The following is a 57,671-nucleotide window of genomic DNA, read 5'->3' as shown; positions in this document are numbered from 1 at the left end:
TACAGTGATGTAGATCTTTGTTCGCCATTGGTTACCAGCAAATGCAGTATCCAGAGCATACCATTCTGTGAACATTTCATTGGAAATAATAGTTTCAAGGTCTGGGAATTCGGATCTGAGATCAATTTCTCCGGTTCTCGGAATCTGGTCTAAAAACAGGGTTTTTTTGTAGACAGGCTTGCCATTGATCCACTTTCCGCCAGTTAATTCTTCTGCTATAGTATAAGAATGTTGTTTGTCTGCATACTGTTTTTGGATGTAATCATTTTCCTGGGCGTTATCTCCGAAATAAGTTTTAGAACTTAATCCTCTGGCATTTGTTGTTTCATGCTCTATAAGCACAGGTTCATCTATGTTCGGACTTGCAAAAATTCCTTTTACAGCTCCACCATTTGTCTGTCTTAAAGCAGCACCTACATCACTCAGCATCAAATGTGAGCTATGTCCATAGGCGAAAACACCATTTTCTTTACTTACATCTACACTGGAGGTATTTGTTCCATCTAAATTGCCTGAAAACATCATTACGGACTCAGGAAATAAACCAAGTGCACTTTTTACACCATCAAGTTCATTAGTTCTGTAAATGATTCTCTCTTCTGGATCTTCATTTGTAAACTGGATATTACCTGTCACAGGAGCTCCCATCCCAGTTCCTGTTAATGAAATGAAATCAGAAAAGTCGGAAAGATTTTTATATCCGAATACATTGTTGGCATTTAGAACCGCTACTTTTGTATAAGTGTTGTCCGCTAAAGGTGTTCTTTTTGCGGAAACTACAGCATCAAAATCTAATGTTCTTGCAGCAAAGTCTCCACCAATTAAAGGCGTTACTAAATCATGACGTCTTGCTACCGGATTGGACTCAATAACCAACTTGTTGAATGTTGAACCACCTAACGGGGCATTACAACCGATAACGACATTGTTGTCACCCCAAACTCCCATAGCATGAGTCGTAGAGGCTGCATTATATCCAATAAAAGTATTGTAACCCCATGCACCAGATCCTGTTGCTTTACCATGAATATTTCCTGCAAAAGCACCTAAGAAAGTATTTTGAGTTCCATTAGTTAAGGAATAAGCAGCACCAAGACCAAGAGCCGTGTTATTGGTTCCGGTAATATTTTTGTTCCCTGCTTCATCTCCGATATATGTATTTCCGTTTCCTGTTGTTGTTTCGTTTCCTGCTTGTGTTCCGAAAAAAGCATTGAAATTACCCGTTGTAAGTTTAGCTCCGCTTGAAACACCGGTTGCGGTATTCCATCTTCCTGTGGTGGCTTCATTTAAAGCGTAAGAACCAAGGGCTATGTTATTTGATCCTGTGGTTAATTTTGATAATGTATTATAACCAATTCCTAGTCCATAAGCTCCGGTATGATCCGTATTCATATTTCCAAACCAGAAAGAATAAGTAGTGGGGCTGAAATTTATTTCGCCTGCTCTGCCTTGGCCAGGTTGGAAAATAATAGGCTTAGTTGTTCCGTTACCCCTGTCAATAACATTTTGTAAATTATCATTCCCACTAAAAGTTGGCTTATCGGAAAGATCATTATAGCTGCCTGAAATACCCACTTTGTGTATTTTTACTTTTTCGACACCTTCCTGAACTAAAGAAACGCTTCCATCAACATCTGTAGCCGGAACAATACTAAATTCGGAAAGATTGACTGCAAATGAAGATCCGTCACTCTGAGTAATAGTAATGATGTTTTGAGAAGCATCATATTCAGCATTCTGGATGCTTATATTGTTAGTTGCTAATCCACTTAGGTCAACATTTTGGCTTTGTTGAACCCCATTTTCTCCTGTATAAAATATTGTTAAAATATTTCCATTCAGTTGTGGGTTCTGAATTGAGGTTTGAGTTTCAATTTTTTCTTTCCAAAGCTGAGCATTTTGCGGGTTTATATTGGATGCATTTGCATCTGCTTTTTGGGAGAAATCGTAATCTAATTTATTTGACGGAATCTTCTCATTCTTATGCCAATAAGAATCTTGCCATTGCCAAAAATGCTCTTGTGTAGGCTTATCTCCATTTTCGAAATAAAGCTTTAATTCTTCTTTTGTTTTCATTTTAATATTTATCTATAAGTGATTATTGCTGTTTCGGGAATACCTGCTTTACTTAAATCTAATCCTGTAGGAGCAGACACGGTTTTGAGGGAAGGAATTGCGAATGCGTTTTGTCCAACAGACTCAACTGAGCTGGGAATATATAGGTTTTTAACTGTAGCTCTGGAAGAGCTAAAAGCATAATCCTCAATTATCACTAAACCTTCATTTAATACTATTTCTTCTATTGAATCACTTCCATTAATAATGTTTCCTTGATTAGTAAAAGCACCAACTTCGATAATTTTTAAAGTTGATGGAGTTTTAATACTCTTAATATTTTGACTGTTAAAAGAATGAGACCCAATTATTTCTAAACCTTCATTAAAAGTTACCTTTGTAATTTGATAGGACATTCCTGTATAAGCATAAGCTGACGCTACAATTTTTTTTGTTTCTTTAGGAATTGTAAGATGAATAGTAGAACCTAGTAAATTTTCATTAATAAAAAAAGGAACAATCTTTTCAATCGATTCAATCGACTCTGGAGAAATTTTCTCATCCTTATGCCAATAGGAGTCTTGCCATTGCCAAAAATGCTCTTGTGTAGGCTTATCTCCGTTTTCGAAATAAAGCCTTAATTCTTCTTTTGTTTTCATAAATTTTGTTTTGATTAATTAATAATTGAACTCTGAAGACTCTTTTTAGTAGATTATCTTCATGTTTAAGCCATTTTTTTAGTGGTTTTGACTATTTTTCCACTTTTTGCGGTTAAATTTTCTGTTTCATTTTAATGTTTGATTTTTAGACATAATTTGTGCTGTCCAACATTTTGTGAATGGTGAATTCAAAGGCTTGTTTAAAGGTTAAAATGATTGTTTTTTTGTGCTTTATCTATGCAGTAAAGGTAATGAGGGACAGCGACAGAACTTGACGTGTTTAATTTTTTTTTCAATTAATAAATTGTTTCTTCAATAGCATCATTTTCGAAATCTTCAAGGAAGAAGTTTTCAATATCATTGAGGTAGTTTTCGTAATCTATCTCTGCATTTTCGATGTCACTCCATTCAATGGTGTAGAGGTCTTCATCAAAGATTATATCTGTATTATGATTGGGTATTTCCATGTTTTGCGTTTTAAAGAAGGTTGAAGTTTTGAGCATATTTTTGAGGGTTCAACATAGGTAAATGCTGAATTTCAAGAAGTGTTTTAGTTTAATGATTGTTTTTTGTGTTTTTATTTATACTTCAAAAGTATAACTGAAAGGCGACAAAACTTGACGTGTCAAAAAAAGTTTTTTCAAATAATTTAATATAAGTCAGAAAGATTATATTCATTATTTATAAGCTAAATAGCTTATATTTTGTTTTTGATGAGCTTCTGAACGATTTGGTTTAATGTTTCTCTATTATCATCAATATAACTTAACCCGGCTTGAATTAGATTTTCAATGTTGGATCGTTTTACGTTGTCCATTGCAGGAGAAGCATTTTTTAAGGAAGGATTTATTCGATAATAGTTTTTCTGATTTCTTAAGCCTAACGTTTGGAACATTTGGGTGAGTTGATAATCAACAGTTTCGGCATTGGCAGACATCAAAATATCAATAATAGGATTTACCCAGCCTATTTTTCCTGCTTTTTCCAGTTTTCTGAAAGAATAAAATTTTGATTCTATTCCTGTTCCGATAGAAACGATAATCATATCTTTTACGCTTGGGTAATTTGTCTTTTGATGATTCTTAAATATTTCAGCAAAAGGAATTTTCCGAGCTTCTGCATAAGCACAAAGCGCAGGGTTGTTGGCGAACATTCCGCCATCGATAAGACTGAAAATCTGTCCGTACATTGATTTTATCTGAACCGGTTTAAAATACGTAGGAGCAGCTGAGGTTGCTCTACAAACATCTTTTACATAAAAATTATCTGTATTTAAACTTGCTTTCCAGGAATTGAATAATTTTGCTCTTCTGTTTTCTATATCATAACTTGTTATTAGACATGGTTTTATAAGTTCTTTTAATTCTAAATTTCCAAAAAAATCATTCAGGTTTTTCTCCAGTGCTTCCTGTGATATTTTTTCATTAAATAACCCGAAAGGATTGAGTAATTTCTCCCAAAAAGAAACCTGAAATATATCACCGCCTTTTTCAGCATAGAGCTCTAAGCCTTTCTGGATTGAATGTTTTGCTTTTCTGTGTTCATCAGGACACAAAATAATTGATGCAATCAATGCGCCTGTACTGCTTCCGGCAACCAAATCAAAATAATCACCAAGTTTTGCGTTGGGATTGTCATGAATTTGTAATTGCTCTTCTATGTAGCGTAGAATAATGCAGGTAATAATACCTCTTATTCCGCCTCCGTCTAAAGAGAGAATGGTTGTCTTTTTCATGTGATTTTCACTTTATTTTTTAGAATACACTTCACAGCTTTAGACAAGTAAAACCAATAGATTTCCGAAAAAAAGCTATTGGTTTTAGCTTATATGAATTGCTTTTTGGTGTTTTTCTTATAAAGCAAAGGTATGATTGGAAGGCGACAAAACTTGACGTGTTAAAAAATAAATTCTAAATGACGAGAATTATAACATCACATACCCATTCTTGTCTCTTGGTATTTTTATTAGGGTTCTCCAACTCGTTTTTATTATTCCTTTTTTGGTTGGGAGATTCTTTTTCTCAAAGTGAGGAAGGTCTTTGAATGTTTTCCAGTTTCCGCCCCAATCCCAACCATATTTTGCGAAAATTTTCACACATTCGTACCAATCGGCTACTTTATCGTTGTCCCAATCTTTAATGTTGTCCCAACTTGCTGTTTTTCCGTCAATTATTAAACAAATGTCAACTGCTAAACCATAATTGTGAATACTTTGTCCTGCTTTTGCATTAGTGACTTTTTTTCCTGATGTGATTCTTCCGATAGCGTATAGTTTTTCCTGTTCTTCAAAACTTCTTAATCCTTGAGTAATCCTCACTTTTGCTCTTCCTGTAAGTGCCTTGTCACATTCTTTAATAATCTGTTTTACTTCATCTCTTACGATGGGATGAAGCAGTTCAATTCTTTGTAAAGTAACTTTATCCATAATTAAAAATTTTATCATTTTGAAAGACAAAGCTATATCTTGGAGGCGACAAAAATTGACGTATTAAAATAAATTTAATTATCTGTAAATCAATAATTTGTGTTTATGTTAAAGTTTAAAATAAAATTCTGTTTTTATTTTAAAAAGTAATAATTTTACACCTGAAAACTTCCTTCGTTTACTCATGTACGCTTTAGTAGATTGTAATAATTTTTTTGTTTCGTGTGAGAGAACACTTGATTCTTCATTGGAAAACAAACCCGTTGTTGTTCTCTCGAATAATGATGGATGTGTTGTTTCCAGAAGCAGAGAAGCTAAAGAATTGGGAATTCCGATGGCAGTTCCGGCCTTTAAGTATAAAGAGCTTTTCAAAAAACATGATGTGCAATGTTTTTCTGCAAAATTTGAACTGTATAATGCTAAAAGTCAGCAGGTCATTAACATTGCAAAATCGTTTGTAGTAGATTCTGAAGTATATAGTATAGATGAATTATTTCTGGACTTAACTGGTTTTAAATACATTAATCTTTATGACTATTGTCTTGTGATTAAGGAAAAGATTTGGGTAGAAGCAAATATTCCGGTAAGTATAGGTATTGCACCAACCAAAACACTATGTAAAGTTGCTAACAGAATCGTAAAAGAGTTTCCGAAAGATTTTGAAGGAGTGTATATTTTAGATACCCCTGAAAAAATCGAAAAGGCTTTAAAGTGGCTTAATATCGAAGATGTTTGGGGGATTGGAAGACGACTTGCCATAAAAATGAAGGATAGTGGAGTGTATAAAGCCTGGGATTTGCTTCAAAAACCTGAAATATGGATTCGCAAAATTATGGGAATTCATGGAGTGAGAATGATTAACGAGTTGAAAGGTATTCGTCAATTAGAATTAGATTCTCCTTCTCCTAAAAAATCAATTGCGGTTACCCGAAGTTTTATGGAAATGCTAACGAATAAAGAAGATGTTCGTGAGCGTGTAGAAACTTTTGGGATGTATTGCTCCGAAAGATTGCGAAAGCAAAATACCTGTTGCAAAATGGTAACTGTTTTCGTTCAAACGAACCGTTTTAGAAAAGATTTACCGGAATATAGAAATTCGCTTACCAAAATTCTTCCTAACCCTACCAATTCTTCTATTTTGATTGGAAGAGTTGTTAATGAATTATTTGAGGCTATTTATAAAGAGGGCTTCCATTATAAAAGAGCTGGAGTTATTGTAAATGACTTTGTTCCTGAAAACGCAAGACTTATTAATCTTTTTGAGGAAGATACTCAAAACCAACACCTGCCTGTAATGAAAGCAATGGATGCAATGAATAAAAAGTTCGGAAAAGACAAAGTTCGTTTAGGAAGTATGAGCGGAAAAAACACATTTGGGCGTTCAAAGTTATCTCCGGAATATGAAGCATTTTTAAAAAATAATACGCTTCCTGAAGCTAATTTTAGGTTTCATTAAATAATTGACTATATTTTATTTACAAAATTCATCTCGGTTTTTATACTAAATTATTGATGATTTTTAATTGAATGTTATAAGTGAAAAGATGATATGCTTTCTAAGTCCACTTTAACATTTTGGTAAGTAAGTGAGATAAACAATTTTGTCTTTTAAAATATAATTCACATACAAAATAGTAGAATTATTTTACATAATTTACCAAAATACCGAATTTTGGTATCTAATGAATTTGGTTTATTCTATTGATATTCAGTGCTTTAATATGTTTTATTCAGTTTCTTGTTCATTTAACATAATTTAAAACAAATCTTTGGTTTTATCTTTGCCACAGAATTTCGTATTCTAAAAAACAAAAATGTTATGGAAAAAATCAATGTTTTTATTACTAAAAGCAGGTTAATTATTTTGCTATTCCTTTCCTTTGGCAGTAGTGCTTATGCGCAAATTGGGATTAATACAGGAAATCCTTTAGCCAAACTTCATATTGATGGGGGAAAAGATAATCCCAGTACTGGTGCTCCAAATGCGAGCCAATCTTCAAATGATTTAGTTGTTACAAATGCAGGGTTTGTAGGAGTGGGTGTATTGAATCCAATTGTAAAACTGGATTTAAGATCATCAGGTACACAAAATGCAATAGGTTTAGGAAATACGACAATGACGGCAGCGACAGCAGGAGCAGGAGCAGTTCGATATGAAGCTACAACATCAAGAATTCAAGTTTCGGATGGAAATGTTTGGGAAGCGGCATTGGTATTGCCTACAAAAGCTGTAGTTGTTGCTAGAATGACGGCTGCTTTTTCAGTGGCATATAATACAGACGTAAATATAACCGGATGGGATGAAGTAAGAGATTTGTCTAGTAGTTTTGATCCTGCTACAGGAATTTTTACAGCACCAAGAGATGGGGTGTATACCTTTTTATTGACGTACAATTTCGTTTCAGGAACGGTGGCGAATTCTTCCGAAGTTACAAGCCAATTCTATAGCCCGAGTGCCAATTCTATATTAGCCCGTTCATTTAAGACTTTCGCTCGTGGTAATGAGGCAGCTCAGGTAGGAGGTTCATCAACCATTACAGTGAGATTGACAGCAAATCAAACCGTTAGGCCACAGTTGCGTCAAAATATTACAGGGGCTGGTGCAAGATCATTAAGAAATAATTCAGATTGGACAAATCCAGATGCTGGTTTTAATAACCTTACTATTATAGAACATTAAAAACACAATTATGAAAAAAAATCTTTTATATAAAATAGTATTTGTTAGTCTCTTATTTTTTGTAATTATTATAAGTGGGCAAGTTGGGTTTCAAACCTCAATTCCGTTACGTTCATTTCATATTGATGGTGCCAATGATAACCTTAGTACACCAACAGCTCCTCAAATCCTGAATGATGTTGTGGTTACTTCGAATGGGAATTTAGGAGTTGGTCTTATAGATCCTAAAACAAAAGTAGATATTCGTTCTACGGATCAGAAAGGTATTATTGGTTTAGGAACTAGTACACAAACAGCTGCACAAGCTGGGGCGGGCGCAATACGATATAGCACTGGTAATGTGATTCAGTATTCTGATGGTGTTGGTTGGCACAGTCTTCCAATGACGTTACCTCCGAAAGCATTGGTATTGGCCAACAAGAGCAGTACTCAATCGCTTGCTAATAACGCTACAACAGCAGTGACAGGATGGTCAGTTGTTTCAGATTCACAATCTGACTTTAATGCCACAACTGGTGTTTTCACAGCGCGTAGAGCAGGATTTTATATTGTTTCATTCAATGTAACATTAGCAGATGCAAATATTGCTCAAAATTCAAGAATAGAAACAATTATTGAGAGTAGTACCGCTACAAATAATATTCAAACCTACAGAAGTGTAAATTCATATCCTGCTTGGGATGTAAATATTGTAAGTAACATTGTAGGAGGTAATTGTACTGCTATTTTTAATTTACCGGCATCAGGAACTATTCAGTTTAAGGTGTATCATAACTTTGGTGGAGCAAGAGGAATAGATACCTCAAATAGTGGGACTAATAATAGCATTAGTATTTATGAACTTTAAATTAACACAAATGAAATTCAATTTAAAAAAGATAATATTTTTGGGCTTGTCAATATTTCTTTCAAACAATATTGATGCTCAAATAAGTATAGGAGGAAGTAATCCTAGTACAGCTAATGCTTTGGAAGTAAATACAACAGAGAAGTTTATTGTTGATAAAACCGGAAAAGTAGGAGTTGGTGTTGCTTCGCCTAAAGTTGGTGTAGATTTACGAAATGGAGCAAATGGTTCAATGGCGATAGGGATGACAACCCAGACAGCTGCTGAAGCAGGCGCGGGAGCTATGAGATATAATCCTAGTCCTGCAATAGGTGTACAAGGGTATGTAGAATATTCTAATGGTTCTGTATGGGTGCCCATTCTTCCTTACGGAAAGCCAAGAATTATAGTTATGGCTGAAAAAACCAATAATAATTGTACTGTTTTTGAACCTGGGCTCTTTCCTGTTGGTGATTATACCAACGGAATACCTGGAAGATCGGCTACTTATTTAACATCTTGGACTGAGAAATTAGATTCTGATTCAGGGCAACCTAGATCAAATTTTGATCAGACTACAGGAGAGTTTATAGCGCCAAGAGATGGAGTGTATTTTGCGACATTTACTTTTGCATTAGCTCCCAGTCAGATAAATACAAATTGGGGACCGAATCAGACAGAAGCTATTTGGGAGGTAAGGAATTCGTCTAATACTGTTACGCAAAGAATTAAAACTAACAATGGTTATCCCCAGGATACAGGGATTGCTCCCAATGCAGTTATTGCTGGTTCTGCTTGTACGGTAAGTGTTTATCTCAATAAAGGAGACAAATTGAGACCTTTTGTTTGGATTAATGTTGCATGGGATAGTGATTCTCCTCGTCCACTTTTGAATACAGGAGGATACAATGTTTTAACAATTGTTGAGCAATAAAATAAATTAAAGACATTTTATAATTAAAAGCCCTTAGATTTTATCAAGGGCTTTTATAAATGCGGAAGGGTGCATTCCCACAATCTTTTTAAATTCTAGTGAAAAAGCACTATGTGATGAGTAACCAGTAATTTCAGCAAGGTGATTGATTTTATATTTTCGGTATTTATCCTCATTTTTAAGCTTGTCTACAATATAATTAATGCGTAAATAATTGATGTATTGGTTGAAATTCAGGTTTTTATGTTTCTTAATTACTGCCGAAAGATACTTTGTATTTACATTAAGCTCATTGGCAAGATTATATAGAGTTACATTTTTATTATTAAAATTTAGATTTTCTTCAAAATTTTTCAGCCCCATTAAAATACTTTCCTCTAATTCTGGGGAAATTTTTTTATCTGGTTGGGAGATTTCATTTATGGAGACTTCTTCTATAACTTCTTGTGTCCCTTCTTCCTCGTAAGTAGCCGGAGTGATGCCTTCTTCATATATTTTAGAAACAATTTGTTTGTGTTTTTTATTAAACTGTATAAGCTTGAATACAAATACTCCAAGAGAAATTAATAGAATTACACATAAAATAATTAAACCCTTTGAGATAGTATTGTTTTCGTTTATTTTTTTTTCAAAGTTTTTTTCTTTTGTAGTAAGAGTTTTGTCAACAGCCATTTTTTGGTTGTAGGCCAAGCTATCTTTTAATTCAAGGTGTTCTATTTTATATTTTTTTGCATTATCAGGGTCGTGTTGCTTTGTAAAGGCTTCTTCCAGATTTTTGGTTATTTCTATTTTTTTTTCATTAAAACCGAACTTGTTAGTTATATCTAAAGCTTTTTTATAATAAAAAATAGCACTGTCTGTTTTATTTTGCTGTGAAAGTGAAAATCCCAAGTCATGAAGAATAGTAGCTCGAAGATAATTGTCATCAATCCCAACTAGGGCAAGTGCGTTCTTAAAATAAATTTTTGCTTCGTCAAACTTCTTTACTTCAGAAAGAGTGTAGCCAATATTAGTATATGCAGAAACAAGAAGCTCATTTCTTCTGGTAGTATTTTTTATTTTTTGAAATTCTTGGATAGCATTTTTAGAATAATACTCTTTTTTAGCATATTCTTTTTGGTTGAGAAGAATTAAAAATGAATTGTAAATAAGACCTTTTAATTCATGCCCTTCATCAGTATTGATATTATTTACTTCTGCTAGTGCATCATTCAAATTTTCTGAGGCCTCCTTTAAAAGTCCAAGTTTGGCATTTTGAGTTCCCTGCATTCTATATGCTAAAGCCTTTCCGATAGGGTAATCATTTTTTTCTGAAATGTTTAAAGCCTTTTCAGCAAAATCGAGTGTGGTTTTTGCATCAGATTTTAGATAAGAATTGAATGATTTTAAGTAATATGCCTTAGCCAAATAAGTTGGCTTGTTTTCTTTATGAGCAAAGTCAATGATTTGGTTTAGAACTATTTCTGAGCTGTCTGGGTTTTTATTAGCGAGAGCTCTTGCATATTTATAATTTTCCTCAAAATTAAATTTTTGGGAATAAATGTTAATAAAAACAGCAGTAAACAAAAGAAAGTATATTTTTTTCATTGTTTTTTAGTTTTTTCGTATTTCCAATTCCTACCTTTGCCTTTCAGGATCCACTCCAAAGATTGTTCCATTCTTTTATTTCTGGTGGTTTCAGTCTTTGCTTCCGTAATCCATGTGATATATTCTTTTCGGAATGACGGAGAAGCATTTTCGAAATTGGATAACACTTTTTTATCTTTGTTTAACGCTTTTAGAAAATAATCAGGAATTTCCATTTCTACTTTTGACGGAGCTGCTTTTTTTATAGTTACTCCCATGTCTATCAGTTCCATAGCTTCCTTTATTGCATCTTTAAGCTGAGGTTTTTTGGGAAGGTCTTCAATTTTGGTGATTTTTCCCAAGCTAAACATAGAGTTTTTTTCTATGTCTTTTGTGATTTTTTGCATGGTTTTCATTTCTTTCTCTAGCCAGAAGCCAAAGGAGCAATGTTGCTTAAATGAGACCATAGAACAAAGAATTTTGCCTTTATACATAAAATTGGGAAAACTCCATTTTATTGTTTCTTCTATGTCTGGGCAATATTCATGAACGGTTTCTCGAATGTAATATAATATATTTTTAGCAAAATCTTGAGAATTTTCAATGTATGCATCTATTTTGGGGTTATATTTTTCCATTGTGTTTATTGAAATAATTTTACTGTTTCATTTACGAGGAATTTCACCTGCTCAGGTCTTCCTCTATCGTTTTTAGGCAAATCATTATAACTTCCCGTTCTCACAATTACCATTTTGTATTCCGGAACCATAATAATATACTGTCCTTGGAGACCTAAAAAATAATAGTGTTTTATAGGATTGTCGTTATTGATCCATAAACCCATTCCATATATTTCTTCAGAATTTTTGGTGGGGGTTCTCATCTGATTAATAAAATCAAGATTTAGAATTTGTTTATCGTCAACTTTCCCATCATCTAAAAATAATAGACCAAGTTTTGCAAAATCTCTTGAATTAGAGTGAATACAACAATATGTTTTTTCCATTCCCGTTTCGTCAGTGCTCCATTCTGCTTTTTGTTCCATCCCCATCGGAATCCAGAATTTTTCAGAAAGGTAGCTTGCTAATGTCTGGTTTAAAGCTTTTTTGATGGCTAAACCCAATAGTTGAGTCGCACCACTTTGATATTCAAATCTTTCGCCTGGTTTTTCTTTAAATTTTCTTGAAAAAGTGGCTTCAATCAAATTTTTCCCATAATAGGCTTTTGCATTTGGAAGAAAAGGGTTTTTGTAATTTTCGTTCCAATCTATACCTGCTTCCATTTGGGCTAGGTTTTTTAAAGTTAAATCTCTTTTGAATTCTTTGTTTTTAAATTCATCAAAATAATTAGAAAATTTTTCTTCAATACTACTTATTTTTCCTTCTTCAATAGCTTTTCCTAAAAGCATCACCGTTACAGCTTTTGCCATGGAAAAGGAGTTGGTTTTTGATTGCTGATTATAGCCATTCCAATATTGTTCATGAACCAGTTTTCCGTCTTTTACAACCAGAAAAGAAGCTGTGTTTGAGTGAGTCAGGTCATCAATAATATTTTGAGGTAGGGTAATTTGGTTATATTTTGGGGCTTCTTCCCATATTTTGGGAGATTTGGCTTCGACAATATTGCTTGAAAAAAATTTTCCATCATCTATATTGGCACTCAATTTTCCTTTTAGATAGGTTTTTGAAATGCCATTAAAAATGTAGCCGTACCCGAAAATATATGTAAGTATAACGAGTATTGCGATAAGAATCAGAAAACCTTGTAAAATGATTAGCCACATTTTCTTTCTATAATTAGTCTAAACAAATTTAATATAAAAATGGGAAGAAAGCTAGAATATGGACGTAAATAAACTATTTTTGTATTTATTGATGAAAAAAATATGAACACAAGATTTATAAGTTTGTTATTTCTAATGTTTTTTTCCTGGATTTGTTTCGGGCAGATTGGTAAGACGATAGATACAGCAGATTATTTACAAAGGAAAGAGTTTTTGAAAAACTTTAGCATAAATAATGAATTGTTTATAAAAAAAATGAAATCACAATATTCCGGGAAAACGGGCTTTGAGCTTTCAAAAGTTTACAAAGAATTTGGTGATGATTTTGAAAAACAGGTAAAAAACAAAGATTTTATCTTTAAATCTGATTACGACGCTAGCATAAAATCTCTGATTCTTAGATTAAGAAAAAATAATCCGCAGCTTCCTCAAGATTTAAAAATATTAATAGCAAGAGATAACACTCCGAATGCCTATTGCCTTTTGGATGGGACTTTTGTGATAAATATGGGACTCTTTAGCTGGCTTAATAACGAAGAAGAGATTGCAGCAGTTATTGCCCATGAATTAGGGCATAGAATGAGTGAACATTCTTTAAATCTTTTAGTAAATATTGTAGAGAATAATCAGTTGGATAAATCTACAGTAAAAAGTTTGAGAGGAAATGAAAATTCTAATCAGAAGGCTTTTGATATTCTTAAAAACCGAATGTATAAAAAAGGAATAGAAAAAAGAAAACAGGAAATAGAAGCCGATTCCTTAGGATATGTAATATTCAGAAATGCAGATTTTAAAAAGACTGAATTTGTAAATGCATTGAAAAAGCTGAAAGATTTTGATACAATTTCGCCAAGGGAATTAAAAGTAGAAACCTATAAAAAGTTTTTTGAACTTCCAAAGCAGCCCTTCAATGACAAATGGCTAAAAAAGGAAGATTTTTCACTATACAATTATAATTTTTATAAAGAGAAATTAGACAAAGATTCGTTGTCTTCTCATCCGGAAATGACCAAGAGAATAGAAAAACTGAAGAAATTTTTCCCGGAATTGATTCAGGATGCCGAAATTTTGAAGCCAACAGAAGATTATCTATCATTAAAAAAAGCTGCAAGAGCTGAAATTTTGCCCAATCTGTATCATTCAGAAGATTATGGGGTAGGTATTTATGCTTCATTACAATTTTTGCAGGATGGAGAGGATGAGAAATTTTATAAAAATTGGCTAGGAAAGTTTTTTGCTAAAATATATGAAGCAAGAAAGAATTACAATCTTAATAGATATTTGGATAGGATTGAGCCTAAAGATCAAAGTGAAAGCTATCAGCAATTTTTAAACTTTATGTGGAATTTGAGGTTAGAGGAAATAAAAAATATTACAGACTTTTATCAAAATAAAGAATCCTGATCAGAAGATCAGGATTTCTATTAGTAGTTAAGTTTTTCTAGACGTATTTTATTGAATTTTTCCTTCTCATTAATCTCCCTCAGAAGAATGTAGCCCTCTTTTCCAACATAAGGAGTTACAGTATAAGAGTCTTTTTCAGAAATAGGAACAATTTCTTGTTTGAATTGTCCGTCAATAACAGTATTAATGAAGAGGTTCCATTTTTTTTGTTTTGTAACTTCATCCTTCTGATAATCACGATAGAAGAAAACAACGTCTTTTCCGTCATTAAGATATTGAGAAAACAGATAATCGCTGTTTACCCATTTTGATTTTTCTTTTTCAAATACTTTAAGGTCTTTGATTTTGAAATCTTTGTCGGTGTATATGTATACTAAGTCAGTGGTTTTCGGAGCTGTATACTGTGTTGCAGGCTTGTATTTTTCGGTAAGAATACCCACACTTCCGTCACTCATAAAGTATAAATCTTTAGTCTGAAGGAAATATCCGCTTTCTACATATCCGTAAGCATTGATTTTCGGAAGAAATTTGGACATATCGGCTTTGAAGTTTAAGACTTTTATGTCAACATTGAAGTCAGATTTATTAATCATCATTCTAACGTATCCTGTAGATTCTGTCGGTGCGTAATTTCTCCCTACCAATACAATTTTGTCATCAAATGTTTTATCATTATCGATTTTTTGATAGGCAGAGTAAAAGGAATCAATATAATCGATGGTGTTGTCAGAAAGACCAATAATAGGATTGTTGGCAATTTCTTTGCCAGTTTTCATATCCAAAACAACCAAGCTGAATGTTTTTTTGTCGCTGTTTACTTTTTTCAGGATGGTATATATGTTTTTGTCGTCTTTTTCAAGAATAGATATCGTTGAGTAGTTTTTTTTGTCTCCGTTTGTATTGTATTTATACCTCCAGATTTCTTTTTTGTTTTCGTCAAATTTTATCAGGCTGTTATTGTTTACGTATTTACCGTAATCATTATACTCTACAGCAAAATAACCTCCCTCCTTGATTTCTACCACAGCTGAAACATAGTTATAACCTTTCTCTTTTCTCTCTTCCTTATTTTCTTTTTTTTCTTCTTTCCAGTTTTTTGGTTGGTTGATTTCTTTAAAACTTCCATCTTGCTGATAATCATAATATACTTTTCGGGAAATAGTATTGGTTTTAGGGTCTATTACCATAGAAAAAGGAGTGAACAATTCTTTACTTTTTACTAAGGAATAATCCATTTGAGATGGCTGAAGGATGATTTTTCCTTTAAAGTCTACAAATCCTAAGTATGCTGCTGCTGTAATATCGCCATCAAATTCTTTATTAGCGACAGGGTTGAGGTTTTTATCTAGAATTACATACTCAAATTTCTTCGTTTTATCCCCTGATTTACCGTAAGAATATAGAGATACATAGCCGTAAAGATTGTCTTTGTCATCAAATAAAGCATTCATGCCGACATGTTCTCCAGATGCCAAAGTGGTAAGATCTTGTGTTTGTGAATAATATAAGGTTTGTAATAAACCAAATACAAGTAAGTATATTTTTTTCATGTATAAAATTTGAATTTTAAAATAATGATTTGGAATGGGATTAAGTAGTTTTATTAATGATAGAGAATATAAATAGAAGTATTTTTTTTCAATGTAGTGTGTTTTATGCAAAAGTAATAAATTCAGTCAATATTTTATATGAAAATAAAAAACCTTGAAAAATCAAGGCTTTTAATCTATATTTTAGAAAGTAAATTTCTGAAGTTGGTTTTCTCGTCGATGATTCTTCTCAACTCAGATACCGGAACTCTTTCCTGTTGCATCGTGTCTCTGTCTCTGATTGTCACCGTATGATCTGTAAGAGAATCGTGATCAATAGTGATACAGTAAGGAGTACCAATTGCATCTTGTCTTCTGTATCGTTTTCCGATGGCGTCTTTTTCTTCGTAGAACAAGTTGAAATCATATTTCAAATCATTGAAGATTTTCTCTGCATATTCAGCCAATCCATCTTTTTTCATTAACGGAAGAATGGCCGCTTTTATTGGTGCTAAAGCAGGAGGTAGAGATAAAACTGTTCTCTCTGAACCGTCTTCCAATACTTCATCTTTTAGACAGTGAGCAAAAATAGAAAGGAATAATCTGTCTAGACCTACTGAAGTTTCTACAACATAAGGAACATAGTTTTCGTTTCTTTCAGGATCGAAGAACTGAAGTTTTCTTCCCGAAAATTCTTCATGAGCTTTCAGGTCAAAATCTGTTCTTGAGTGAATACCTTCCAATTCTTTGAACCCGAATGGGAAATTAAACTCAATATCGGCTGCAGCATTAGCGTAGTGAGCCAATTTTTCATGATCGTGGAATCGGTAATTTTCATCGCCTAAACCTAGAGCTAAATGCCATTTTAGGCGGGTTTGCTTCCATTTTTCATAGAATTCTAGCTCAGTTCCCGGAGCTACAAAGAATTGCATTTCCATTTGTTCGAATTCACGCATTCTGAAAATAAATTGTCTTGCAACAATTTCATTTCTAAATGCTTTTCCGATTTGAGCAATCCCAAAAGGAAGTTTATGACGTGATGTTTTTTGTACATTCAAAAAGTTTACGAAAATTCCTTGAGCGGTTTCTGGTCTTAGGTAAAGATCCATTGCAGAGTCTGCTGAAGCTCCCAATTTCGTTCCGAACATTAGGTTGAATTGTCTCACTTCCGTCCAGTTTTTAGAACCAGTGTCGGGGTCGGCAATTTCCAATTCTTCAATTAAGGCTTTTACATCAGCAAGGTCTTCATTTTCTAATGATTTTGCCAACCTTGAAAGAATAGCTTCTCTTTTTGCTCTGTATTCCAAAATTTTTGGATTCGTTGCAACAAGCTGATCCTTATCAAAAGCTTCACCGAATCTTTTCGCTGCTTTTTCAATCTCTTTATTTTCTTTATCTTCAATTTTAGCACAATAATCTTCTACCAAAACATCTGCTCTGAAACGTTTTTTAGAATCTTTATTGTCAATCAGAGGATCATTGAAAGCGTCTACGTGTCCTGATGCCTTCCATGTTGTTGGATGCATTAGGATAGCAGAATCAATACCTACAATATTTTCGTTAAGCTGTACCATAGCTTTCCACCAATATTGTTTGATATTATTTTTTAGTTCGGCTCCGTTTTGTCCATAATCATATACTGCGGATAAACCATCGTAGATCTCACTGGAAGGGAAAATAAAACCATATTCTTTAGCGTGAGAAATCACTTTCTTGAAAACATCTTCTTGCTTTGCCATAATTTTTTTACGTCTGAAGTGCAAAAATATGAATTTGATTGCCAAAAACATGAAATTCAATCAAAAAAGCTATAAATAAAACATCATTTTTCGTGTTCTTGATTTTTGGGAGCCAAGAACATACTTTTCGCTATATCTTTTGCTTCACTTTGTTTCGCAAAAAGGTGTTGTTGCAATCAGGGTTGACAAAAACGTTTTCAATATAAATTTGACTCAACATTTACTACTGAATTATTTATTTTTGCTGAATGTTAGAAATTCTTTACCACGACGAACATCTTATTGCTATCAACAAACCTAGCGGGTTATTGGTTCACAAATCCTACTATGCTGGTGAGGCTGATGAATATGCAGTGGAAAAGCTGACTAATCAGATTAATCAAAAAGTTCATCTCGTTCATCGTTTGGATCGAAAAACTTCTGGCGTTTTGCTGTTTACTTTAGATAAGGAAAGCCTTAAGCTGATGAGCGACCAGTTTATGAATCGTGAAGTTGATAAGAAATATATTGCTATTGTCCGAGGTTGGGCAAAGGAAGAAGAAGTCATTGATTACGATTTGGTCAATGAAAATGAAGTCAAACAGAATGCCATTACTTATTATCGTCGTTTACAAACATCAGAAATAGATTTACCTTTTTTAAAACATCAGACTTCCAGATATTCTCTCGTAGAAGCAATTCCTGAAACCGGAAGATTTCATCAATTGAGAAAGCATTTCAAACATATTTTACATCCTATTTTAGGATGTCGTAAACACGGATGTAATAAACAAAACAAATTATGGCTTCAAACATTTGGAATCAACAAAATGACGCTTCATGCTCATCAATTGAGTTTTAATCATCCTGTTACTCATGAAAGAATTACCTTAAATGCTACCATAGATGAGGAATTTAAAAGGGTAGGAGATATTCTAAACTTCGATTTAAGTTCCTATGCCTAAGTTTTAATCTAAAACCTGTTGAAAAATCCCATCGTAACGCCAAAAGTGTTCTAATTGTTCAGGGTTTACGATTACTTGTTGCCAATCATTTAATGCTAATGTTATTTTTTTATCCTCTACGAAATATTTTCCTATAAAGAGTGTGTCTTCTTGATAATACATCCCAAATTGGTTGTGGATGAGGTGTAGGCTGCCTACATGGAGTTTTTTGAAAAATGCAATGGCTCCTTCCTGAAAACTGAAATCGATATGATGATCGACTAAATGTTGTAGTTCAATCGCAAGAAACTGTTTAGGTGAAAAGATAGGAAATGTGATTTGAGGAAGCAGTTCCAAATTTCCTGAATATTTTTCTAATTCCTGAAAATGATCTTTAGATAGAAAGGGAATATTTTTAAAAGATGAATTTTTCAAAGAACTTTTAGGTTCAAAATAATCATCAAACTTTAAAATCTCATTAACAGATAAGCTTTTGTGTAGTAAGTCTTGTAAAGGAATGCTAAAATATTGTGCAATTTGTGTTGTTACATCTATTTTAGGTTCGGCTCTCTGTTCTTCATAAGACGAAATGTTTCCTCTTGAAAGGTTAAATAGCTCAGCGAATGCTTGTTGGCTTAGTCCTTTTACCTTGCGTAATTTCTTTATGTTAGGGCCAATTTGACTCATTTTGCAAAAATTTTTATTATTTATTGCTAATTATTTTAGCAAATTTATTATATTTGTGTCAAGCAAGAAAATAAAAAGGCTAAAAATATTAAAAAAGTTATCAACATGAATTTCGAAATAGTTGAGAAGTACATCCGTGATTTGGATTATAGTATAGTTCATCAATCATCTGAAACGGGAGTTTTTGTTATCGAAAATCAAGACGACGGAATTCGGAACTTGATTGTTGGGATTGCTCCTCCGGTTATTATTTTCGAGCAGTATTTATTTACTATTAATAATGATAATATGGAGATGTTCAAGTCATTATTGATGAAAAATAGAGATATGATACATGGTGCTTTTGCAATAACGGAGGATGGAAGTAAAGTAATATTCAGGTATACTTTACAGATTCATAATCTGGATTTTAATGAATTTGAAGCGGCTTTAAATTCTTTAAGTCTGATGATTAGTGAATATTATGAACAGTTAATAGAATTTTCAAAACTTTAAAAAATAGAAACGATGAATATTTTCAAAAGAATTTTTAGAATAGGTCAAGCCGAGATACATTCGGTAGTAGAAAAAATGGAAGACCCTATTAAAATGACCGAACAGGGGATTAGAGAAATGCGTGAAGATCTTGATCAGTCTTTAGAAGCGTATGCAAAAGTGAAAGCTTTACAAATAAGAACGGCAAATAATGCCGACAAAAAAGCTGAAGAAGCGAAGGAGTTTGAAGGTAAAGCAATGCTTCTTCTTCAAAAAGCTCAAAAAGGAGAATTGGAGATGGATAAAGCTGAGTCTCTAGCAAAGGAAGCGCTAATGTTGAAAAAGCAATTATCTGAAGAGGTTGAAGAATTGAGAAAACAAGCTGAAGTTCATGAGAATTCGGTTCAGGAACTTCAAAAGAATATTGATGTTTTAAAGCATAATGTTCATAAATGGGAAAATGAATTATCAACTCTGAAAGCTCGGGTAAAAGTTTCTAAAGCAACCAAAGAGGTAAATAAACAAATGGCGAGAATTGATTCTAACTCTACAATTAGTATGCTTGAAAGGATGAAAGAGAAGGTAGAAGAAGATGAAGCGCTTTCTCAGGCGTATGGCTCTATGGCATTGGGAAATAAATCGAAAGTTGATGAAATTGAAGAGGCCTTAGGAACTAACTCTGTAGATTTGGATTTAGAAAATTTGAAAAAACAACTAGGAATTTAAATAAAATACAATGAGAAGAAAATTTGAGTATAAAACGCTAATGATAAAACCGTCTGGCTTTTGGGGAACAAAATATGATCCGGCAGAAATAGACATGCAACTTAATAAATTCGGAAGTGAAGGATGGGAATTAGTAGCTGCTGAAAGTAGAAATTATGGTAACGGAAGTACTTACGGATTTCTTTATACCTTTAAAAGAGAAATTTAAAATATAAAACCATGGCAGAACTATTTGATTTTCTATTCCATCCACTACCTAATGGTGTGATGACTGTTCTTACAGGCGTTTCATTGTTGTATTGGCTGTTTGCGCTTATCTCAGGAAGCGGATTTGATCTTGGAACCGATGCCGATTTAGATGTTGATGGAATGGGTGATGTTCACGATGTTTCGCCAGGTTCAGAAGATGCAGACGTTCCGGATGGTTTTTTGGATAAAGCATTAGATTTTATTAATGTAGGAAAAGCTCCTTTGATGGTGATTATTACACTTTTTAAATTTATTGGCTGGATAATTACTATTTCTACATCATTTTTTGTCTCTTTAGCAAAGTTTGGGTACTGGTCGCTTCTTATTTTAATTCCAGTTTTTATTGTGACTTATTTCATTATGCATTGGATAACAAAGCCGATTGCTAAATTTTATGAAAGCATAGGCTATCACGGTGAAGAATCGCATGATTATTTAGGAAGAACAGGAGTGATGAGGTCTACCATTTCGGACGGGAAAATTGGTTCTTTGGAGCTTAAAGTCGGGGAAGATGTGATTCGGTTGAACGTGAAGAGCTACGACGGCTCAGAAATCAAGTATAATGATGATGTTATTGTTATCGACGAAACCAAAGAACAAAACATTTATTTAGTAAAAAAAGAAATAAACATTCATAACATAAAAAATTAAAATTATATGACACAGATGACTATTTTGGCTTTCAGTGGAGTTAATATTATCTTACTAATTGTAGGTGTAATTGCCTTTCTGCTTTTAGCGTTTTTGGTAGTATTAAGTACATTTTACAAGAAAATTCCACAAGGTAAAGCGATTGTTCGTACAGGTGTGGGAGGAACGAAAGTAGCCTTTAATAAAGGGATGTATGTTATCCCGATCTTCCATAAAATGGAGATTATGGATATCTCTGTTAAAAAAATTGATATTGCTCGTATGCAGGGAGATGGGTTGATTTGTAAAGACAATATTAGGGCAGATATTAAAGTTGCGTTTTTTGTTCGTGTGAACAAATCGGTAGACGATGTTATCAGTGTTGCTCAAAACTTAGGCTGTGACAGAGCTTCAGATCCAGAAACATTGAAAAGTATCTTTGAAGCTAAATTTTCAGAAGCCCTAAAAACAGTAGGTAAAAAGTTTGATTTTATCGAATTATATGAAGCGCGTAGAGAATTCCGTGACGAGATATTGAATATCATCGGAACAGATCTTAACGGATATATTTTAGATGACTGTGCGATTGATTACTTGGAGCAAACCGAATTACAATATCTAAGCCCTGATAATATCTTAGATTCTGAAGGGATTAAAAAAATTACAGAATTGACTGCTCAACAAAACATTAATGCCAATTTAATTCGCAGATCGGAAGAGAAAACAATCAAAAAACAAAATGTTGAAGCTCGAGAAGCTATTCTGGAGTTAGAGCGTCAATTAGCTGAAAAAGAAGAACGCCAACGTCGTGAAATTGAAAATATTAAAGCGCGTGAAGCGGCAGAAATTGCAAAAGTAAACGAAGAGGAGCGCCTAAAAGCAGAAACAGTACGTATTTCAACAGAAGAGTCTTTAGCGGTTCAGGAAGAAAACAAGTTGCGTCAAATTATCATCGCTGAAAAGAATAAACTACGTACAGATGCGGTTGAAACTGAGCGTGTAGAAAAAGACAGAGCTTTGGAACAGACTGAAAGAGAGCGTATTGTTACTTTAGCACAAATTGATAAAGAAAGAACAATTGAACAAGAGAAAAAGAACATTCAGAATGTTATTAAAGAACGAGTTCAGCTAGAGAAAGGAGTGGTTGAAGAGCAGCAAAATGTAAAAGATGTTGAGGTTTACAGAGACGCAGAACGTAAGAAACAGGCGGGTGTTATCGCAGCGTCTCAGGAAGCTGAAGAAAGATTGGTTGCGACTGTAAAAGCTGCTGAAGCAGCAAGAATTGCAGCAGAACAGGAAAAAGAGAAAAAAGTAATCGATGCCGAAGCGGAAAAACTAATTGCAGAAAGAAAAGCTCAAGAATTACTTATTGAAGCCGAGGCTAAAAAAGAAGCGGCTGCAAAAGAAGCAGAAGCAAGAAAAATTATCGCAGAAGCTCAAGCTAAGGAAGAAGCTGCAATCGGATTATCTGAAGCTGAAGTGATGATTGCTAAAGCAGAAGCAGAAGAAATCCAAGGAACAAAAGAAGCATCTGTTATTGAGAAAAAAGCAGAAGCAATGCGTAAGGAAGGCTTGGCTCAGGCTGAGGTGGTTCGTGAAAAAGCAACTGCAGAAGCGAAAGGTATTGAAGAAAAAGCAGCTGCAATGAAGCAATTAAATGATGCTGGACAATCTCATGAAGAGTTCAAACTTCAATTACAGAAAGAAAAAGATGTGGAATTGGCTCAAATCAACATCCAAAAAGATATTGCATCAGCTCAGGCAGAAGTTCTTTCAGAAGCGCTTAAAACTGCTAAGATTGATATCGTGGGTGGTGAAACCATGTTCTTTGAAAATATCGTAAAACAAGTTTCTAATGCAAAAGGATTTGATCATTTAATCAACAATTCTACACACGCTCTGGATATTAAAGAAAGTCTTTTAGGGCCGGACGGAAAAGGAGATTTAGGAGAAAAAATCAGAGGAATTGCAGATAGATATGGTATTTCTTCTAATGACATCAAAAATCTAACGGTTTCAGCAGCTTTAATTAAATTACAACAAGCTGCAAGTAACGCTGAAAATACAGACGACACCAATTTTATCAACTCATTATTCGGAATGGCAAAGAATCTTGGAATTTCGAATAAAAAATTAGGGTAAAATCTAAAAACCATACATCCGGCCATTTCTTGAAATCTATAGAAATGGTTGGGTTTTTAAAATCCTTTTTTGCTCACGAATTATACGTTTTCAATGCCGAAAGAAATAGAAAAAAACACGATAAACCTCGATTCCGGAGCTTACGAAATTATTCAAAAACGACTTCGAACACAAAAAGAAGATCTAGTAGATCGTCTGAAAAACCTTAACGAAGCACGTCGCGAAGTCTTTAGCACTACTAATTTCGTTTTAAAAGCCAACCAAAGAATTGATACCGAAAATACTTGTGTTGCGAGAGGTATTATAGCTTTCGATCATCTTTGTATTTTCGGATACAACGTCCATTTCGGACTAAGAACTGAGATTAAATTAGATGATGTTTTCAGCATTTATTTATTTGAAAACAATCAGTTTATTCCGCAGTCATTAGATTTAATTAATGACGAAAATTTTTTAACAGATTATCAGAATTTGTACAAATATTACCGCGATTCTATCTTTTCAAGATTCAGAAAAACGGAGAATTATTTGTACATGATTTTCCAGACAAGTAAAAATCCGAATGATTTGAAAGCCTTTAAATGGCTTATCAAAGACGGAAAATTACAATATATCGACGATCGTAGTATTCATGAAGTAAAAGAAGCTCCTCAATTTGAATTTGAGTGGGTGAAAACAACTTTAGAAGATCGTAGACTGGGTAAATATCCGCATGTTTCGGTTCTAGATAAGGTCTTTATCGAATCTATGCATGGTGATATTACCTTTAAAATTGAAAATAATACAGATACAGGAAAAGGTATTTATTCCGAAAAAGTTACCAATCTGGATCAGCAATTAGATGATGCCGAATATTATTATGCCGATTTAGGAAATCTCATTGCGGTAAGAATTAAGCCTTATCAGGAAGATTTTCGGGCGTTTGTTTTTAATGTAAGAACGAAAGAAGTTATTAATTTACCTTCGTTAAACGAGTCGGCAATTTTGCTTCCCGATAGTCAGGGTATTATTTTTTCAAACGGATATTATCTACAAAACGGGACCCATAAAGTTTTCGATGCTCAATTAGACAACGTAAAGTTCCTAAGAAAAATGGTTTCGCCGAACGGAGAAGATTTCTTGTATATTTTCACACAGAATGAGACCAATACGTATATCCTGATGTCGTACAATATCATTCAGCAATCGGTAGAAACTCCGATTGTTTGTAATGGATTTACGATTTTTAAGGACGGAAGTTTAATTTATTTCAGAACTGAAGCGGAAGCAACAAGACATCATCAGGTTCAGATTTGGGAAACGCCTTATATGGAGCGTTTAAAGGAAAATCATGAGCGGAAAGATGATCCTTTATACAAAGTCGGCAACAAGCAGGTTGTTCAGGCGATGGCGGAAGCGCAGGAAGTAATTCAGTTGATTAATAAAGAAGATTCGTATGAAGGTTTGTATGAGGATATTCTTAAAAAATCAACGAGTTTGCTCGATTCTTATTTTTGGATTAAAGATGATAATCTGAAAAATCTGGGTGCTCCTCTTCAACAAATTAAAGAGATTGCGAATACTGGGATTGATGAGTTTGTAAAAGTTCAGGCGCAACGAAAATTTGCCGAAGAACAAATATTACAGCATCAGAAAAATCTTGAAAATTTAGTTTCAAGCATTAATGCAACTACAGTAACTACTCTTGATCAATTGGTTCATCAATTGGCTGAGGTTAGAAAAGTACAAGGGGCAATCATTGATCTTAAAAACGTCAAATATATTCAAATAGACGAAGTAGAGGCTTTGTTGGAAAAAGTGGGTGAAATGAATGCCCAACTTTCTGATAAAACAGTTGACTTTTTACTACGAGAAGAAGCATTATTGCCTTATGAAGAAAAGGTTTTTCTTCAAAAAAATAGTGTGGAGTCGATTACAAAAGTGATTGATGGAAAGGCTATTGAAGAGCAGAATGATATCATTTCTTCAGAATTAGAACTATTGATTGATATTCTGAATAGTTTGAAAATTGAAGATGCAACACAAACCACTCGGATTATTGAGAAAATTTCGGTGATTTTCTCTTCTTTAAATGAGGTGAGAGCCGCCCTTTCAAGGAAATTAACTTCTTTGAAGAGTAGTGAATCTGTTGCTTCGTTTTCTGCTCAGATGACTTTGTTGGAGCAATCTGTTGCCAATTATCTGGAATTATCAACTTCTGCCGAAAAAGTAGACGATTATTATACTAAAGTTATCGTTCAGCTTGAAGAAATGGAAAGCAAATTCTCTGAATTTGATGATTTTGCGATAAAAATTGCAGATAAAAGAGATGAAGTTATTAAGGCTTTCAATACAAAAAAAGAACAGATTGTCGAGCAAATCAATAGAAAAACTGCTTCTCTAGAGCAGATCGGATTACGTGTTCTTAAAAATGTTGAAAACAAATCTAAAACTTTCGTTTCTCGTGAAGAAATTTTAAGTTTTTACGCCTCAGATTTAATGATCGATAAGATTCGCCAGTTGGTAGAAGAATTAAAATCGTTAAATGATGTTTCTAAAGCTGAAAACCTAGAGAACCAGCTAAAAAAATCACAGGAAGACGCTCTTAGAGTTCTTCGTGATAAAACAGAATTGTATGTTGATGGACAGAATATAATTGCTTTAGGAAAGCATAAATTTATGGTCAATCAACAATCTCTGAGTCTGGTTTTGTTGAGGCGAAATGGTGAAATGTTTTATCACCTTACCGGAACAAGTTTTTATCAAAAAGTAAATAATCAGGACTTTGCTCAGTATCAGGATATTTGGGAACAGGAATTGGTTTCTGAAAATCAGGAAGTATATAGAGGAGAATATTTGGCTTATAAAACATTTTTGGCTTCACTAAATCAGAAGGATTTTGATGAAGAGCGATTTATCAATCAGACTATTGAGCAAAATTATTCTGAAGGTTATGTAAAAGGAGTTCATAATTTTGATGCATTACAAATTTATAGAGCTTTAAAAAGTTTAGACGAAAAATTAGATTTGCTTCGTTTTGATCCATATACAAGAGCTATTTCACAATTGTTTTGGCATTCTTTGGAAGAAGCACAACGGCAGAAAATACAATCGCTGATTCAGTCAACGGCATCTGTTTTAAAAACCTTTCCTCAGTCTAAAAGATATGAATCTGTTTTACTTGAGATTCAGGAGTATTTTAAGAATTGGGAAACACATTTAGATTTAACAAGGATTCGTCAGGAAGACGTTTCGATGTATTTATTCAAAACATTTACTCAATACAAAAAGTTCACAAAAAGTGAAGCAGCTTCTACATTGAAGCAGGATTTTGTACGATTGCTGGATGAAAAAAAAGCAATAAAAACTTTCCAGGAAGATATCAATAACCAGCAGTTTTCTGTTGAAGATAGGTTTTATTTAGCGTTGAATTGGCTGAACTCATTTATTGATGAAAACGAACAATACGAAGAATCTCGTAAATATATTGAAGAAGCATCTGTGGTTTTGCTTTTCGAAAAAGATTCTTATGAGATAGTTTTTGGAAAAGACAAATTTCTGATAGAAGGTCTGAAAGGTAATCACACTATTTTTGACAACGGAACTTTAAAACTAGAATACCATGATTTCATTCATAAGCTACTTATTTTTACTAATGATAGAGTACCTCGTTTCTTAGGTTTTGTAAAACTGAAAGAAAAATTAAGCGAGGCTTATTCGAAAGAATTAAAAATTAATGAGTTAGAGCCTAAAGTCTTAACTTCTTTTGTAAGAAATAAACTGATTAATGAGGTGTATTTTCCATTAATTGGTAATAATCTGGCAAAACAATTGGGAGCAGCAGGAGATAATAAACGTACTGCAAGAATGGGAATGCTGTTACTTATTTCTCCTCCAGGTTATGGAAAAACAACCTTGATGGAATATTTAGCCAAAACAATGGGGCTTCATTTCTTAAAAATTAACGGACCAACAATTGGGCATTCCATCACTTCCATCGATCCTATTGAGGCTAAAACTTCAGGCGAAAGAGAAGAGTTAAAGAAGATAAATTTAGCTTTCGAAATGGCTGATAATGTAATGTTGTATTTAGACGATATTCAGCATTTGAATCCTGAATTTTTGCAAAAGTTTATTTCTTTAGCCGATGGACAGCGAAAAATTGACGGAATTTTTAACGGAGAGTCCAAAACATATGATCTTCGAGGAAAAAGATTCTGTGTGGTAATGGCAGGGAATCCGTATACGGAAAGTGGTTCTAAATTCCAGATTCCGGATATGTTGGCAAACCGTGCAGATGTATACAATTTGGGAGACGTTATTGGGGATACGGAGCATTTGTTCAATTTAAGTTTGATTGAAAATGCCGCAATTGAAAATCCTGCTTTAGAAAAAATTGCGAGTAAATCTTTTAATGATTTCTATGCTTTGATAGATTATGTGATGAGTGGTGCAAAGCAGTTACCGGATTTGGAAATCAACTATTTAAAACAGGAAATCGATGATTGTATTGCGGTGCTAAAACATGTCGTAAAAGTGCAGAAAGTGGTTGTAAAGGTGAATCAGAATTATATCCAAAGTGCAGCAATGCAGGATTCTTATCGTACAGATCCGCCTTTCAAAATGCAGGGTTCTTACCGTAATATGAGTAAAATGGTGGCGCAGATTCTTCCTATGATGAATGATAAAGAAGTAGAACAACTGATATTATCGCATTATGAAAATGAATCTCAAACACTTACTTCGGATACTGAAAGTAATTTATTGAAATTGAAAGGTTTGGCGGGATTGAGAACGGAAGAAGAAGAACGACGTTGGAACGAAATTGTAGAAGTTTTCCGGAAGAATAATAAACACGGAGGTTTAGCGAAAGATGATAAAGTTTTTGCCCAACTTTTAGAGTTTAATGAAAATTTAGAAGGAATTATCTCCGCAATTAAATCGAAATAAATACAAGCTGTCTCTTTGGAGGCGGCTTTTTTATATAAAAGAAGTTAATTCATAAAAATTCAGTAATTTTGTAAAACTTTTTTTCAATGTATAAGTCGATTATTCGTCCGATTCTCTTTAAATTCGATCCCGAAGAAGTTCATCATTTTACTTTTTCAATGCTTAAAAATTTTGGATTTTTAACCAAATTATTTCTTCCGAAACCTATTGAAGATAAGCGCCTGGAAAGAGAAGTTTTCGGGTTGAAGTTTAAAAATCCTGTTGGTTTGGCTGCCGGTTTCGATAAAAATGCGGTTTTGTATAATGAATTGGCAGATTTAGGGTTTGGTTTCGTAGAAATTGGTACGGTGACCCCCAAAGCTCAGGCTGGAAACCCTAAAAAAAGATTGTTCAGACTTATTGAAGACGGAGGAATCATCAACCGAATGGGTTTCAATAACGATGGTTTAGAAGCTGCGATTGAGAAACTGAAAGGAAATAAAGGGAAAATCATCATTGGAGGAAACATCGGAAAAAATACGGCAACAACTCCTGAAAACTACACACAAGATTATCTTGAATGTTTTGAAGGGCTTCATCCTTATGTAGATTATTTTGTACTGAATGTAAGTTGCCCGAATGTGGGAAGTCATGCCAAATTGGAAGATGTCGAATATTTGAGAGAACTTATTACTGAAGTTAAAAAAATAAACAACTCAAAATCTGTAAGAAAACCTATTCTATTAAAAATTGCTCCGGATTTGAATAATAATCAGCTTGATGAAATCATTGAACTGATTGCTGAAACAAAAATTGACGGGGTAATTGTTTCTAATACATCTGTAAACAGAGAAGGCTTGAAAACTTCACCTGAAATTTTAAAGCAAATAGGAAATGGTGGTTTAAGCGGAAAGCCTATTCGTGAAAAAAGTACGAAAATGATAAAATATCTTTCGGAAAAAAGCAACAGAGCATTTCCGATTGTTGGGGTAGGAGGAATTCATTCTGCAAGAGATGCTATGGAAAAACTGGATGCAGGAGCAAGTTTGGTTCAGTTATATACAGGTTTTATTTATGAAGGACCACAATTGATTAACGATATCAATGCAGAGCTTCTGAAAAGAGCAAGTAGATTGCCGAGATAATAGATTAACTTAAAAAATATGAAAAGCAAAACTGATGAGGTTTTGCTTTTTTGTTCCAAAGATTTATCGGATTAAGTCGGGTTTTAAATAAAAAAATGTGCAATTGTATAAATAATCAAGCCTACCAATCCGCCAACTAAAGTTCCGTTTACTCTGATGAATTGAAGGTCTTTTCCTACTTCCAATTCCAGTTTTTCACTGAGTTCTTTTCCTTGCCAATTTCCAACGGTAGAACTGATGAGGTTTCCGAATTGATGCGTATTTTTTAGAATGTATTTATAAGCTGTCACCCGAACCCAATGGTCGATTTTGTTCTGAAGGCTCTCATCGGTTTTAAGGTTTTGAGAAAATTCGTTCAGGTTTTTAGAGATATAATTTTTCAATGAAGAATTTTCTTCCTGAAGTTCGTTTGTTAATGTTTTTTTGATGGAAATCCAGATGTCTGTTGAATATTCATTCAATTTTTCTCCTTTTAAAAGGTCATTTTTAATGTTTTTAAATTCATTTTCCCATTTTGGATCTTCTTTTAGGTCAACCGAAAATTCGTGAATTTTTTTAGTGATTAAATTTCGGATTTCATGTTGAGAATCTTCTTCAATCTCTTTAAAAAATTCTGAAAGTCCGCTGGTAATTTTATCTGCAATCTTATTATCCACAAAAGAAGGAATGAAAGAATAACTTCCTTTTTTTACCCTTTCCTGAATCATTTCATCATTTTCAAGGATGTAAGTCTTTATTTGTGATGAAAGGTTGGTTATGATTCTCTGATGGTCGTCTTTTTCTATGATATAATTAATTCCGTTTCCTACAATTTTGTTGAGTTTAATATCATCAGCCATTTCAGATACTTTTTTGCTGATAAACTGACTTACCGCAGAATCATCCAACTTATTTAAAATATCTAAAATGATATCCGAAATGTTTTTAATGAGAGTTTCCTGATTTTTCTCTTTTCCGAGCCATTCTCCTACAAAGTTGGATATTTTTAATTTCTGAATATAGGGACGGATATTTTGAGGTGAAAGGAAGTTATTGACAACAAAACTTCCTAGATTATTACCTAAACTTTGTTTACTGTTTTCAATTAAATTGGTGTGAGGAATGGGCAAACCTAAAGGATGGCGAAAAAGGGCAGTAACCGCAAACCAGTCTGCCAAAGCACCAACCATCGCTGCTTCGGAAAAAGCACGAACATACCCAATCCAATGAGAATCGTTGGTTTTTTGCAAAATGGTTGTAAATATAAATAAAACCGCCATCAAAATAAATAATCCTGTAGCGAATGCTTTATATTTTCTTAGCTGTTTTCTTTTGATTTCATCACTCATATTATCAAATTTAATAATTTTGATGGTGTATTGTCTAGTTTCAATAAACTTTAAGTGTTTTTTATAAATCCTATTGAAAACAAAAAAGCAAAAAATAATCCATATTTTAAATTGGATACTTTCTTGAATGAAAGTATTATAAAAAGAAGTTTATTACCTTATTTTAGCTTTAAGTTTCGAGAAATAAATTAGTTTTAACTCACAAAATCAGGAAGTTAAAGTTTCTTAAATTGAGTTAAACTTTGTGGAGTTATTGTGGCTTGGTAATCATGTTTTTATAAATTTGCCTCACTTAATTTGAATTAATATAGTATTGAATGAAAGGATTTTATAGTTTATTGGGTATTGTTTACATGGTAACTACTTCGTTCTATTGGTCTCCGAAAAACGTTGACATAAAGAATGAAATCAGTTCAAAAAAGATTGAAAGATTAACTGAAACAAAACCGGAGAAAACGACAAATACTTTATCTTCATCAGCAGAATTATACAAATCTATAGCATTTGAAGAAGGACATGAACTTAACGAAGAAGTTTTCTTCAAAGCCTTAACTGGTTTTGAGAATTTGAAGAAAGCTGGTTTGCTTAGTCAGGATTCGCATTTACTTACGGTATGCGATTTTTCTATGTCCTCAAATACAAAAAGACTTTGGGTAATTGATATGAATGAGAGAAAAGTTTTGTTTAATTCTCTTGTAGCACACGGAAAAAACACAGGAGAAGAATTTGCCACGAATTTTTCGAATACCAACAGTTCATTGCAAAGTAGTTTAGGATTTTACATTACTGATGCTACTTATAATGGAGACAACGGATATTCTCTACGATTATTGGGAATGGATAAAGGTTTTAATGATGCAGCTTATAAAAGAGCAATTGTAATGCATGGTGCAGATTATGTGAGTGAAGAATTTGCAGCAATGCATAAAAGAATTGGAAGAAGTTGGGGATGTCCTGCTGTTCCTAGAGATTTGACAAAGCCGATTATTAATACAATAAAGGGAAGAAATGTTCTTTTTATTTATTATCCAGATCAGAATTATCTCTCTCAATCTGAATGGTTGAAAGCATAAAATAAAAGCAGTCAAATTTCTGACTGCTTTTATTTGTAATTTTTTTTTTGCAGATTGAACTGATTTGTAGAAGCGTAGAATTAAAAAATATGCATTATCTGCAAATCTGCAAGATAATTGAAGTTAAATATATCAAGAAAATTTCTTGAAAACCAGCGTTGCATTATGTCCTCCAAATCCAAAAGCATTACTTAATGCAAAACGAATATCTTTTTCTTTAGCTTCTCCAAAAACAATATTTACATCTTTAGGTATGTTCTCATCCATGTTGTGAAGGTTGATTGTTGGCGGAATAATTCCGTTTTCAATAGCTTTTATAGAAAGAATTGCTTCTACTGCACCTGCAGCTCCCAATAAGTGTCCCGTCATTGATTTTGTAGCACTAATGTCAAGATTTTTACTTCCTTTGAATAGTTTGCTGATACCTTTCAACTCAACTAAATCTCCAAGTGGAGTAGAAGTTGCATGAGGATTAATATAATCAATATCTTCTGTGTTTGCTCCGGCTTCTTTTAATGCAATCTGCATAGCTTTTATAGCTCCGACACCTTCCGGATGAGGTGCTGTCATGTGATAAGCATCGGCTGTCATTGCAGCACCTACCAATTCTGCATATATTTTTGCTCCTCTTGCTTTGGCGTGTTCATATTCTTCTAAGATTAAAGCTCCGGCTCCTTCTCCCATTACAAAACCATCTCTTTCTGCATCATAAGGTCGGCTTGCAGTCGCAAAATCATCATTTCTTGTGGACATTGCTTTCATGATAGAAAATCCACCGATGGAAGCTGGTGTAATTGCAGCTTCTGAACCTCCGCTTATGATAACTTTGGCTTTTCCGAGACGAATATAATTGAAAGCGTCCATCAATGCTGTATTTCCTGTGGCACAAGCTGAAATTGTGGTGTAATTTATTCCTTGAAGTCCAAATTTCATGGAAATCATTCCGGAAGCCATATTGGCTATGAATTTTGGAACAAAGAAAGGATTAAAACGTGGAGTTCCGTCTCCTTTGGAAAATTCCATTACTTCACTTTCAAAGGTCCACATTCCGCCTTGTCCTGTTCCCCAAATTACACCCGTATCAAAAGGATCCATTTTCTCCAATTCCAAACCTGAATCTTTGATTGCTTCAGTAGAAGAATACATGGCGTATTGTGAGAATAAATCGCTTCTTTTTATTTCGTTGTGGGAAAGATGTAGTTTAGGGTCAAAGTTTTTCACTTCACAAGCAAAATTTACTTTAAATTTTTCTGTATCAAAGTGTGTTATTTTATTAGCTCCGCTTACTCCTTTAATGCTGTTTTGCCAAAATTCTTCGACATTATTTCCTAAAGGTGTTACTGCACCTAATCCTGTAATGACAACTCTTTTCATGTTTAGTTATTAATTTTAAATAAGTTAGAGGTTCCTCTTGCAATAAGCCTTGATTTGTCTTCATTCCAAATTTCACATTGAGCATTTACAAATTGTTTTCCTCTTTTAATAATTTTAGTTTCGGCTACAATATTATCATTTTCTTTCGCAGTGGAAAAATAATCTATACTATTGTTTATTGTTACTATAAATGTATTTTCATTTAAGGAAAACATGGTTGCACCAATAATGTCATCTATTATTGCAGCTGTGATTCCACCGTGCATGTTTCCCATCGGGTTCAGCCATTCTTCTCTTACTTTATACTTAAATTCTATATTTCCTTCTTCGGCAGAAACCACAATAGGATTTAGCCATTTCATAAAAGGTGACGGAGATTGTGTGAACTCTTTTCCGATGAATGATTTTAATATTTGTAATTTATCCATTTTTTCTAAGGATTTTTCTTTATTTCGTTATCAATAAGTTTTATAATTCTGTCTAAAGCAAGGTTTAAATGTCTTTCATCTTCTGTTGTTTTTGATAATAAAATACCACCTTCAATGAGAACTATGAAAATAGAAGCATATTCTTCAGCATTTATTTCTTGATAAAATTCTTTGCTTTCTTGACCTGTTTTAATGATTTTTGTAATTGTTTTACTCCATTCTTCAAATGAACTTTTCACTTGGTCATTCAATGCGGGAAAAGTGTCGTCTGCTTCGGTTGCAGCGTTCATTAAAGGGCAGCCTCCATTTTTAAAGACCGACTTCCAGTTTTTTCTGTAAAAATCAACAAAAATATATAGTTTATCTAAAGACGAGAGATGGTTTTCATTCAGAAGAGTAGACAATTTTTTTTTGAGTGTCCCCGAATTATATTGGAAAACTTTAAGAGCCAATTCATCTTTATTTTCAAAATTTCCGTAAATACTTCCTTTCGTAAGTCCAGTTATTTGGGTAATATCAGACAAAGATGTGGAAAAATAGCCTTTGGTATTAAACAAAGGTGCTGTTTTCTCTATAATGTACTGTTTTGTCTTTTCTGCTTTTGACATTTGTGCTTAATTATGACACAAATATACAAAAATATACCAATCGGTATATTTTTGTTTTAAAATGAAGTCTGAATAAGTTTTTATCCAGACTCAAAATATTTTTTTTAAAATAAATTATATTAAACTAAAGTAGCGTTTAAAGTAATTTCAAAATTAAAAGCAGCACTTACAGGACATCCTTCTTCAGCAATTTTAGCATACTTTTGAAAGTCTTCTTCTGAAATTCCCGGTACTTTTGCGGTTAAAGTAAGTTCAGATTTTGTAATTTTTCCAATGCTTGGGTCAAGGTTGATTACTGATGTTGTTTTCAGTTCTTCTGGTGTAAAACCAGCTTGAGTAAGCTCTGCACTTAGCTTCATCGTGAAACATCCTGCATGAGCTGCTGCCAACAATTCTTCCGGGTTGGTGCCTACACCTTCGGCAAAACGGCTGTTGAAAGAATATTGAGTTTCATTTAATGTTGTGCTTTGCGTTGTTAAATGTCCGTTTCCTTCTTTTACTGTACCGTTCCAAACGGCTGTTGCATTACGTTTCATAAAGCTTTGTTTTTTGGTTAATGTTAAATTTATTCATTTTTGCTATTATAATGTAGTTTTAAAGTAGCAGATAAACTCTTTCAGAACTACATATTCTAGGATTAAAGATACAAAAAAGTATGGTTCAATGAAATTAATTTATAGAAACCATGCTTATGATTTATCAATTGACTTTTTAGTATTTAGAAAGTAACATCCAAGCCTATATAAAAGTTGGCTTTCATGATAGGAGCGTAAACCATTCCTCCGTCAAAGTAATTTCCGAAAGGGTTTTTAAAATCAACGATTGCATTTTTCTGATAATACGAAGTTAAATTTTCACCACCCAGATACGCTCTGATTTTTTTATTAAAATTTCTGGAAATCTGAGCATTCAAGACTGCATAAGACTCTGAATATGTTGGCAATTGAAACTCGTCAGGATTTGTAGATGTATTCGGAAGTCTCTGTTTCCCAACCCAGTTTAATGTTGTATCAAAACTCCAAAAACCTCCTTTATCATTTTTATTAGTTGAATAAGCTAAATTCACAAAGCCTCTGTGTTTCGCCATAAACGGAACTTCTCTTCTTCCCTCCAAATAATCTGCCTGTACATCGTAATATTTGTAAGCCAGTCTCACATCAAAATTTTTGAAAGGGATAAAATCCCATTGCGTTTGAAAGGAGTTGGCGAAAGATTTTCCATCTAGATTATAAAAAGTTAATTGCTGAGGTGAACGGTCTAAGTCTACCAACACCTGATTTTGGAAATCTGTTCTGAAAAAGTCTGCAATAATTGACGATTTTCTACCGAAAAGTTTAAACTCTTGTTGCAAACTTGCCCCGTAATTCCATGCGATTTCAGGTTTTAAACCATAAATTTCACCTCCATTTTGCAAGATTTCTATACTTCGGTTTGATGCGAAATATTGTTGACTTTCAGCAAAAACATTAGCTGTTCTGAAACCTCTTCCTGCAGAAAGTCTCAATATTGTCTGTGGAGTGATATCATATTTAAAATTCAATCTTGGAGTAAACTGAGTTCCTGCCAAGTTATGAAAATCTGCTCTTGCTCCTGCAACCAAGGTGTATTTTAGTCCAGTTAAAGTGTATTCAGCAAAAACTCCAGGAACGATTTCGTTTCTTTTAAAGTTTTGAGATAAATACATTTCATCATATCCATCATACAAAAAACTCGCTCCGGCTTTGTATTTGTGGTTGGTATTCCCTATGATACTTTCAAAAATTAAATTTGAATAGTAAGTTTGTTGTTTTCCAGAATAATTTCTCAATCCAAAGAAACTGTCTTGCTGATGATAGGTATATTGGTTCATCCAACCTAAACTTTGATAAGGTTTTCCTTTAAATACATATCCTGTTTTGTTCCAAACTTGAAATCTAGAAATATCGATTCCTACACCATACAAAGACTGCTGATTTTGAGGCAATTTTTTATCAAACCCGATTTGTCCTGCTGTTCTTTCGTCTTTAATGAAATTAATTCCGAAATGTGAACCAAAACCTGAATGGTCTAAATCATTGAAGTTTAATAAATAAGCTGTATTAATCTGAGTTCCTTTTGGTCTGTCAAGAAACGTGTCGTTATTCATGTCTGTATCACCGAAAGTTCCGTTTCCGTGAAGTAAAAAAGTTTGTGACCAATGGTCGTTGATTTTAGATACACTTGTGATATTGGCTTCGGCTCTTCCGTTAAAATCAGAAAATAAATTCAAAGAAGTTTCGGGTGTATCTGCATGTTTCAACAATTCGGTATTGATTTGTCCTGTGATACTTTCGTACCCATTGGTAACCGTGCTTCCTCCTTTTGTTAGCTGAATACTTTCAATCCATCTTCCAGGAATGAAACTTAGGCCATAAGCGGAAGCTAAGCCTCTGATTTCGGGTAATAATTCTTTTGTTAAGCTTGTATATTTTTGTTCTAAGCCTAACATCTTCAATTGTTTGGTTCCCGTAACGGCATTGCTGAAAGAAACATCAACGGTTGCATTGGTCTCAAAACTTTCGGATAAATTACAACAAGCTGCTTTTAATAACTCTTTTTTGTCAATATTAAAAACAAGTCCTGTTTCTTTTTTATTTAAAGAAGTTGCCGCTTTTCCGCCTGTGATGGTGACACCCTCAATATTTTTTTCATGTTTGGTATGATTTTCATTTGAAGATTTATGATTATTCTGTTCATTTTGTTCAGATTTTGTCCCTCCTTCAAAATGAATATTAGGATTGGCTTCTCCAAAAGGAATTTCACGGTCATAAAGACAACATCCTGGTAATTCGCTATAAACAGGATCTGTTGATTTGTATTTCTCATTATCATGACCAACTTCGGCAATTTTCTTTAAAATTTTATCTGTAGAAGTTTTTGTTGGGTCAAAATTTAAAGTAACGGTTTGCTTTTCTGCATTCCATTCTGCAGAAGTTGCACCTGCATCTTTTGCTGCTTTTTCTATTCTAGCTTTACACGAACCACAGTTTCCTTTTACATAAAATTCATTTTCTTTTTTTGAAGAAAGATTAATTTCAGTTTTTGATGGTTCTTGGTTTCTTTCATAATGACAACATCCCGGAAGATTTTTGTAAGTATCATCATCAGCTTTGAACTTTTCATTGTCATGTCCGGCTTCAGCTACTTTTTTGAGGATTTCGTCAGTAGAAACTGAACTATTTGGTTCTAAGGTTAAAGTTTGTGTATCAATTGAATAGACAGCTTCTTTTGCACCTGCTTTTTTGGCTGTGGTTTCTATTCTTTCTTTACACATTCCACAGCTGCCTTTTACGCTAAACTGTTTTTTAGAAAGATTTTGAGCAAAAATAAATTGTGTAGATAATAGGAATAACCCAAGCAAAAACTTGGAAATATATAATTTCATTTTGTTTAAAATTTAGATTAATTAAAAATTGGTTCACTATATTTTTAATGAACTCAAATAAGGATAATTAACCTATCTTCGGCGGTTGCCAAATTTCTTTTAAACTATCTGAAAGATGTGGATCTGAATACTCGAATTGTAAATTTTTATTGGCTTTGTAGTAAGAAAACTCCAAATACAGATTTTTTGAAAAAGGAGTTTCTATGAATGTATAACATGAAATGCAGATTGTGCAACAATCATCAGTACAAGATTTTTTGCCTTGAGTTGATTCTTTGTGATTGTCTTTGCAACAATCCATTTTTGAGTCACTTTTACAACATGTGTCTTGTGCAGATTGTAAATAGAAGTTATCCTTAGGAACTAAGAAAATTCCTAAACAGAAGATAATGGTTAAAATCTGAAATAGCTTCACAATTGCAAAAATACAAAAATTATGGCAAAGGTTCACCAACTTTTAATGCGCAATCATGCCATGGTTCGCCATGGGCAGGATTTAATTTTGGTTTTTCTCCTTGGGCAAGTGGTTGCTGAGTTGGAGCAGGGGTTTGAACTGTATTTTGCTGAGGTTGTGGAGTGACCGGAGAGGTCTGAGGTTTACTGTTTAAAGGTTGTCCTACAGGAATGTCACATCTGTGACCTGGTTCTCCATGAGGAGGATTCATTCCCGGAGCTGTTTTTACGGTTTTCCCGTTTTTATCTAATGCAAATTTTCCTGGATTTAAAGAATTTGGGTCTATTTGAATAGATTGAGTACCATTTGGATTTTGAGTTACCTGTGCTTTAGGAGCTTGTGAATTACCATTTAAAGGTTGTCCTACAGGAATGGCACAATTGTGTCCGGGTTGCCCATGAGGAGGGTTCATTCCTGGGGCTGTGACGGTTGTTCCGGAAATTGGAGTTACAGTTTGTTGTGTATTCTGGATTCCTGCTTGGTCCAAAATAGAAACTTTTTGTGTATTATTGATTACAGGAGCTTGAATTCCTGCTTCATCCTTTAAATAAGTTGGTCTTTCATCTTTTTTACAAGAAATCGTAAATAGAGAAATCGCGAATAAGCCTAAAAAAGTTTGTTTCATAATCAATCGTATGAAACAAAATTAGCAAAACATTTTTAATTGTTTTGCTAATTTTTTATTTATAATGTTGTTTTAAGATTAATTCTTAACTAAAAGTCTGAATCCTTCTCCGTGAACGTTGATAATTTCCAAACCTTCGTCGTCTTTTAATAGTTTACGAAGTTTTGCAATATAAACGTCCATACTTCTTGCTGTGAAGTAATTTTCTTTCTTCCAGATTTTTCTTAAAGCAAGATCTCTAGGCATGAAATCATTTCTATGAATACAAAGGAGTTTTAATAATTCATTCTCTTTTGGAGAAAGTTTGTACTCGTTATCACCGACTCTCAATTGTCTCAACATAGAGTCAAAGAAAATATTACTGATTTTGAATTGTTCCTGTTCTTCATTTTCTAGAGTAGAGCTTCTTTGAAGAATTGCTTTGATTTTATATAGAAGTAGTTCTGTATCAAATGGTTTTGTAATGTAGTCATCAGCGCCTAACTGATATCCTTTCAGTATGTCTTCTCTCATATTTCTTGCAGTCAAGAAAATGATAGGCGTATTCTTATCAATTTTTTTTACATCTTCAGCTAATGAAAAACCATCTTTTTTAGGCATCATAACGTCAAAAATGCAAATATCAAATTCGTTTTCTGTAAACTCTTTTAAGCCTTGCTCCCCGTCTGTTGCCAGAGTTACCTCAAAGTTATTTATCATAAGATAATCCTTCAACACTGCTCCGAAACTCTGATCGTCTTCTACTAATAATATTCTGTTGCTCATAATTTTAAGATTAAAAATTAACAATTAAGAATGAATTGCTGTTCCTTCTCGTCTATAAATATTTTGTTTTGGTTATTTTAATACTATTCTAAATTTTTAGCTCATTGGAAGTTTAATTGTAAATGTGCTTCCTTTATCTTTGTGTGAGTCTACCAAAATTTGTCCTTTATGTAACTCTACTATTTTCTTTACATAAGACAATCCAAGACCCTGGCCTTTTACATTGTGAATATTTCCGGTTTCTTCCCTGAAAAATTTCTCAAAAATTTTTGTTTTGTTCTGGTTTTCCATTCCCATTCCTTTATCAGAAATTTCAATAATATACCAATTGCCTTCATTTCTTGTTTTTACTTTTATTTCAGGCTCATTTGGTGAGTATTTGTTGGCGTTATCCAATAAGTTTACCAACATATTTGAGATATGAAATTCGTCGATTTTGAAATTGTATTTTGTTGCATTAAACTCCTGCTCCAACGTTCCGTTTCTTTGCTGTACAATCAGATTGAAAGATTCTGTCGTTCTTTTGATTAATTCTCTTACGTTTGTTTCTTTTAAGAATAATTTTACTTCATTTCTTTCAAGCTTAGACATATTAAGAACATTTTCTACCTGTTTTTTCATTCTTAAGTTTTCCTGTTTGATAAGCTCAGAATAATACTTTACTTTATCAGGATTGGTTGCGATTTTGTCGTTTGCCAAAGAATCTGTTGCAACGGAAATTGTTGCTAAAGGTGTTTTGAATTCATGAGACATGTTGTTGATGAAGTCAGTCTTTACTTCAGCCAATTTTTTCTGCCTCATCATATAATTAATGGAAATAATGTAGATTCCCAAAATTGTTAATAAAGAAAGGAAAGTTCCTAAAAGCATCGGCCAGTTGTTCATGGCCAAAGAATATTCTTTTTTCGGAAAAACTAATGCTAAACTATATAGGGTTCTATCTTTTTTATCTGTGAAAAGAGGGTAGCTATATGTGTTGTTGTCTTTTTTTTCTTTATAATCTTTATTAACGATACTTGTGAGATTGTTGTTTTTATCAATAACTCCGTACCCAAATTTGGCTGTGATTCCTCTTATTTTTAATTCTTTTGTGATAACAGAGTCTAAAATTTTCGGGTTTACCCTTTTGGTGATAGGTAAATTATTACCGACTATTTTAGCATATTCCCGCATATAGAAATCTCCATTTTCTAAATCCTGATTGATATCTGTCGTTAAAAGCTCACGATTCGTTGTATCTCGCTTTACCTTATAGGCTGCTTCATCGGTATACAACTTGGTTAGTTTTATTGAGTCTCCCATTTTAGAAATTGGGAGCTGACTTTTTTCAATAATATTTTTAGAATAAATGATTTGTCTCTGTGTTCCAGAATCTTCTACCTGTTGAATAGTCGTTAAAGAAGGCTGATCACTGTTTGCAAGGATGTTGTTTCTAAAGTTTTTATTGTCTTGATTGAGGTATTTGTCGACTTCTATTTCTCCAATGTTCTTTGAAACATTTTCCAAAGCAGAATATACTTTGTTTGAAAAATCCTGCTCAAGGGTTCCATAATAGCGTTTAAGCCAATAAAATTGGAGTGTGACGAAAACTATCAGTGAGATTGTCATAAACACCGAGATTATTGGGATGAACTTATTATTCATTTACTATATAGTTTTGAAAAAAATGAATGTTAAAATTAATTATTTTAAGACTTGATAAACAAAAAACGAGCCAAAAAATTGTATAATTTATCTTAAAACAGTGTTTTTTAACATTTATTTATAAATTTATAGATGCTTGTCGTAGGAAAAGTATGACTTTAAAATAAAGAATTGGCTTTTTTAGAATATAATATCATTATGGACTGTGATATTATATTTAACAAAGATTATGATTTGTGAAAGGTTTAGTTCGTGGGAATTTCTAACGTAGAAGTCTCAAAAGAGCATACCTTTTACTAAAACTGAATGTTGGATAAGTCGGGGAGTTAAAACCTTAGAAGGTTCTGACTTTTTATAAAGGAAATAGAAAGGAATGAAGAAGATAAAAAAAATAGGAAGTAAAAACTTCCTATTTTTATCTACATTTTTTCGATGTTTATAAAAGTTCCGTCGGTAGGGACTATTTTGTAGTTATCGGCTACTGTAAGTATGGAAATACCTCCCGAAATCTGAACTTTGAGTTTGTCTCCTTTCTCAAACATTGCCATAAATTCCATAGTTCCAACTCTGTTAGCTCCTGCTGTAACTAAAATAGCTTCATTAAGGGCAACATCATTTCTTGCAATGATATTATCATTTTTTAGTGCTCTGAAAGAAATTACCGGGGGACTTACATGAACTCCGGAAGTTTTAACCTTCAGGCTTATAAGAATTTTATAAAGACCGGATTCTTTGAAGGTAAAATTGCTGAAATTAGTATTAATAACACCTTGAGGATCAATTATGCCTAATTTATCACTGTCTAAAGTGCTATTATAGAACCCAAATGGGACGTCTTTTTCTCCGCAACCAATAAGTACACATGTTACAGAAGGGTAATTGGCTTCAAGTGTCGCGGGATCCATACTTGCACGAGTGGTTCTTCCTCCGATTTCATAAAAAGTAGGTTGCCATAGGTTACCATCGTAATACATTACTCTTTTGACATCTTTCTGGTACATAAGCATTCCCTGCATTGCTTCTTCATTTTCAAAGTTGTCACCGATACTTGAGTTATATAAAGGCAGTTCACTTTCGTTATTGATTACAGGAATTATCAGTCCTTTAGAATTGGTAGAGTTGTCTTCTTTATTTACAATACTAAAAATTGAGTTACTGCTTGGATTGATATGATCACCAATAATAACTTGGGAGAAAAGAATTTTAGTGGCAAATAAAAGGACTAAAAGGTATATTTTGTTTTTCATATTAATTCAATTTTTCTATGTATAAAAAAGTGTCTTTGTCGCTCATTTTAAAGGTTACTCCTGTGCCTAGATTTACTCCTGTGTCAGCTTGAATACCTCCTCTCAAACGAATCTGATCTCCAGCGTGCAAATATTTTATTATCGAAAAGCTATTGACGGAATTTGCATTTCCTGCTGTTACTACTAATCCGTATAATAAAAAACTGTTTTCATGAATTTTCTGCCATCCTTCTGCTGTTGCGCCGACATAAAGCGCTTGTAAGGAAACAATAGTGGCGGCATTTCCTACAGAAAGACCACCTGCGCTACTTGTTTTTATGGAAGGGTTTATTCTGTAATATCCATCTGAGGGAATTGTAATTTCGCCCTCTGCATTTATTGTTACACCTAAATTATTTATATTGTTTCGTTCAATATCATTTAGAATATTAAATTTTAATGTTGGGCGACCTGTAATTCCTAATAGGTTTGCAACAACTTGGTCTGCTGCATTTGAACCTATAATACTCACATTTTTATAGTTTTTAATACTTTTTTCGGTCGCAGAGACCCATCTGTATCCGTCGTATTTTACAACTTCTTTTGTCTGTTTGTTGTAGAATATTAATCCATTGTCTTCTGCTACATTGTCGTATAAATCTGGTTGCAGGATATTATAATGAGGTAGCTCGGTACTATTTTCTACCTGTGGAAGAATAAATCCTTTTGTTGGGCTTTCTAGGTGTAAAATAGCTCTAGGGTGTATTGTTTCCGGGTTGTCTCCAATCTTAACTTGTGCGTTCCCGAGTGTACTTACAGCTATTAAAATAAAGAGCCCTATTGTAGTTATTTTTTTCATAATCTTAATCACTTACTTTGGTAAACATTATTTCTCTCGGGTAATACGTTGCAATAGTAGAATTTGTATTTGCTGTGAGAGTCACCGCTACAGAAACTGTTGCAAGAGGAGAGTGTATCCTTGAGATAATATAATCTCCAGCTTTTAGACGGATTTTGGTTGATGTGAATGCTGCGGTATCCAAATCTCCACCAATTCCTAAAACTCCATAATAATCAGGAAAAAAAGTAGATAATTTAACTTCACTATAGCTGTTGTCGGGTTGTTTTAAATAGGCTCTTAATTGATACTGAGGTCCACTGGTTAATGAAACAGCACCTCCTGTTTTTGAAGGAATGTTTAAATAAATTTCATAAAGACCTGGTTGAGTAATGGTGAACTTTGCATTATCGAAATTTTCATTTCCATAAGCTCCTCCACCGTCTACTACAGCTGTTTCTCGAGTTATATTTAAATTATTATAAGATTTTTGACCATCAATCGATGCGCTGAACCCAAGTCCTACGTGTCGACCACACCCTAAAAGAACACAAACGACACTTACTTTTTCGGTGGCATTGGATAAAAATCTTGATTGATTGTTTTTAAAACTAGGTAGGGTGGTTTCATTAGTCCATGAATCTCCGTCATAGGAGTATATTGTTGCGTGGGTTTTCTCAAACGCAATCATCCCTGTCATAGAAGGGTTGGATGAATTCGGGAAAGGTAAATTGTTTGGAGATGTTACTGCAGGCAACATTATTCCATAATTTTTACCATTATATTTTCCGTCAACTTGTAATATGGCTTTACTATGCATGTTAATAATAGGGTTTTTTGAAATTCCTACTTGTGAAAAAGTCAAATTAACGGCAAGCAACATTATCAAAGAAGTGTTAATTTTTTTCATTTTAGTTTCTATTTAAAAATTAATCTGTTATATCTTCTTCGAAATAATTATTTTCTTTTGTGTTTAAGGGAGTTTTGTTAAATTTTTAATAGACTTTGTGTTTTCAATTAATTATTATTTGTGTGAGCTACTTTACTCTTAGATACCACTCATGTTTGTCTTTTTAAGACAATGCCTAAAAAAGACAAATACTATTACTTGTCAATGGGTTGATTGTGTAAGGGGAAGTACATCTTATGTTGCAAATATATGAAATTTGTGAATTATTAACATGTTTTTATTTATTAATTTTCTAAATCAATATTAGATAAATAATAATATTACTTTATTTTTAATTATTGTTGTAATTTGCTCTATTGATGGGAGATCGGTCTTGTTTCTATAAAAAACAAAAGACGAACTTTATAGTTCGTCTCTATTATAAGGGTCGGGATTATTTTTTAGAGTAATTCCTCTTCTTGAAAATATTGAATAATTGCTTTTTTCATTAATAAAGTTTGTTCATTGGGTTTTAGCTCTGGTAATTCTTCAAGTTTTTTAAATTGTGGCCATCCATCTTCATAATGAGTGAATTTATAATAGCCGAAAGGTTCTAATAATCTGCAAACCGCAATGTGAATTAGGTTTACTTTATCGTCTTTCGTATATTTTTGCTGACCGCTTCCTAACTCCTGAAGTCCGATTAAAAAAAGCAATGTTTCAATCGGTGGATTTTTTTCTGTTCCGAAATTATCTTCAAAAAACTGTTCTATTTTTTTCCAGTATTCTGCCTCGTTAATCATCTTTTTTATTTTCTAATTTTAATAAGAAAGCGTATTCTAATGCGTCTTCTTTTAAAGACTCAAATCTTCCGCTCGCACCACCGTGACCAGAGCTCATGTCAGTCTTGAAAATCAAAATATTATTGTCAGTTTTTAATTCTCTCAACTTTGCAGTCCATTTTGCTGGTTCCCAATATTGAACCTGAGAATCATGAAAGCCAGTGGTAATTAATATATTGGGATAATCTTTAGCTTCTACGTTGTCGTAAGGAGAATATTCTTTCATGTAATGATAGTATTCTTCATCGTTAGGATTTCCCCATTCGTCATATTCTCCGGTTGTTAAAGGAATTGTATCGTCCAGCATAGTTGTTACCACATCTACAAAAGGAACTTGAGCAACCACGCCATTAAATAGAGATGGTTCATAATTCATGACTGCGCCAACAAGTAATCCTCCTGCGCTTCCTCCCATTGCGTAAAGGTGTTTTGAGGAAGTATAGTTTTTTTTAATTAGATATTTCCCCGCATCAATAAAATCGAAGAAGGTGTTCTTTTTGAATAGCATTTTTCCGTCTTCATACCATTCTCTTCCTAAATATTCGCCACCTCTGATGTGTGCAATTGCATAAATAAAACCTCTGTCCAGAATTGAAAGCCTTACATTCGAAAAACTGGCATCAACAGTATGTCCGTAACTTCCATATCCGTAAAGGAGTAAAGGTGTATTTTCAGATTTTATAGTGTCTTTGTGGTAAACCAAAGAGATTGGAATTTTAGTTTTTCCGTCTCTGGAATCTGCCCATATTCTTTCAGAAATATAATTTTCGGGGAAGAATTTTCCACCCAAAACTTCTTGTTGTTTTAGAAGTTTTGTCGTTTTATCCTTCATATTATACTCATAAGTTGAGCTAGGCTTTGTTAAAGAAGTGTAGCCATATCGTAAAACCTCTGTGTCAAACTCTAAATTAATACCAATATAAGTGGTATAAGTAGGATCCGAGAACGGTAAATAATAAGACTCCTTATTTATTTTGTCAATAATTTTGATTTGTAGAAGTCCTTCTTCTCTTTCTTCAAGTACCAGATAATTTTTAAAGATTTCAAAACCTTCCAGCAAGACTTTTTCACGGTGGGGAATGACATCAATCCAGTTTTCGATTCCGCAATTTTCAATTTTTGTTTTTACAATTTTGAAATTGGTTGCTTCGTCTGCGTTGGTAATGATATAAAATTCATCTTCATAATGTTCAACAGAATATTCCAAGTCTTCAATCCTTGGCTGAATTATTGTCCAATCTGCAAAAACATTGTCAGCCGGAATAAATCTGTGTTCATCAGAAATTGTGCTTGAACTTGCTATAAAAATATATTCTAAGGATTTTGTTTTAAAAACATTTACATCAAAGGTTTCATCTTCTTCATGGAAAATCAAAACATCTTCTGATGAGTCTGTTCCTAATTTGTGTCTGAAAACTTTGTAAGCTCTTAAACTTTCATCTTTTCTTATATAAAAAATGTGTTCGTTGTCATTTGCCCAAACAGCTTTTCCTGTGGTGTTTTCTATTTTATCTGAAAGAATTTCACCGGTCTTTAAATTCTTAAAATTAATAGAGTAGATTCTTCTTCCTACATTATCTGAAGAAAAAGATACGAGTTCGTTGTTGGGGCTTACAGCAAGGCTTCCTACTTCAAAATAACTTTCGCCTTCAGCTAAAATATTGACATCAACAACAATTTCTTCTTCATTGTTTAAGTTTTTATGTTTTCTACAAAAAATAGGATATTCTTTTCCTTCTTCATAACGAACGATATACCAATATTCATTGAAGAAATAGGGTAAAGATTCGTCATCTTTTTTGTATCGGGCTTTCATTTCCTCGAAAAGTTCTTCCTGAAGTTGTTCGCTATCCCTCATCATAAAATCTGCATAAGCATTTTCTTCTTCAAGATACTTTATGACTTCCGGGTTTTCCCTTTCGTTGAGCCAGAAGTAGTTGTCGATTCTTTTATCACCGTGTGTTTCTAGTATTTTTTCTATTTTTTTTGCCTGTGGAGCTTTCATTCAATATTAATAATTGTTCAAATTTAATTAAAAAAAAACCATCTTTCCTTAATTGAAAAGACGGTTATTAGGTATTTTGTGCTAAAGGCTATTTGTGAAGAGCCTTAATGTATTTTTCAACTGCCATTGTCATGGATGGTGTTTCCTTTGTAGGAGCCATTAAATCTATTTTTAGTCCTGCTTCTTCTGCCGCAGCTAAAGTTGTGTTACCAAATACGGCAATTTTTGTTTCATCTTGTTTGAAATCAGGGAAATTTTGTTGTAAAGATTTAATTCCCTGTGGACTGAAGAAAATCAACATGTCATAATCTTTTATGTTGATATCTGTTAAGTCACTGCAAACTGTTCTGTACATGATAGCTCTTGTCCAATCTATATTTGCACTATCTAAAGTTTTGATGATATCCGGACTCAAAACATCTGAAGATGGCAATAGATATTTTTCAGTTGGGAATTTTTTGAAAAGAGGAGCTAAATCTGAAAAGTTTTTCTCTCCAAAACTGATTTTTCTCTTTCTATATACAATATGTTTTTGTAGATAATTTGCAATCGCCTCAGATTGGCAAATGTATCTCATGGTATCAGGAACAGCAAAACGTAGTTCTTCTGCAAGTCTGAAGTAGTGATCTATAGCATTTTTACTGGTGAAAATAATTCCGGTGTATTGCGTAAGATCAATTTTCTGTGTTCTTAATTCTTTATTGTCAACTCCTTCGACATGGATGAAAGGGCGGAAATCGATTTTTATTTTTTCCTTCTTCGCTATATCCAAATATGGAGACGACTCACTAGGCGCAGGTTGAGAAACCAATATAGACTTTATTCTCATCATTGACTTTTTTAAATAAATAACAATTTCCAAAGCAACAACAACGGAGCAATTTGGAGGGTGCAAATATACAAAAATTTATAATACCATTTTTCGGGTAAGACGTTGTTCTTGTGAAATAAATAGAAAAAAATCTTAAAAACGAAAACAAAGCCAAAAAACAGCAGGTAATAAATAAATACTTTACTTCTATCTATATTGAAATAATAATGAATGATACATAAGATTATCAATAAGAATGATAAAACAAAGTAAAATTTTGTAGAAGTGAAATAAAAAATTGACCACTTTTTTCCGTCTCCTATACTTTGGTAGAATAAGAAGCCTAAAGCGCATTTTATCAGATAAAACAATATAATAACGGCTAAAGTATAACCAAACTTATTGAGCTGAAATCCTAAAATATTTATATCATTTATATATTTAGGGACAAAAGGGATGTATTGAGATATTAATACACTTATGGTAAGAGCTGTGACACAGGATGTGATAACCCAACTTGGCAGGTTGTTACTTGCATCAAAATATTTTTGAAGCAAAAAGTCTTTTAAATTAGCATCTCTTTCTATGATGTTCATCATAAAAACAAATAAAAAGACGCATCCCAGCAATATAAAAATTACCCAATCATTGTTCTCAGGTATTCTTACATGGTTTATAAAGTTTTGTGATAACGGCAAAGGTATATTTTTTGCAAAATTATAGATTATTTTGTATAAAATAAAAAGGTTAAATAAACTATCTTTGCAAACTGAAATGAAAAAACTTGTCATCATCCCAACTTATAACGAAAAGGAAAATATTGAAAATATTATTTCCGCAGTCTTTGCGTTAGACGAAGGCTTTCATATTTTGGTTGTTGATGACTCTTCGCCTGATGGTACTGCTAATATTGTAAAAGATTTGCAGAAAACATTTCCCCATTGTTTGCATTTGTCAATCAGGCATGTAAAAGATGGTTTGGGAAAGGCATATATTCATGGGTTTAAATGGGCTATTGAAAATAAATATGATTATATTTTCGAAATGGATGCCGATTTTTCTCATAACCCCAGTGATTTGCCAAAACTTTTTGAAGCTTGTCTGAATGCAGATATGGCAATAGGTTCACGTTATTCAAAAGGAGTAAATGTGGTGAATTGGCCAATGGGAAGGGTTTTACTTTCTTATTTCGCGTCAAAATATGTTAGATTCATTTTAGGTCTTCCTATTCATGATACAACGGCTGGTTTTGTCTGTTTTTCAAGAAAAGTATTGGAAGAAATAGGCTTGGATAATGTAAAATTGAAAGGGTACGGGTTTCAAATTGAAATGAAATTCAGGGCCTTTAAAAAAGGTTTTAAAATTGTAGAAGTTCCCATTATATTTACGAATAGAATTTTAGGAGAGAGCAAGATGAATGGTGGAATTATCCATGAAGCTGTTTTCGGTGTGCTTAATTTAAAATGGAAATCATTAATCAATAAATTATGAAAAGATTAATATTACTTTTTGTTTTGATGTTTGTATTTTCATGTGCAGAATATATTGATAAGCCCAAAAATCTTGTTGATAAGGTAAAGATGGCTGAAATATTGGCAGATTTAGCAATTAATGACCAGGCAACTTTTACCTATCAAAATACAAATCTGGAAGCGGGAACAAGATATGTTCTTAAAGAACATAATGTAAAACCTGATGATTTTGTAGAAAGCTTTAAGTATTACGTGATGAAGCAACAGATGAAAGGAATTGCTGAAGATGCGCAAGAGGTTTTGTTGAAAAAAGACCCGAAAGCTGATAAATATGTAAAGGATAAACTCAAAAGCGGGACTAATTTACCGAACTTGGAGAGATAATTATGATGCAAAAATTTTTTACTATAGAGAAAACCTCTGAGGGAAAGGCTAGAGCAGGAGAAATTACCACAGATCATGGTAAGATTCAAACGCCTATTTTTATGCCTGTAGGAACTGTGGCAAGTGTAAAAACAGTTCACCAAAGAGAATTGAAGGAAGACATAAAAGCCCAGATTATTTTGGGTAATACATATCATTTATATCTTCGTCCTGGTATGGAAACAATGCAGGAAGCTGGAGGTTTGCATAAATTTATGAATTGGGACTTGCCAATTCTTACGGATTCCGGAGGTTTTCAAGTTTTTTCATTGGCGAGTAGTCGAAAAATGACAGAAGAAGGAGCGAGATTCAAATCTCATATCGATGGAAGTTATCATATGTTCTCTCCGGAAAAGTCAATGGAAATTCAACGACAGATTGGTGCAGATATTTTTATGGCTTTTGATGAGTGTACTCCTTATCCTTGTGAGTATAATCAGGCGAAAACTTCAATGGAGCTTACACATCGTTGGTTGAAAAGATGTATTGAATGGACGGAAAATAACCCTGAATTATACGGTCATAAACAAAGGCTTTTCCCTATTGTTCAAGGATCTACGTATTCGGATTTAAGAAAAATTTCAGCCGAAGTTATTTCTGAAGCTGGAGCAGAAGGGAATGCAATTGGAGGTCTTTCTGTAGGTGAACCTGAAGAGGAAATGTACAGAATTACTGATGAGGTTACAGATATTCTTCCGAAAGATAAGCCAAGATATTTGATGGGAGTTGGTACTCCTTGGAATATTTTGGAGTCAATTGGCTTAGGAATTGATATGATGGATTGTGTAATGCCAACCCGAAATGCAAGAAATGCAATGCTTTTCACTTGGAAAGGTGTGATGAATATGAAAAACGAAAAATGGAAAAAAGACTTCTCTCCTCTGGATGAGTTTGGAACAAGTTTCGTTGATAGAGAATATTCTAAAGCTTATGTTAGGCATTTGTTTGTTTCTAAAGAGTATTTGGGGAAACAAATTGCATCTATCCATAATTTGGCATTTTATTTAGATTTGGTTAAAGTAGCAAGAGAACACATTATAGCAGGAGATTTCTATCAATGGAAAAACTCTGTACTTCCTGTTCTAAGACAAAGGTTATAAAAGATAGACAATGCTGAAAATTATAGATAAATATATCATTAAAAAATACCTTGGAACTTTTAGTTTCATGTTGATATTACTATCTATAGTTGTGCTTGTAATAGATGTTCAGCAGAAAATTCCGAGGATTGAAAATGCAAAATTATTAGATCCTAAGATGGATTTGATGTACTTCTTAATACATTTCTATCCTTTCTGGATTTTGAATCTTGTTGTGACTTTCTTGTCAATTCTGGTTTTTATTTCGGTGATTTATTTTACATCCAGAATGGCAAATAATACGGAGATTGTTGCTATCATAAGTAGTGGCGCGAGTTTTCATAGGTTTGCAAGACCGTATTTGCTGACTTCTGTATTTATTGCACTGATTTCTCTTACCGTAAATCATATGGTTCTTCCGTGGGCAAATATTAAGAAGAACCAGTTGGAAGCGTATACCTATAACTCTACCAATAAAGAAAAGATTTTAGGAACAGCTCCTGCTTCAGCGCAATTAAGTAAGACAGAGTATATTTTCGTAAACTCTTGGAATAAAAAAGAAAAAAGAGGAAGTGGTTTTGTTTTTCAGAGATTTGATAAAAACAGGAGATTGCTTTATGAGCTGAAGGCTTCGGAAGTATATTGGGATCAGGCAAAAAAGCAATTTGTACTAAATAATTATACCGAAAAGACTATCAATAAAGATGATTCTGAGAAACTTGCGCATGGTTATGAATTAAGAAAAAACTTTGGTCATTCGCCCGAAGAGCTTTTTCCAAATGAACTTTTAGGACAAAATAAAACAACGCCTGAGCTTATAAAATTCATTGAAAGGGAAAAAGAAAAAGGTAACGGAAACCTTAATTCTTACTTAAATGAGCTTCATCAAAGAACCTCAATGCCGGTTTCTATTATCATTTTAACCTTTTTAGCTCTATCTTTGGCATCTCAAAAGAAAAGAGGAGGGTTGGGAATCAATCTTGCAGTGGGTATTTCTTTAGCGTTTGTTTTTGTATTCTCGTTTGAGGCCTTAAAAGTTGTTTCTGAGAATAAAAGCATGACACCGTTTTTAGCGATGTGGTTTCCTAATTTAGTTTTCTTGCCAATTGCGTTGATTTTATATTTGAAAAGAGCAAATCAGTAAAGGAGTTTTATTTCCTTGTGGTAAAAAGATTTTAAGCCGTCTTCTTCCAGTTCAATCCAGATTTTTCCGTTTTCGTCGGTTTGTTTTATGATGCCATTTTGTCTCCTTTTATTTAATTCAAAGACTGAAATCTCATCTTTACGAAATAAACTTTGATTAAAACGATGCATGATTTCCTCATCAGAGGGGATTTTTTTTAGTTTCTCAACCAAGTAATTATGAAAGTCTATAGTAAGTTCATCTAAGTTAAAAGTCTTTCCTGTCTGCGTTAAAAGGGAACCCGCATTAGATATCTCGTCAAATTTTTCCTGAAGAATGTTAATTCCAGAACCAATAATGAAATAATTAGTTTGATTAATTTTTTTCTTTTCAATTAAAATTCCAACTATTTTTTTACTTTTAAGAATAATGTCGTTTGGCCATTTTATTTTTACATTCTGTTCGGTCAAATTGGCAAGAAAATCCCTTATGATTATTGCGGTATAATAATTGAACATAAAATCTGAGCATGTGAAATTTTCAATTTTTGCCGCTAAAGTATAAGCTAAATTTTTTTCAGCCACTGATGACCAGGTGTTTCCATATTGTCCACGACCTTTTGTTTGATTAAAAGTATGCAAACCTACAAAATCTGAATTCTCATAAAGTAAAAATTTAGATATTTCGTCATTAGTAGAAGAACATTCTTTTAAATAAAACAGATGAGGCATTTAAGAAAACTTTAAGACATTTAAGGGCTTAAAAGTAAGGCTAAAGTAAAGAAAAAACAATAAATTTGCAGATTATAGTATTTTTTAATGAATAAAACAGCAGAAAAACAAGAATTATTAGATAAAATCGTTGAAGCTATCCAGGATGTAAAGGGAGAAGATATTATGATCTTTGATCTTTCAAACATTGAAAACTCTGTAGCAGAGACATTTGTAATATGTAGTGGAAACTCAAATACACAAGTTTCGGCTTTGGCAGGAAGTATTGAGAAGAAGGTGAGAAACGAATTAAAAGAAAGACCATGGCATGTGGAAGGGACTGAAAATGCAATGTGGGTTTTAGTTGATTATGTTTCGGTGGTAGTTCATATTTTCCAAAAACAGGTGCGTGAGTACTATGACATAGAAGAACTTTGGGGTGACGCTGTCATTACCAAAATCGAAAATGAATTTTAATTTTAAAAAGTATAAATGAACAATAAAGGATTTAACTGGTTTTTTCCGATTGCTATTGTAGCTCTTTTGTTATTCTTTATTCCGAATTTTTTCGGAGACAATAATGCAAAATCTATTGATGAGGATGAGTTCTTCCAAATCATGCAAGCTGGGAAAATTCAGAATATTTTAATATATAAAGACACTGAAAAAGCTGATGTTTTCTTAACAAAAGAGGCTAAAACGGCAATGGTTAATAAAAAAACCAAAGAAAATGATCCGTTTTCAGCATTTGAAATGACTCCAAAAGCAGATTACACCGTTAAATATGGTAGTCTACAGCTTTTCCTTCAAAAATTTGATCAGGTAAAGGCGACTAGTCCTAATATTAAAACTACCAAAGATTATGGTGTTGGTAAAAACCCATTAACGGAGATTTTAATTACTGCTTTAATTTGGGTTGCTATTTTAGGATTATTCTACTTCTTATTATTTAGAAAAATGGGAAGCGGAGGTGGTCCTGGTGGACAAATTTTCTCCATAGGAAAATCTAAAGCAAAACTTTTTGATGAAAAAGAGAAAATTCAGGTAACTTTTAAAGATGTTGCCGGCTTAGAAGGAGCTAAAGAAGAGGTTCAGGAAGTTGTAGATTTCTTGAAAAACTCTGAAAAATATACAAAATTGGGAGGTAAAATTCCTAAAGGTGTACTTTTAGTCGGTCCTCCGGGAACAGGTAAAACATTATTGGCAAAAGCCGTTGCAGGTGAGGCTAAAGTACCATTCTTCTCTCTTTCAGGTTCTGATTTCGTAGAAATGTTCGTTGGAGTAGGTGCGTCTAGAGTTAGAGATTTATTTGCTCAGGCAAAAGCTAAATCTCCTGCAATTATCTTCATTGACGAGATTGATGCTATTGGACGAGCGAGAGGTAAAAACAATTTCTCAGGAGGAAATGACGAAAGGGAAAATACATTGAACCAGCTTCTTACAGAAATGGATGGTTTCGGAACAGATACGAATGTTATCGTTATGGCGGCAACCAACAGAGCTGATATCTTAGATAAGGCTTTGATGAGAGCAGGACGTTTTGACCGTTCAATCTATGTAGATCTTCCGGAACTACATGAAAGAAGACAGATTTTTGATGTACATTTAAAGAAAATCAAATTAGATGGCACTGTAGACAGAGAGTTTTTAGCAAAACAAACTCCGGGATTCAGTGGAGCAGATATAGCGAATGTTTGTAATGAAGCGGCTCTTATTGCAGCAAGAAACAATCATGAATCTGTAACAAAACAAGACTTCCTTGATGCTGTTGATAGAATTATCGGAGGTCTTGAAAAGAAAAATAAAGCAATTAAACCTTCTGAAAAGAAAAGAGTTGCTTATCATGAAGCGGGTCATGCTACAATTTCATGGTTGGTAGAACATGCTTCACCACTGTTGAAAGTTACCATTGTTCCGAGAGGACGTTCTTTAGGTGCGGCTTGGTATCTTCCAGAGGAAAGACAATTAACAACTACCGAGCAAATGTTGGACGAAATGTGTGCGACTTTAGGAGGTAGAGCAGCTGAGCAGGTTATCTTTAATAATATTTCAACAGGTGCGCTTTCTGACCTTGAAAGTGTAACGAAAAGAGCTCAGGCAATGGTTACAATCTATGGTTTGAGTGAAAATATTGGGAATATTTCTTATTATGACAGTTCTGGTCAATCAGAATACAGTTTTGGAAAACCATATTCTGAAGAAACTGCAACTAAAGTTGATGCTGAAATAAAATCAATTATTGAAAATCAGTATGATAGAGCAATAAGAATTCTTACTGAAAATAAAGATAAGTTGGATGCTTTGGCAAACAAATTATTAGAAAAAGAAGTTATTTTCCGAGAAGATTTGGAAGATGTATTCGGTAAAAGAGCTTGGGATCCGGAATTGACAGAGAAACCAGTAACAAACACAATCCCTGAAACAAAAGAAGAATCAGAGGAAGTAACAGTTATTAAAGAAAAAGAAGAGGAAAGCGAAATTCAGGCTCCTGAAAGTCCGACTCAACTTTAAAAAATAACGTAAAAATTAGATATATAAAACCTGACAATGACAAAATTGTCAGGTTTTTTCATATTTAGCGAGATATTTTAGAATCATTGTAATTAATTTTTTATTTTTGTATAAAGTTGACTAAAAATAAATTAAGTTGAATTTATTCAAGAGGATTGTAAGCAAGCTAACGAACCAGCCTGAAGAAGAGGAAACACAGAGCCTGGAAAAACTAGGGGATTCGCTGAAAAATGCTGATCTCGATTATAAGTTTGCGCAATTATTTACGCATTCAGGAGGTTTTTTTAATTATTGTGCAGATGAGGCGGAAGCTCTACAAACTTTACATCAGATTATTAAAATAGAAGGTATAAACAACCTGTTTTGTTGGGATAAGGAACTTCAAAATTTTTTGAATGTTGTGAAATCACCTTATACTACAGAATTGCAATCATCAAATGATGCAGCATTTATTACTTGTGAATATTTGATTGCATATGATGGTCGGATTATGCTTTCTCATAATAATATTTTGCATTATCACTCTTCTAGATTGCCAGATAAAATTATCATCATCGCTAATGTTTCGCAAATTGTGAACAATCTTAATGATGCAATGGGTAAAATCAAGAGAAATGGTAATATAAAGAATCTTACATCTATTAGTGGAAGTCAGTCAAAGCTAGATACGTCTTCTAATACCAATACAAAACTTTTTTTATTGTTGCTTGAAGATTAGCATCAACTTATAAACTTTAAATTTTGGACAAAAACCTTATTCAAAGAACCATTTCCGGGCTAGTATATGTTGCAGTTATCGTACTTTGTACAACCCCACTTGGTGCCCAGTTGCTTAATAGTATCTCTCAGGATCTTATTAAACAACAATATTTATATTATGGGTTGATTACACTTTTACTGACTGTAGGCTCTTGGGAATGTGTAAAGATTATGAAATTTGGGAAAGGGTATGAAAAATGGGTGGTTTTTCCACTTATAGGTTTTATCTTTTATTTATTTTCAAAAAGATATTTTTATCACGATTTCTATTTCAATTTTAGGTTGAGCGAAATATTAGCACTTGTTTTAATATTAATTGCAGTTGTTACACTATTTAAATATCCAAATGAACTATATTACGATAGTGGAAAACTGATTTTCACAGTTATCTACGTCGCTTTACCGTTTAGTTTTGCTTTAGGTATACCAAAATATTCAACTTTTGAGAATACATTTTCTTTGGAAGTTCTTTTTCTATTCATATTAATTTGGAGTAGTGATACTTTTGCTTATTTGGTTGGAAAGTTTTTTGGAAAACATAAGATGGCTCCAAAAATTTCACCTAAAAAAACATGGGAAGGATATATTGGAGGAGTAGTTTTAACGCTTGTTTTATCTTATTTTATTGAAAAGTATCATCATGATCTTCGTGGAAATTGGATGGTTGTAGGTTTTTTAGTTGCTGCATTTGCTCCATTAGGAGATTTGGTAGAAAGTCAACTGAAAAGGAATTTTGCTGTGAAAGATAGCGGAAATATTATTCCGGGACATGGAGGTGTATTGGACAGGCTTGATAGTTTCATAATCTGCGCACCTGTTGTATATTTGTACTTTATTTTAGAAAAATTTATTTAAATCTTATGAAACTTCATAAAGAATCGAAAGGAACGATTATAGTAGCAACTATACTTTTCATAATTCTTAGCACATTAGCTATTTATTTTCTTGAAATGTGGTCGTTACTTGTCATTATGCCATTATTGGTAGTTTATAGTCTGGTATTTTGGTTCTTTAGGGTTCCAAATAGAGAAATTCTTGAGCATAGAGAAAATGTTATTGCTCCGGTTGACGGAAAGGTAGTAATGATAAAAGAGGTTGAAGAGAACGAGTTTCTTAACGGAAAAGCTATTCAGGTTTCAATTTTTATGTCTCCTTTGAATGTTCATATTTGTAGATATCCTGTTTCGGGAAAAGTGATTTACAAAAAATATCATCCCGGGAAGTATCTTGTAGCATGGCATGAGAAATCTTCTACAGAGAATGAAAGAACAACTGTTGCTGTGGAGAGCTTAACACATCATAAAGTGGTATTCAGACAGATTGCGGGATATGTTGCAAGAAGGATCGTTTTCTATTGTAATGAAGGAGATAATGCAAAAGCAGGACACGAATTCGGATTTATTAAATTTGGTTCAAGAATGGATGTTTTTTTACCTCTGGATACGGAAATTATTTGTAAAATAGGAGACATTACAAAAGGAGGTTTAGACGTTATTGCTAAATTGAAAGAAAGTTAAAATTTCTAATCAACAAGAATATAAAAAAGAGGAAAATCTTTATAGATTCTCCTCTTTTTTTCTTTTTTAGGAGATATAATTTTACGGAAAATGTTCTAATTAATACTAAAATTAGTCTTTCTAATATTTCAAAACAGAATGAACTAATAATTTTTTAGTGCTGTGTATCTGCACGTTTAGGCATTTAGACTGTTAAAATTCCGATTTTTGATAGTTATACATTATGGTATAAGTGATATATAGTGTTATTTCGTGAATAATAAATATCCTTGACTTATAA

52 protein-coding genes (1 of these 52 cut by a window edge) are annotated in these 57,671 nt (G+C 33.2%); 23 read left to right on the top strand and 29 right to left on the bottom strand.

The window, feature by feature from the left end; all coding sequences use genetic code 11:
• The 5 genes from OH806_RS04500 to OH806_RS04480 all read right to left on the bottom strand — a co-directional run.
• On the bottom strand, positions 1 to 2,076 hold the 5' portion of the coding sequence (locus OH806_RS04500) for a hypothetical protein (RefSeq protein ID WP_264742476.1). Its footprint begins 99 nt before the window's first position; the window shows 2,076 of its 2,175 coding nt (coding positions 1-2,076); the start codon lies at positions 2,074 to 2,076; the stop codon falls past the left edge of the window.
• 8 nt (positions 2,077 to 2,084) lie between these two features.
• A complete protein-coding gene (locus OH806_RS04495; RefSeq protein WP_264742475.1) occupies positions 2,085 to 2,714 on the bottom strand; it encodes a leucine-rich repeat domain-containing protein in 630 nt (209 codons plus the stop codon).
• 296 nt (positions 2,715 to 3,010) lie between these two features.
• Complete coding sequence (locus tag OH806_RS04490; protein WP_264742474.1) at positions 3,011 to 3,181, bottom strand: hypothetical protein; 171 nt, start codon at positions 3,179 to 3,181, stop codon at positions 3,011 to 3,013.
• Between the two features lie 230 nt (positions 3,182 to 3,411).
• Entirely contained in the window at positions 3,412 to 4,449 is a 1,038-nt protein-coding gene (locus tag OH806_RS04485) for a patatin-like phospholipase family protein (protein WP_264742473.1), read from the bottom strand.
• Positions 4,450 to 4,638: 189 nt separating this feature from the next.
• Positions 4,639 to 5,139, bottom strand: coding sequence for a M15 family metallopeptidase (locus tag OH806_RS04480; protein ID WP_264742974.1), 501 nt, complete (start codon positions 5,137 to 5,139; stop codon positions 4,639 to 4,641).
• 184 nt (positions 5,140 to 5,323) lie between these two features.
• On the opposite strand from OH806_RS04480, the gene OH806_RS04475 reads away from it, so the two are divergent.
• From OH806_RS04475 to OH806_RS04460, 4 genes are all read left to right on the top strand, one after another.
• Entirely contained in the window at positions 5,324 to 6,595 is a 1,272-nt protein-coding gene (locus OH806_RS04475) for a Y-family DNA polymerase (protein ID WP_264742472.1), read from the top strand.
• Positions 6,596 to 6,958: 363 nt separating this feature from the next.
• Positions 6,959 to 7,819: a complement C1q domain-containing protein gene (locus tag OH806_RS04470; RefSeq protein ID WP_264742471.1), complete on the top strand. Its 861-nt coding sequence runs from the start codon at positions 6,959 to 6,961 to the stop codon at positions 7,817 to 7,819.
• Positions 7,820 to 7,829: 10 nt separating this feature from the next.
• On the top strand, positions 7,830 to 8,666 hold the full coding sequence (locus OH806_RS04465) for a hypothetical protein (RefSeq protein ID WP_264742470.1): 837 nt from the start codon (positions 7,830 to 7,832) through the stop codon (positions 8,664 to 8,666).
• Positions 8,667 to 8,676: 10 nt separating this feature from the next.
• Complete coding sequence (locus OH806_RS04460; RefSeq protein WP_264742469.1) at positions 8,677 to 9,579, top strand: hypothetical protein; 903 nt, start codon at positions 8,677 to 8,679, stop codon at positions 9,577 to 9,579.
• Between the two features lie 33 nt (positions 9,580 to 9,612).
• Here OH806_RS04460 and OH806_RS04455 read toward each other — a convergent pair whose 3' ends face one another.
• From OH806_RS04455 to OH806_RS04445, 3 genes are read right to left on the bottom strand one after another with little or no spacing between them, the layout of a single operon-like run.
• The gene (locus OH806_RS04455) at positions 9,613 to 11,166 is read right to left on the bottom strand and encodes a tetratricopeptide repeat protein (protein WP_264742468.1); all 1,554 of its coding nucleotides are present in this window, start codon (positions 11,164 to 11,166) and stop codon (positions 9,613 to 9,615) included.
• The gene (locus OH806_RS04450; protein ID WP_264742467.1) at positions 11,163 to 11,783 is read right to left on the bottom strand and encodes a YdeI/OmpD-associated family protein; all 621 of its coding nucleotides are present in this window, start codon (positions 11,781 to 11,783) and stop codon (positions 11,163 to 11,165) included. Before OH806_RS04450 ends, OH806_RS04455 begins: the two co-directional genes overlap by 4 nt.
• Positions 11,784 to 11,788: 5 nt before the next feature.
• Complete coding sequence (locus tag OH806_RS04445; RefSeq protein ID WP_264742466.1) at positions 11,789 to 12,928, bottom strand: serine hydrolase domain-containing protein; 1,140 nt, start codon at positions 12,926 to 12,928, stop codon at positions 11,789 to 11,791.
• A 102-nt stretch (positions 12,929 to 13,030) separates the two neighbouring features.
• Here OH806_RS04445 and OH806_RS04440 point away from each other — a divergent pair, with 102 nt between their 5' ends.
• Positions 13,031 to 14,332 carry a M48 family metallopeptidase gene (locus tag OH806_RS04440; RefSeq protein ID WP_264742465.1) on the top strand — a complete coding sequence of 434 codons (1,302 nt, stop codon included), beginning with the start codon at positions 13,031 to 13,033 and terminating at the stop codon, positions 14,330 to 14,332.
• Between the two features lie 20 nt (positions 14,333 to 14,352).
• On the opposite strand, the gene OH806_RS04435 is transcribed toward OH806_RS04440, so the two are convergent.
• Both OH806_RS04435 and OH806_RS04430 read right to left on the bottom strand, forming a co-directional pair.
• Entirely contained in the window at positions 14,353 to 15,882 is a 1,530-nt protein-coding gene (locus OH806_RS04435) for a hypothetical protein (RefSeq protein WP_264742464.1), read from the bottom strand.
• A gap of 176 nt (positions 15,883 to 16,058) precedes the next feature.
• On the bottom strand, positions 16,059 to 17,600 hold the full coding sequence (locus OH806_RS04430; protein WP_264742463.1) for a glycine--tRNA ligase: 1,542 nt from the start codon (positions 17,598 to 17,600) through the stop codon (positions 16,059 to 16,061).
• Positions 17,601 to 17,848: 248 nt separating this feature from the next.
• Here OH806_RS04430 and OH806_RS04425 point away from each other — a divergent pair, with 248 nt between their 5' ends.
• Complete coding sequence (locus OH806_RS04425) at positions 17,849 to 18,544, top strand: pseudouridine synthase (RefSeq protein ID WP_264742462.1); 696 nt, start codon at positions 17,849 to 17,851, stop codon at positions 18,542 to 18,544.
• A 3-nt stretch (positions 18,545 to 18,547) separates the two neighbouring features.
• Here the strand turns inward: OH806_RS04425 and OH806_RS04420 are convergent, their stop codons facing one another.
• A complete protein-coding gene (locus OH806_RS04420) occupies positions 18,548 to 19,210 on the bottom strand; it encodes a helix-turn-helix domain-containing protein (protein ID WP_264742461.1) in 663 nt (220 codons plus the stop codon).
• Between the two features lie 105 nt (positions 19,211 to 19,315).
• Here OH806_RS04420 and OH806_RS04415 point away from each other — a divergent pair, with 105 nt between their 5' ends.
• From OH806_RS04415 to OH806_RS04385, 7 genes are all read left to right on the top strand, one after another.
• Positions 19,316 to 19,705 (top strand): YbjN domain-containing protein, encoded by a 390-nt coding sequence (locus OH806_RS04415; protein ID WP_264742460.1) that lies wholly within the window; start codon positions 19,316 to 19,318, stop codon positions 19,703 to 19,705.
• Positions 19,706 to 19,717: 12 nt separating this feature from the next.
• Positions 19,718 to 20,410 (top strand): PspA/IM30 family protein, encoded by a 693-nt coding sequence (locus tag OH806_RS04410; protein WP_264742459.1) that lies wholly within the window; start codon positions 19,718 to 19,720, stop codon positions 20,408 to 20,410.
• A gap of 10 nt (positions 20,411 to 20,420) precedes the next feature.
• Positions 20,421 to 20,618 (top strand): DUF4177 domain-containing protein, encoded by a 198-nt coding sequence (locus tag OH806_RS04405; RefSeq protein ID WP_264742458.1) that lies wholly within the window; start codon positions 20,421 to 20,423, stop codon positions 20,616 to 20,618.
• 11 nt (positions 20,619 to 20,629) lie between these two features.
• The gene (locus OH806_RS04400; RefSeq protein ID WP_264742457.1) at positions 20,630 to 21,310 is read left to right on the top strand and encodes a YqiJ family protein; all 681 of its coding nucleotides are present in this window, start codon (positions 20,630 to 20,632) and stop codon (positions 21,308 to 21,310) included.
• A 6-nt stretch (positions 21,311 to 21,316) separates the two neighbouring features.
• Positions 21,317 to 23,431, top strand: coding sequence for a flotillin family protein (locus tag OH806_RS04395; protein ID WP_264742456.1), 2,115 nt, complete (start codon positions 21,317 to 21,319; stop codon positions 23,429 to 23,431).
• 93 nt (positions 23,432 to 23,524) lie between these two features.
• On the top strand, positions 23,525 to 28,360 hold the full coding sequence (locus OH806_RS04390) for a DNA repair ATPase (protein ID WP_264742455.1): 4,836 nt from the start codon (positions 23,525 to 23,527) through the stop codon (positions 28,358 to 28,360).
• A gap of 86 nt (positions 28,361 to 28,446) precedes the next feature.
• Positions 28,447 to 29,484, top strand: coding sequence for a quinone-dependent dihydroorotate dehydrogenase (locus OH806_RS04385; protein ID WP_264742454.1), 1,038 nt, complete (start codon positions 28,447 to 28,449; stop codon positions 29,482 to 29,484).
• Between the two features lie 83 nt (positions 29,485 to 29,567).
• On the opposite strand, the gene OH806_RS04380 is transcribed toward OH806_RS04385, so the two are convergent.
• A complete protein-coding gene (locus tag OH806_RS04380) occupies positions 29,568 to 30,812 on the bottom strand; it encodes a DUF445 domain-containing protein (protein WP_264742453.1) in 1,245 nt (414 codons plus the stop codon).
• A 317-nt stretch (positions 30,813 to 31,129) separates the two neighbouring features.
• Here OH806_RS04380 and OH806_RS04375 point away from each other — a divergent pair, with 317 nt between their 5' ends.
• A complete protein-coding gene (locus OH806_RS04375; RefSeq protein ID WP_264742452.1) occupies positions 31,130 to 31,885 on the top strand; it encodes a murein L,D-transpeptidase catalytic domain family protein in 756 nt (251 codons plus the stop codon).
• A gap of 132 nt (positions 31,886 to 32,017) precedes the next feature.
• On the opposite strand, the gene fabF is transcribed toward OH806_RS04375, so the two are convergent.
• From fabF to OH806_RS04295, 16 genes are all read right to left on the bottom strand, one after another.
• Positions 32,018 to 33,259, bottom strand: coding sequence for a beta-ketoacyl-ACP synthase II (gene fabF / locus OH806_RS04370; protein WP_264742451.1), 1,242 nt, complete (start codon positions 33,257 to 33,259; stop codon positions 32,018 to 32,020).
• A 2-nt stretch (positions 33,260 to 33,261) separates the two neighbouring features.
• The gene (locus OH806_RS04365) at positions 33,262 to 33,687 is read right to left on the bottom strand and encodes a PaaI family thioesterase (RefSeq protein WP_264742450.1); all 426 of its coding nucleotides are present in this window, start codon (positions 33,685 to 33,687) and stop codon (positions 33,262 to 33,264) included.
• Positions 33,688 to 33,692: 5 nt separating this feature from the next.
• Positions 33,693 to 34,295, bottom strand: a complete 603-nt coding sequence (locus OH806_RS04360) for a TetR/AcrR family transcriptional regulator (protein WP_264742449.1) — start codon at positions 34,293 to 34,295, stop codon at positions 33,693 to 33,695.
• A 119-nt stretch (positions 34,296 to 34,414) separates the two neighbouring features.
• Positions 34,415 to 34,831, bottom strand: a complete 417-nt coding sequence (locus OH806_RS04355) for an OsmC family protein (RefSeq protein ID WP_264742448.1) — start codon at positions 34,829 to 34,831, stop codon at positions 34,415 to 34,417.
• Between the two features lie 182 nt (positions 34,832 to 35,013).
• Entirely contained in the window at positions 35,014 to 37,698 is a 2,685-nt protein-coding gene (locus tag OH806_RS04350) for a TonB-dependent receptor domain-containing protein (protein WP_264742447.1), read from the bottom strand.
• Positions 37,699 to 37,765: 67 nt separating this feature from the next.
• On the bottom strand, positions 37,766 to 38,113 hold the full coding sequence (locus OH806_RS04345; RefSeq protein ID WP_264742446.1) for a hypothetical protein: 348 nt from the start codon (positions 38,111 to 38,113) through the stop codon (positions 37,766 to 37,768).
• Positions 38,114 to 38,132: 19 nt separating this feature from the next.
• A complete protein-coding gene (locus tag OH806_RS04340) occupies positions 38,133 to 38,777 on the bottom strand; it encodes a hypothetical protein (protein WP_264742445.1) in 645 nt (214 codons plus the stop codon).
• Positions 38,778 to 38,855: 78 nt separating this feature from the next.
• Complete coding sequence (locus OH806_RS04335) at positions 38,856 to 39,542, bottom strand: response regulator transcription factor (protein WP_264742444.1); 687 nt, start codon at positions 39,540 to 39,542, stop codon at positions 38,856 to 38,858.
• A 96-nt stretch (positions 39,543 to 39,638) separates the two neighbouring features.
• Positions 39,639 to 41,186, bottom strand: a complete 1,548-nt coding sequence (locus OH806_RS04330; RefSeq protein ID WP_264742443.1) for a sensor histidine kinase — start codon at positions 41,184 to 41,186, stop codon at positions 39,639 to 39,641.
• Positions 41,187 to 41,605: 419 nt separating this feature from the next.
• Positions 41,606 to 42,433: a hypothetical protein gene (locus OH806_RS04325; protein ID WP_264742442.1), complete on the bottom strand. Its 828-nt coding sequence runs from the start codon at positions 42,431 to 42,433 to the stop codon at positions 41,606 to 41,608.
• Between the two features lies 1 nt (position 42,434).
• Positions 42,435 to 43,271 carry a hypothetical protein gene (locus tag OH806_RS04320; protein WP_264742441.1) on the bottom strand — a complete coding sequence of 279 codons (837 nt, stop codon included), beginning with the start codon at positions 43,269 to 43,271 and terminating at the stop codon, positions 42,435 to 42,437.
• 4 nt (positions 43,272 to 43,275) lie between these two features.
• Positions 43,276 to 44,160 carry a hypothetical protein gene (locus tag OH806_RS04315; protein ID WP_264742440.1) on the bottom strand — a complete coding sequence of 295 codons (885 nt, stop codon included), beginning with the start codon at positions 44,158 to 44,160 and terminating at the stop codon, positions 43,276 to 43,278.
• 440 nt (positions 44,161 to 44,600) lie between these two features.
• The gene (locus tag OH806_RS04310; protein WP_264742439.1) at positions 44,601 to 44,942 is read right to left on the bottom strand and encodes a hypothetical protein; all 342 of its coding nucleotides are present in this window, start codon (positions 44,940 to 44,942) and stop codon (positions 44,601 to 44,603) included.
• Positions 44,935 to 46,986 carry a S9 family peptidase gene (locus OH806_RS04305; RefSeq protein ID WP_264742438.1) on the bottom strand — a complete coding sequence of 684 codons (2,052 nt, stop codon included), beginning with the start codon at positions 46,984 to 46,986 and terminating at the stop codon, positions 44,935 to 44,937. The genes OH806_RS04310 and OH806_RS04305 overlap by 8 nt, the downstream gene beginning before the upstream one ends.
• 88 nt (positions 46,987 to 47,074) lie before the next feature.
• Complete coding sequence (locus OH806_RS04300; protein ID WP_264742973.1) at positions 47,075 to 47,815, bottom strand: uroporphyrinogen-III synthase; 741 nt, start codon at positions 47,813 to 47,815, stop codon at positions 47,075 to 47,077.
• Positions 47,816 to 47,826: 11 nt separating this feature from the next.
• Positions 47,827 to 48,588 carry a DUF4271 domain-containing protein gene (locus OH806_RS04295; RefSeq protein ID WP_264742437.1) on the bottom strand — a complete coding sequence of 254 codons (762 nt, stop codon included), beginning with the start codon at positions 48,586 to 48,588 and terminating at the stop codon, positions 47,827 to 47,829.
• On the opposite strand from OH806_RS04295, the gene OH806_RS04290 reads away from it, so the two are divergent.
• From OH806_RS04290 to OH806_RS04275, 4 genes are read left to right on the top strand one after another with little or no spacing between them, the layout of a single operon-like run.
• Positions 48,572 to 49,288 (top strand): polyprenol monophosphomannose synthase, encoded by a 717-nt coding sequence (locus OH806_RS04290; protein ID WP_264742436.1) that lies wholly within the window; start codon positions 48,572 to 48,574, stop codon positions 49,286 to 49,288. The genes OH806_RS04295 and OH806_RS04290 overlap by 17 nt on opposite strands.
• Positions 49,285 to 49,653 carry a DUF4296 domain-containing protein gene (locus OH806_RS04285; protein WP_264742435.1) on the top strand — a complete coding sequence of 123 codons (369 nt, stop codon included), beginning with the start codon at positions 49,285 to 49,287 and terminating at the stop codon, positions 49,651 to 49,653. The genes OH806_RS04290 and OH806_RS04285 overlap by 4 nt, the downstream gene beginning before the upstream one ends.
• A 5-nt stretch (positions 49,654 to 49,658) precedes the next feature.
• Entirely contained in the window at positions 49,659 to 50,792 is a 1,134-nt protein-coding gene (tgt, locus tag OH806_RS04280; RefSeq protein ID WP_264742972.1) for a tRNA guanosine(34) transglycosylase Tgt, read from the top strand.
• Between the two features lie 13 nt (positions 50,793 to 50,805).
• Entirely contained in the window at positions 50,806 to 51,915 is a 1,110-nt protein-coding gene (locus tag OH806_RS04275; protein WP_264742971.1) for an LptF/LptG family permease, read from the top strand.
• On the opposite strand, the gene OH806_RS04270 is transcribed toward OH806_RS04275, so the two are convergent.
• The gene (locus OH806_RS04270; protein WP_264742434.1) at positions 51,909 to 52,625 is read right to left on the bottom strand and encodes a biotin--[acetyl-CoA-carboxylase] ligase; all 717 of its coding nucleotides are present in this window, start codon (positions 52,623 to 52,625) and stop codon (positions 51,909 to 51,911) included. The two genes, OH806_RS04275 and OH806_RS04270, sit on opposite strands and share 7 nt — an antisense overlap.
• A gap of 87 nt (positions 52,626 to 52,712) precedes the next feature.
• On the opposite strand from OH806_RS04270, the gene rsfS reads away from it, so the two are divergent.
• From rsfS to OH806_RS04245, 5 genes are all read left to right on the top strand, one after another.
• Positions 52,713 to 53,081 carry a ribosome silencing factor gene (gene rsfS, locus OH806_RS04265; RefSeq protein ID WP_264742433.1) on the top strand — a complete coding sequence of 123 codons (369 nt, stop codon included), beginning with the start codon at positions 52,713 to 52,715 and terminating at the stop codon, positions 53,079 to 53,081.
• A gap of 15 nt (positions 53,082 to 53,096) precedes the next feature.
• Positions 53,097 to 55,115: an ATP-dependent zinc metalloprotease FtsH gene (ftsH, locus tag OH806_RS04260; protein WP_264742432.1), complete on the top strand. Its 2,019-nt coding sequence runs from the start codon at positions 53,097 to 53,099 to the stop codon at positions 55,113 to 55,115.
• A gap of 136 nt (positions 55,116 to 55,251) precedes the next feature.
• The gene (locus OH806_RS04255; RefSeq protein WP_264742431.1) at positions 55,252 to 55,833 is read left to right on the top strand and encodes a lactate utilization protein; all 582 of its coding nucleotides are present in this window, start codon (positions 55,252 to 55,254) and stop codon (positions 55,831 to 55,833) included.
• Positions 55,834 to 55,856: 23 nt separating this feature from the next.
• On the top strand, positions 55,857 to 56,729 hold the full coding sequence (locus OH806_RS04250) for a phosphatidate cytidylyltransferase (protein ID WP_264742430.1): 873 nt from the start codon (positions 55,857 to 55,859) through the stop codon (positions 56,727 to 56,729).
• 5 nt (positions 56,730 to 56,734) lie between these two features.
• On the top strand, positions 56,735 to 57,391 hold the full coding sequence (locus OH806_RS04245) for a phosphatidylserine decarboxylase family protein (RefSeq protein ID WP_264742429.1): 657 nt from the start codon (positions 56,735 to 56,737) through the stop codon (positions 57,389 to 57,391).
• Positions 57,392 to 57,671: the final 280 nt, after the last annotated feature.

This window comes from Chryseobacterium oryctis, from assembly GCF_025971925.1.
Taxonomy (GTDB): Bacteria; Bacteroidota; Bacteroidia; order Flavobacteriales; family Weeksellaceae; genus Chryseobacterium; species Chryseobacterium oryctis.
This window is presented reverse-complemented; position numbering and strand designations above follow the sequence as displayed.

Excerpts from the sequence above, each read along its gene's own strand:
- OH806_RS04495 (WP_264742475.1), bottom strand. The coding sequence starts at position 2,714 with ATGAAAACAAAAGAAGAATTAAGGCTTTATTTCGAAAACGGAGATAAG.
- OH806_RS04490 (WP_264742474.1), bottom strand. The coding sequence starts at position 3,181 with ATGGAAATACCCAATCATAATACAGATATAATCTTTGATGAAGACCTC.
- OH806_RS04485 (WP_264742473.1), bottom strand. The coding sequence starts at position 4,449 with ATGAAAAAGACAACCATTCTCTCTTTAGACGGAGGCGGAATAAGAGGT.
- OH806_RS04480 (WP_264742974.1), bottom strand. The coding sequence starts at position 5,139 with ATGGATAAAGTTACTTTACAAAGAATTGAACTGCTTCATCCCATCGTA.
- OH806_RS04475 (WP_264742472.1), top strand. The coding sequence starts at position 5,324 with ATGTACGCTTTAGTAGATTGTAATAATTTTTTTGTTTCGTGTGAGAGA.
- OH806_RS04470 (WP_264742471.1), top strand. The coding sequence starts at position 6,959 with ATGGAAAAAATCAATGTTTTTATTACTAAAAGCAGGTTAATTATTTTG.
- OH806_RS04465 (WP_264742470.1), top strand. The coding sequence starts at position 7,830 with ATGAAAAAAAATCTTTTATATAAAATAGTATTTGTTAGTCTCTTATTT.
- OH806_RS04460 (WP_264742469.1), top strand. The coding sequence starts at position 8,677 with ATGAAATTCAATTTAAAAAAGATAATATTTTTGGGCTTGTCAATATTT.
- OH806_RS04455 (WP_264742468.1), bottom strand. The coding sequence starts at position 11,166 with ATGAAAAAAATATACTTTCTTTTGTTTACTGCTGTTTTTATTAACATT.
- OH806_RS04450 (WP_264742467.1), bottom strand. The coding sequence starts at position 11,783 with ATGGAAAAATATAACCCCAAAATAGATGCATACATTGAAAATTCTCAA.
- OH806_RS04445 (WP_264742466.1), bottom strand. The coding sequence starts at position 12,928 with ATGTGGCTAATCATTTTACAAGGTTTTCTGATTCTTATCGCAATACTC.
- OH806_RS04440 (WP_264742465.1), top strand. The coding sequence starts at position 13,031 with ATGAACACAAGATTTATAAGTTTGTTATTTCTAATGTTTTTTTCCTGG.
- OH806_RS04435 (WP_264742464.1), bottom strand. The coding sequence starts at position 15,882 with ATGAAAAAAATATACTTACTTGTATTTGGTTTATTACAAACCTTATAT.
- OH806_RS04430 (WP_264742463.1), bottom strand. The coding sequence starts at position 17,600 with ATGGCAAAGCAAGAAGATGTTTTCAAGAAAGTGATTTCTCACGCTAAA.
- OH806_RS04425 (WP_264742462.1), top strand. The coding sequence starts at position 17,849 with ATGTTAGAAATTCTTTACCACGACGAACATCTTATTGCTATCAACAAA.
- OH806_RS04420 (WP_264742461.1), bottom strand. The coding sequence starts at position 19,210 with ATGAGTCAAATTGGCCCTAACATAAAGAAATTACGCAAGGTAAAAGGA.
- OH806_RS04415 (WP_264742460.1), top strand. The coding sequence starts at position 19,316 with ATGAATTTCGAAATAGTTGAGAAGTACATCCGTGATTTGGATTATAGT.
- OH806_RS04410 (WP_264742459.1), top strand. The coding sequence starts at position 19,718 with ATGAATATTTTCAAAAGAATTTTTAGAATAGGTCAAGCCGAGATACAT.
- OH806_RS04405 (WP_264742458.1), top strand. The coding sequence starts at position 20,421 with ATGAGAAGAAAATTTGAGTATAAAACGCTAATGATAAAACCGTCTGGC.
- OH806_RS04400 (WP_264742457.1), top strand. The coding sequence starts at position 20,630 with ATGGCAGAACTATTTGATTTTCTATTCCATCCACTACCTAATGGTGTG.
- OH806_RS04395 (WP_264742456.1), top strand. The coding sequence starts at position 21,317 with ATGACACAGATGACTATTTTGGCTTTCAGTGGAGTTAATATTATCTTA.
- OH806_RS04390 (WP_264742455.1), top strand. The coding sequence starts at position 23,525 with ATGCCGAAAGAAATAGAAAAAAACACGATAAACCTCGATTCCGGAGCT.
- OH806_RS04385 (WP_264742454.1), top strand. The coding sequence starts at position 28,447 with ATGTATAAGTCGATTATTCGTCCGATTCTCTTTAAATTCGATCCCGAA.
- OH806_RS04380 (WP_264742453.1), bottom strand. The coding sequence starts at position 30,812 with ATGAGTGATGAAATCAAAAGAAAACAGCTAAGAAAATATAAAGCATTC.
- OH806_RS04375 (WP_264742452.1), top strand. The coding sequence starts at position 31,130 with ATGAAAGGATTTTATAGTTTATTGGGTATTGTTTACATGGTAACTACT.
- fabF (WP_264742451.1), bottom strand. The coding sequence starts at position 33,259 with ATGAAAAGAGTTGTCATTACAGGATTAGGTGCAGTAACACCTTTAGGA.
- OH806_RS04365 (WP_264742450.1), bottom strand. The coding sequence starts at position 33,687 with ATGGATAAATTACAAATATTAAAATCATTCATCGGAAAAGAGTTCACA.
- OH806_RS04360 (WP_264742449.1), bottom strand. The coding sequence starts at position 34,295 with ATGTCAAAAGCAGAAAAGACAAAACAGTACATTATAGAGAAAACAGCA.
- OH806_RS04355 (WP_264742448.1), bottom strand. The coding sequence starts at position 34,831 with ATGAAACGTAATGCAACAGCCGTTTGGAACGGTACAGTAAAAGAAGGA.
- OH806_RS04350 (WP_264742447.1), bottom strand. The coding sequence starts at position 37,698 with ATGAAATTATATATTTCCAAGTTTTTGCTTGGGTTATTCCTATTATCT.
- OH806_RS04340 (WP_264742445.1), bottom strand. The coding sequence starts at position 38,777 with ATGAAACAAACTTTTTTAGGCTTATTCGCGATTTCTCTATTTACGATT.
- OH806_RS04335 (WP_264742444.1), bottom strand. The coding sequence starts at position 39,542 with ATGAGCAACAGAATATTATTAGTAGAAGACGATCAGAGTTTCGGAGCA.
- OH806_RS04330 (WP_264742443.1), bottom strand. The coding sequence starts at position 41,186 with ATGAATAATAAGTTCATCCCAATAATCTCGGTGTTTATGACAATCTCA.
- OH806_RS04325 (WP_264742442.1), bottom strand. The coding sequence starts at position 42,433 with ATGAAAAACAAAATATACCTTTTAGTCCTTTTATTTGCCACTAAAATT.
- OH806_RS04320 (WP_264742441.1), bottom strand. The coding sequence starts at position 43,271 with ATGAAAAAAATAACTACAATAGGGCTCTTTATTTTAATAGCTGTAAGT.
- OH806_RS04315 (WP_264742440.1), bottom strand. The coding sequence starts at position 44,160 with ATGAAAAAAATTAACACTTCTTTGATAATGTTGCTTGCCGTTAATTTG.
- OH806_RS04310 (WP_264742439.1), bottom strand. The coding sequence starts at position 44,942 with ATGATTAACGAGGCAGAATACTGGAAAAAAATAGAACAGTTTTTTGAA.
- OH806_RS04305 (WP_264742438.1), bottom strand. The coding sequence starts at position 46,986 with ATGAAAGCTCCACAGGCAAAAAAAATAGAAAAAATACTAGAAACACAC.
- OH806_RS04300 (WP_264742973.1), bottom strand. The coding sequence starts at position 47,815 with ATGAGAATAAAGTCTATATTGGTTTCTCAACCTGCGCCTAGTGAGTCG.
- OH806_RS04290 (WP_264742436.1), top strand. The coding sequence starts at position 48,572 with ATGAAAAAACTTGTCATCATCCCAACTTATAACGAAAAGGAAAATATT.
- OH806_RS04295 (WP_264742437.1), bottom strand. The coding sequence starts at position 48,588 with ATGACAAGTTTTTTCATTTCAGTTTGCAAAGATAGTTTATTTAACCTT.
- OH806_RS04285 (WP_264742435.1), top strand. The coding sequence starts at position 49,285 with ATGAAAAGATTAATATTACTTTTTGTTTTGATGTTTGTATTTTCATGT.
- tgt (WP_264742972.1), top strand. The coding sequence starts at position 49,659 with ATGCAAAAATTTTTTACTATAGAGAAAACCTCTGAGGGAAAGGCTAGA.
- OH806_RS04270 (WP_264742434.1), bottom strand. The coding sequence starts at position 52,625 with ATGCCTCATCTGTTTTATTTAAAAGAATGTTCTTCTACTAATGACGAA.
- rsfS (WP_264742433.1), top strand. The coding sequence starts at position 52,713 with ATGAATAAAACAGCAGAAAAACAAGAATTATTAGATAAAATCGTTGAA.
- ftsH (WP_264742432.1), top strand. The coding sequence starts at position 53,097 with ATGAACAATAAAGGATTTAACTGGTTTTTTCCGATTGCTATTGTAGCT.
- OH806_RS04245 (WP_264742429.1), top strand. The coding sequence starts at position 56,735 with ATGAAACTTCATAAAGAATCGAAAGGAACGATTATAGTAGCAACTATA.